General features: G+C 52.6%; 53 protein-coding genes, 1 tRNA gene, 1 other RNA gene and 1 pseudogene (2 of these 56 running past the window's edge). 17 read left to right on the top strand and 39 right to left on the bottom strand.

Going from position 1 to position 57671, the window contains the following annotated elements; all coding sequences use genetic code 11:
• From ACLJPE_RS11100 to ACLJPE_RS11090, 3 genes are all read left to right on the top strand, one after another.
• A protein-coding gene (locus ACLJPE_RS11100) for a TerC family protein (RefSeq protein WP_000895635.1) crosses the window boundary here: on the top strand, positions 1–323 show its end. Its footprint begins 391 nt before the window's first position; 323 of the gene's 714 nt are visible here — the last part of the coding sequence; its start codon lies beyond the left edge, outside the window; its stop codon occupies positions 321–323.
• A 169-nt stretch (positions 324–492) separates the two neighbouring features.
• The gene (locus tag ACLJPE_RS11095) at positions 493–711 is read left to right on the top strand and encodes a YgdI/YgdR family lipoprotein (protein WP_000758662.1); all 219 of its coding nucleotides are present in this window, start codon (positions 493–495) and stop codon (positions 709–711) included.
• A gap of 190 nt (positions 712–901) precedes the next feature.
• The gene (locus ACLJPE_RS11090) at positions 902–1942 is read left to right on the top strand and encodes an NADP(H)-dependent aldo-keto reductase (protein ID WP_000558960.1); all 1041 of its coding nucleotides are present in this window, start codon (positions 902–904) and stop codon (positions 1940–1942) included.
• 86 nt (positions 1943–2028) lie between these two features.
• Here ACLJPE_RS11090 and lplT read toward each other — a convergent pair whose 3' ends face one another.
• Together lplT and aas are read right to left on the bottom strand one after the other, a co-directional pair.
• Complete coding sequence (gene lplT / locus ACLJPE_RS11085; protein WP_000004684.1) at positions 2029–3231, bottom strand: lysophospholipid transporter LplT; 1203 nt, start codon at positions 3229–3231, stop codon at positions 2029–2031.
• Positions 3224–5383: a bifunctional acyl-ACP--phospholipid O-acyltransferase/long-chain-fatty-acid--ACP ligase gene (gene aas, locus ACLJPE_RS11080; RefSeq protein WP_000896101.1), complete on the bottom strand. Its 2160-nt coding sequence runs from the start codon at positions 5381–5383 to the stop codon at positions 3224–3226. The genes lplT and aas overlap by 8 nt, the downstream gene beginning before the upstream one ends.
• 592 nt (positions 5384–5975) lie before the next feature.
• Between aas and galR the strand changes: the two genes are divergently transcribed.
• Both galR and ACLJPE_RS11070 read left to right on the top strand, forming a co-directional pair.
• Positions 5976–7004, top strand: coding sequence for an HTH-type transcriptional regulator GalR (galR, locus tag ACLJPE_RS11075; RefSeq protein WP_000201030.1), 1029 nt, complete (start codon positions 5976–5978; stop codon positions 7002–7004).
• Between the two features lie 10 nt (positions 7005–7014).
• The gene (locus ACLJPE_RS11070) at positions 7015–8037 is read left to right on the top strand and encodes a LacI family DNA-binding transcriptional regulator (RefSeq protein ID WP_072102305.1); all 1023 of its coding nucleotides are present in this window, start codon (positions 7015–7017) and stop codon (positions 8035–8037) included.
• 9 nt (positions 8038–8046) lie between these two features.
• Here ACLJPE_RS11070 and lysA read toward each other — a convergent pair whose 3' ends face one another.
• The gene (gene lysA, locus ACLJPE_RS11065) at positions 8047–9309 is read right to left on the bottom strand and encodes a diaminopimelate decarboxylase (protein ID WP_023136664.1); all 1263 of its coding nucleotides are present in this window, start codon (positions 9307–9309) and stop codon (positions 8047–8049) included.
• Between the two features lie 117 nt (positions 9310–9426).
• Between lysA and ACLJPE_RS11060 the strand changes: the two genes are divergently transcribed.
• Entirely contained in the window at positions 9427–10362 is a 936-nt protein-coding gene (locus ACLJPE_RS11060; protein ID WP_000741797.1) for a LysR family transcriptional regulator, read from the top strand.
• Here ACLJPE_RS11060 and ACLJPE_RS11055 read toward each other — a convergent pair.
• The 6 genes from ACLJPE_RS11055 to ACLJPE_RS11030 all read right to left on the bottom strand — a co-directional run bounded on the left by ACLJPE_RS11055 (position 10334) and on the right by ACLJPE_RS11030 (position 17172).
• On the bottom strand, positions 10334–11041 hold the full coding sequence (locus ACLJPE_RS11055) for an aspartate/glutamate racemase (RefSeq protein ID WP_023136665.1): 708 nt from the start codon (positions 11039–11041) through the stop codon (positions 10334–10336). The two genes, ACLJPE_RS11060 and ACLJPE_RS11055, sit on opposite strands and share 29 nt — an antisense overlap.
• Before the next feature lie 111 nt (positions 11042–11152).
• Positions 11153–12571, bottom strand: a complete 1419-nt coding sequence (gene araE, locus ACLJPE_RS11050; RefSeq protein WP_000253650.1) for an arabinose-proton symporter AraE — start codon at positions 12569–12571, stop codon at positions 11153–11155.
• Positions 12572–12923: 352 nt separating this feature from the next.
• A complete protein-coding gene (gene kduD, locus ACLJPE_RS11045) occupies positions 12924–13685 on the bottom strand; it encodes a 2-dehydro-3-deoxy-D-gluconate 5-dehydrogenase KduD (protein WP_021000742.1) in 762 nt (253 codons plus the stop codon).
• A gap of 56 nt (positions 13686–13741) precedes the next feature.
• Entirely contained in the window at positions 13742–14578 is an 837-nt protein-coding gene (gene kduI, locus ACLJPE_RS11040; RefSeq protein WP_039512820.1) for a 5-dehydro-4-deoxy-D-glucuronate isomerase, read from the bottom strand.
• A gap of 429 nt (positions 14579–15007) precedes the next feature.
• A complete protein-coding gene (locus ACLJPE_RS11035; protein WP_000665979.1) occupies positions 15008–16186 on the bottom strand; it encodes an acetyl-CoA C-acetyltransferase in 1179 nt (392 codons plus the stop codon).
• Positions 16187–16308: 122 nt separating this feature from the next.
• Positions 16309–17172 (bottom strand): LysR family transcriptional regulator, encoded by an 864-nt coding sequence (locus tag ACLJPE_RS11030; protein ID WP_001270779.1) that lies wholly within the window; start codon positions 17170–17172, stop codon positions 16309–16311.
• A 103-nt stretch (positions 17173–17275) separates the two neighbouring features.
• Between ACLJPE_RS11030 and ACLJPE_RS11025 the strand changes: the two genes are divergently transcribed.
• Positions 17276–17731: a multidrug/biocide efflux PACE transporter gene (locus tag ACLJPE_RS11025; protein WP_001530217.1), complete on the top strand. Its 456-nt coding sequence runs from the start codon at positions 17276–17278 to the stop codon at positions 17729–17731.
• A 141-nt stretch (positions 17732–17872) separates the two neighbouring features.
• Positions 17873–19102 carry an amino acid permease gene (locus ACLJPE_RS11020; RefSeq protein ID WP_000036828.1) on the top strand — a complete coding sequence of 410 codons (1230 nt, stop codon included), beginning with the start codon at positions 17873–17875 and terminating at the stop codon, positions 19100–19102.
• Between the two features lie 30 nt (positions 19103–19132).
• On the opposite strand, the gene rcnR is transcribed toward ACLJPE_RS11020, so the two are convergent.
• Positions 19133–19405, bottom strand: coding sequence for a Ni(II)/Co(II)-binding transcriptional repressor RcnR (rcnR, locus tag ACLJPE_RS11015; RefSeq protein WP_000019953.1), 273 nt, complete (start codon positions 19403–19405; stop codon positions 19133–19135).
• A 121-nt stretch (positions 19406–19526) separates the two neighbouring features.
• Here rcnR and ACLJPE_RS11010 point away from each other — a divergent pair, with 121 nt between their 5' ends.
• A complete protein-coding gene (locus ACLJPE_RS11010) occupies positions 19527–20357 on the top strand; it encodes a nickel/cobalt efflux protein RcnA (RefSeq protein ID WP_000503693.1) in 831 nt (276 codons plus the stop codon).
• A 209-nt stretch (positions 20358–20566) separates the two neighbouring features.
• On the opposite strand, the gene ACLJPE_RS11005 is transcribed toward ACLJPE_RS11010, so the two are convergent.
• From ACLJPE_RS11005 to vapC, 9 genes and pseudogenes are all read right to left on the bottom strand, one after another.
• Positions 20567–21325, bottom strand: a complete 759-nt coding sequence (locus ACLJPE_RS11005) for a hypothetical protein (RefSeq protein WP_023136668.1) — start codon at positions 21323–21325, stop codon at positions 20567–20569.
• Entirely contained in the window at positions 21312–21818 is a 507-nt protein-coding gene (locus tag ACLJPE_RS11000; RefSeq protein WP_039512827.1) for a CaiF/GrlA family transcriptional regulator, read from the bottom strand. Before ACLJPE_RS11000 ends, ACLJPE_RS11005 begins: the two co-directional genes overlap by 14 nt.
• Before the next feature lie 108 nt (positions 21819–21926).
• Entirely contained in the window at positions 21927–23009 is a 1083-nt protein-coding gene (locus ACLJPE_RS10995; protein WP_000147767.1) for a fimbrial protein, read from the bottom strand.
• Positions 23006–23749, bottom strand: a complete 744-nt coding sequence (gene stdC, locus ACLJPE_RS10990) for a fimbrial biogenesis chaperone StdC (RefSeq protein ID WP_000798491.1) — start codon at positions 23747–23749, stop codon at positions 23006–23008. The genes ACLJPE_RS10995 and stdC overlap by 4 nt, the downstream gene beginning before the upstream one ends.
• Before the next feature lie 40 nt (positions 23750–23789).
• A complete protein-coding gene (gene stdB, locus ACLJPE_RS10985; protein WP_023233410.1) occupies positions 23790–26279 on the bottom strand; it encodes a fimbrial outer membrane usher protein StdB in 2490 nt (829 codons plus the stop codon).
• 119 nt (positions 26280–26398) lie between these two features.
• Positions 26399–26986: a fimbrial protein gene (locus tag ACLJPE_RS10980; RefSeq protein ID WP_001244645.1), complete on the bottom strand. Its 588-nt coding sequence runs from the start codon at positions 26984–26986 to the stop codon at positions 26399–26401.
• Positions 26987–27704: 718 nt separating this feature from the next.
• A complete protein-coding gene (locus ACLJPE_RS10975; protein ID WP_000835269.1) occupies positions 27705–28337 on the bottom strand; it encodes a YfdX family protein in 633 nt (210 codons plus the stop codon).
• 46 nt (positions 28338–28383) lie between these two features.
• Complete coding sequence (locus tag ACLJPE_RS10970; RefSeq protein WP_001038499.1) at positions 28384–28920, bottom strand: STM3031 family outer membrane protein; 537 nt, start codon at positions 28918–28920, stop codon at positions 28384–28386.
• 803 nt (positions 28921–29723) lie between these two features.
• Positions 29724–29894, bottom strand: a pseudogene (gene vapC / locus ACLJPE_RS10965) (tRNA(fMet)-specific endonuclease VapC); the annotation flags it as partial.
• Between the two features lie 190 nt (positions 29895–30084).
• On the opposite strand from vapC, the gene ACLJPE_RS10960 reads away from it, so the two are divergent.
• A complete protein-coding gene (locus tag ACLJPE_RS10960) occupies positions 30085–30891 on the top strand; it encodes a DUF1460 domain-containing protein (RefSeq protein WP_001635492.1) in 807 nt (268 codons plus the stop codon).
• Positions 30892–31014: 123 nt separating this feature from the next.
• Here ACLJPE_RS10960 and ACLJPE_RS10955 read toward each other — a convergent pair.
• Positions 31015–31088: transfer RNA gene (locus tag ACLJPE_RS10955), tRNA-Gly, on the bottom strand.
• A 79-nt stretch (positions 31089–31167) separates the two neighbouring features.
• The gene (gene actS, locus ACLJPE_RS10950) at positions 31168–31926 is read right to left on the bottom strand and encodes an amidase activator ActS (RefSeq protein WP_077917708.1); all 759 of its coding nucleotides are present in this window, start codon (positions 31924–31926) and stop codon (positions 31168–31170) included.
• 264 nt (positions 31927–32190) lie between these two features.
• Between actS and idi the strand changes: the two genes are divergently transcribed.
• Entirely contained in the window at positions 32191–32736 is a 546-nt protein-coding gene (gene idi, locus ACLJPE_RS10945; protein WP_000133994.1) for an isopentenyl-diphosphate Delta-isomerase, read from the top strand.
• Between the two features lie 75 nt (positions 32737–32811).
• On the opposite strand, the gene lysS is transcribed toward idi, so the two are convergent.
• The 5 genes from lysS to xerD all read right to left on the bottom strand — a co-directional run bounded on the left by lysS (position 32812) and on the right by xerD (position 38914).
• Positions 32812–34329 (bottom strand): lysine--tRNA ligase, encoded by a 1518-nt coding sequence (gene lysS, locus ACLJPE_RS10940; protein WP_000003339.1) that lies wholly within the window; start codon positions 34327–34329, stop codon positions 32812–32814.
• A gap of 9 nt (positions 34330–34338) precedes the next feature.
• A protein-coding gene (prfB, locus tag ACLJPE_RS10935) for a peptide chain release factor 2 (protein WP_010989230.1) occupies positions 34339–35437 on the bottom strand; the annotation gives its coding sequence in 2 pieces (ribosomal slippage) (positions 34339–35361 and positions 35363–35437; 1098 coding nt in all).
• Between the two features lie 104 nt (positions 35438–35541).
• Positions 35542–37275 carry a single-stranded-DNA-specific exonuclease RecJ gene (recJ, locus tag ACLJPE_RS10930; RefSeq protein ID WP_000813394.1) on the bottom strand — a complete coding sequence of 578 codons (1734 nt, stop codon included), beginning with the start codon at positions 37273–37275 and terminating at the stop codon, positions 35542–35544.
• A 5-nt stretch (positions 37276–37280) separates the two neighbouring features.
• Positions 37281–37994, bottom strand: coding sequence for a bifunctional protein-disulfide isomerase/oxidoreductase DsbC (gene dsbC / locus ACLJPE_RS10925; RefSeq protein ID WP_000745614.1), 714 nt, complete (start codon positions 37992–37994; stop codon positions 37281–37283).
• Positions 37995–38017: 23 nt separating this feature from the next.
• Entirely contained in the window at positions 38018–38914 is an 897-nt protein-coding gene (gene xerD / locus ACLJPE_RS10920; protein ID WP_000434302.1) for a site-specific tyrosine recombinase XerD, read from the bottom strand.
• Positions 38915–39026: 112 nt separating this feature from the next.
• Between xerD and fldB the strand changes: the two genes are divergently transcribed.
• Complete coding sequence (gene fldB, locus ACLJPE_RS10915; RefSeq protein WP_001055885.1) at positions 39027–39548, top strand: flavodoxin FldB; 522 nt, start codon at positions 39027–39029, stop codon at positions 39546–39548.
• Between the two features lie 52 nt (positions 39549–39600).
• Here the strand turns inward: fldB and ACLJPE_RS10910 are convergent, their stop codons facing one another.
• Positions 39601–40014 carry a protein YgfX gene (locus ACLJPE_RS10910; RefSeq protein WP_001727955.1) on the bottom strand — a complete coding sequence of 138 codons (414 nt, stop codon included), beginning with the start codon at positions 40012–40014 and terminating at the stop codon, positions 39601–39603.
• Complete coding sequence (gene sdhE, locus ACLJPE_RS10905; RefSeq protein ID WP_000351186.1) at positions 39995–40261, bottom strand: FAD assembly factor SdhE; 267 nt, start codon at positions 40259–40261, stop codon at positions 39995–39997. Before sdhE ends, ACLJPE_RS10910 begins: the two co-directional genes overlap by 20 nt.
• A 249-nt stretch (positions 40262–40510) precedes the next feature.
• On the opposite strand from sdhE, the gene ygfZ reads away from it, so the two are divergent.
• A complete protein-coding gene (gene ygfZ, locus ACLJPE_RS10900; RefSeq protein ID WP_000874169.1) occupies positions 40511–41491 on the top strand; it encodes a tRNA-modifying protein YgfZ in 981 nt (326 codons plus the stop codon).
• A gap of 115 nt (positions 41492–41606) precedes the next feature.
• Here the strand turns inward: ygfZ and trhA are convergent, their stop codons facing one another.
• A complete protein-coding gene (gene trhA / locus ACLJPE_RS10895; RefSeq protein WP_000250289.1) occupies positions 41607–42266 on the bottom strand; it encodes a PAQR family membrane homeostasis protein TrhA in 660 nt (219 codons plus the stop codon).
• 163 nt (positions 42267–42429) lie between these two features.
• The gene (gene yqfB, locus ACLJPE_RS10890) at positions 42430–42741 is read right to left on the bottom strand and encodes a N(4)-acetylcytidine aminohydrolase (RefSeq protein ID WP_001182976.1); all 312 of its coding nucleotides are present in this window, start codon (positions 42739–42741) and stop codon (positions 42430–42432) included.
• A gap of 158 nt (positions 42742–42899) precedes the next feature.
• Here yqfB and bglA point away from each other — a divergent pair, with 158 nt between their 5' ends.
• Entirely contained in the window at positions 42900–44333 is a 1434-nt protein-coding gene (gene bglA / locus ACLJPE_RS10885; protein WP_001230152.1) for a 6-phospho-beta-glucosidase BglA, read from the top strand.
• A gap of 47 nt (positions 44334–44380) precedes the next feature.
• Here the strand turns inward: bglA and ACLJPE_RS10880 are convergent, their stop codons facing one another.
• The 8 genes from ACLJPE_RS10880 to ACLJPE_RS10845 form a co-directional block, all read right to left on the bottom strand.
• Positions 44381–45274: a transporter gene (locus ACLJPE_RS10880; protein ID WP_000819364.1), complete on the bottom strand. Its 894-nt coding sequence runs from the start codon at positions 45272–45274 to the stop codon at positions 44381–44383.
• Positions 45275–45729: 455 nt separating this feature from the next.
• Positions 45730–48603, bottom strand: coding sequence for an aminomethyl-transferring glycine dehydrogenase (gene gcvP / locus ACLJPE_RS10875; protein WP_039512835.1), 2874 nt, complete (start codon positions 48601–48603; stop codon positions 45730–45732).
• Between the two features lie 162 nt (positions 48604–48765).
• The gene (gene gcvH, locus ACLJPE_RS10870) at positions 48766–49155 is read right to left on the bottom strand and encodes a glycine cleavage system protein GcvH (protein ID WP_001295377.1); all 390 of its coding nucleotides are present in this window, start codon (positions 49153–49155) and stop codon (positions 48766–48768) included.
• Between the two features lie 25 nt (positions 49156–49180).
• Positions 49181–50275 (bottom strand): glycine cleavage system aminomethyltransferase GcvT, encoded by a 1095-nt coding sequence (gcvT, locus tag ACLJPE_RS10865; RefSeq protein ID WP_000068738.1) that lies wholly within the window; start codon positions 50273–50275, stop codon positions 49181–49183.
• A gap of 454 nt (positions 50276–50729) precedes the next feature.
• Complete coding sequence (gene ubiI, locus ACLJPE_RS10860; RefSeq protein ID WP_001192144.1) at positions 50730–51932, bottom strand: FAD-dependent 2-octaprenylphenol hydroxylase; 1203 nt, start codon at positions 51930–51932, stop codon at positions 50730–50732.
• 125 nt (positions 51933–52057) lie between these two features.
• The gene (gene ubiH / locus ACLJPE_RS10855; protein ID WP_001635505.1) at positions 52058–53236 is read right to left on the bottom strand and encodes a 2-octaprenyl-6-methoxyphenyl hydroxylase; all 1179 of its coding nucleotides are present in this window, start codon (positions 53234–53236) and stop codon (positions 52058–52060) included.
• A complete protein-coding gene (gene pepP / locus ACLJPE_RS10850; RefSeq protein WP_000193681.1) occupies positions 53233–54549 on the bottom strand; it encodes a Xaa-Pro aminopeptidase in 1317 nt (438 codons plus the stop codon). The genes ubiH and pepP overlap by 4 nt, the downstream gene beginning before the upstream one ends.
• A 25-nt stretch (positions 54550–54574) precedes the next feature.
• On the bottom strand, positions 54575–55153 hold the full coding sequence (locus ACLJPE_RS10845) for a YecA family protein (protein WP_000027236.1): 579 nt from the start codon (positions 55151–55153) through the stop codon (positions 54575–54577).
• 166 nt (positions 55154–55319) lie between these two features.
• Between ACLJPE_RS10845 and zapA the strand changes: the two genes are divergently transcribed.
• The 3 genes from zapA (at position 55320) to ACLJPE_RS10830 (ending at position 56491) form a co-directional block, all read left to right on the top strand.
• On the top strand, positions 55320–55649 hold the full coding sequence (gene zapA, locus ACLJPE_RS10840; protein ID WP_001276011.1) for a cell division protein ZapA: 330 nt from the start codon (positions 55320–55322) through the stop codon (positions 55647–55649).
• A 41-nt stretch (positions 55650–55690) separates the two neighbouring features.
• Positions 55691–55874: non-coding RNA, 6S RNA (gene ssrS, locus ACLJPE_RS10835), on the top strand.
• A 20-nt stretch (positions 55875–55894) separates the two neighbouring features.
• Positions 55895–56491, top strand: a complete 597-nt coding sequence (locus ACLJPE_RS10830; RefSeq protein ID WP_001528060.1) for a 5-formyltetrahydrofolate cyclo-ligase — start codon at positions 55895–55897, stop codon at positions 56489–56491.
• Between the two features lie 380 nt (positions 56492–56871).
• Here ACLJPE_RS10830 and serA read toward each other — a convergent pair whose 3' ends face one another.
• Positions 56872–57671, bottom strand: the 3' portion of a protein-coding gene (serA, locus tag ACLJPE_RS10825) for a phosphoglycerate dehydrogenase (protein WP_001151627.1). It continues 433 nt past the right edge of the window; only the last 800 of its 1233 coding nucleotides appear in the window; the start codon falls outside the window, past its right edge; the stop codon is at positions 56872–56874.

Raw genomic sequence — 57671 nt, 5'->3', positions numbered from 1 at the left:
AGATTATGCTGCTGGATATTATTTTCAGCCTTGATTCAGTTATCACAGCGGTTGGCCTCTCCGATCATCTGTTTATTATGATGGCGGCAGTCGTTATTGCCGTGGGCGTCATGATGTTTGCGGCACGGCCCATCGGCGAGTTTGTCGATCGTCATCCGTCGGTAAAAATGCTGGCGCTCTCCTTTCTGATCCTGGTTGGCTTTACCCTGATTTTGGAAAGTTTCGACGTTCACGTTCCGAAAGGGTATATCTATTTCGCCATGTTCTTCTCTATCGCAGTAGAGAGCCTGAACCTGTTGCGTAATAAAAAGAATCCGCTGTAATCCTGTCTCGCTCCCCCGCCGGGGAGCGAATACTCACTTTATTTCCTTTCTTCTCACAGATTAAGATTTTGCTGCTTCCGACATGCAGAGCTGCGCGTTATTACTAGACTATTATCAGACATATGATTAACAGACTATTATCAGATGCAGGCTATGTGAGGACAAACGGATGAAAAAGTGGGCAGTTGTAATTTCCGCAGTAGGGTTGGCTTTTGCGGTATCCGGATGCAGCAGCGATTATGTAATGGCGACGAAAGATGGTCGTATGATCCTGACCGATGGAAAACCGCAAGTTGACGATGATACCGGTCTGGTCAGCTATACCGATGCACAGGGAAACGAGATGCAAATCAACCGTGACGAAGTGTCTCAAATCATCGAACGTTAAGCAGTGGCCTGTGATCGAGGTCAGCGTTCTGCAAGCCTTCAGGCTGCGTCCCGTAACGGTGCGTGGCGACCACGCCCGGTAACAATTACGCCGCGTAGCCTGCAATTTTACTTTCCCTTTTGCCTTCCCTCTGCCATTTTTATTGTCCTTTGTCGGGAATTTCTGACTTCATAATAAAAAGGAAACGGCTATGCACTATCACCGTATACCCCACAGCTCGCTCGAAGTAAGTACGCTAGGGCTGGGCACAATGACATTTGGTGAACAAAACAGCGAAGCCGACGCTCACGCACAGCTCGACTATGCCATCGCAAATGGCATTAACCTTATCGACGCCGCCGAGATGTATCCGGTACCGCCGCGCCCGGAAACACAAGGGCTGACGGAATCCTATATCGGTAACTGGCTCGCCAAACGCGGCAACCGTGAAAAACTGATCATCGCCAGCAAAGTTAGCGGACCGGCACGTAATAATGATCAAGGCATCCGGCCTCATCAGGCGCTGGATCGTAAAAATATTCGCGAAGCGCTACACGACAGTTTGACCCGATTGCAGACCGATTATCTGGATTTGTATCAGGTGCACTGGCCGCAGCGTCCCACTAACTGCTTCGGTAAACTCGGCTATAACTGGACGGACTCCACGCCAGTAGTAAGTCTGCTGGAGACGTTAGACGCGCTAAGTGAGTTTCAGCGAGCGGGTAAGATTCGTTATATTGGCGTTTCAAATGAGACAGCGTTTGGCGTTATGCGCTATCTGCATCTGGCGGAAAAACATGACCTGCCGCGTATTGTCACTATCCAGAACCCCTATAGCCTGTTAAACCGCAGCTACGAGGTCGGACTGGCGGAAGTCAGCCAGTATGAAGGTGTTGAATTGCTCGCCTATTCCTGTCTGGCGTTTGGCACATTAACCGGTAAATACCTGAACGGGGCCAAACCCGCAGGCGCGCGGAATACCTTGTTCAGCCGCTTCACACGTTACAGCGGCGAACAGGCGCAAAAAGCCGTTGCCGCCTACGTCGATATCGCGAAGCGTCACAATCTTGATCCGGCGCAGATGGCGCTGGCCTTTGTTCGCCGCCAGCCGTTTGTCGCCAGTACGTTACTGGGCGCAACCACGATGGCGCAGCTCAAGACGAATGTGGAAAGTCTGCATCTGACGTTAAGCGAAGAGGTTCTGGCGGAGATTGAGGCGGCGCATCAGGTTTATACCTACCCGGCGCCGTGACGGTCAGTGCCCGGTGGCGCTACGCTTCCGGGCTTACAGAGACAATGTAAGCCGGGTAACGCGCACTCGCCGCCCGGCATATTCACTCAGTATGATGCCTGCCGGCGCTGCCAGATCCACAGCGCCGCGATCGCCAGCGCGAACAGCACGCCAAAGCCGATACCTATCGCCACTGCCGGAACGCCAACCAGCACCGCCAGCGAGTACAGTCCCAGCATTAATAGCATGGCGCTATTCTCGCCCAGATTTTGTACGGCAATGGCATTCCCGGCGCCAACGCTCTTCTTACCGCGCTCCTGGAGCAAGGCGTTGAGCGGCACCACAAAAAAGCCGCCCAGCATACCTATCAACAGCAACAAGGCATAAGCAGGCAGCAATGCGTGCTGTAATGAGAAGATCGCAACCACAACGCCAATCAAAATCCCGGCGGGCATACAGCGCGATACGGTCTCCAGCGTCACCAGTTTTGCCGCCGCACCCGCGCCGACCACAATGCCTACCGCCACCATGGCGTTCAGGTAAGTCGGCGTGGCGTTATCCGTAATGCCCAGCGCCACCGGCACCCACAGCACCAGCAGAAAACGCAGCGTCACGCCTGCGCCCCAGAATAGCCCGGTCCCCACCAGCGAAAAACGCGTTTCACCGTTACGCCAAAGGACAACGCAAGCGCAGAAGAAGCTACGCGTCATCGCCGACAACCGCCAGGATTGCCCTGGACGCGCCGCCACAAGCTTCGGGATAAACAGGTTCGCTGCCACTGCGCCAGCGTAGGCCAACGCGCAGGCAACCAGCGCGGCGATGACATGCCAGTCGGCCAATACGCCGCCCGCGACGGAACCGAGCAAAATCGCCGCAATCGTAGAGGCTTCCATCAGGCCATTGGCTTTCACCAGCTTATCGCCCGTCGTCAGTTCGCCCAGAATACCGTATTTCGCCGGAGAATAAGCCGCCGCGCCAATCCCGACCAACGTATAACCGACAAAAGGATTCACGCCGAGGCAGATACCTGCCGCTCCCGCCAGTTTAAGACCATTGGCGACCATCATCACCCGGCCTTTGGCAAAGCTGTCCGCGATCTGACCGACAAACGGCGCAAAAAGAATGTAAGCGCCCACAAACACCATTTGCAGAACAGGCTGGCTCCAGTCCGGATAAAACTGGGCTTTCAGCAGCGCCAGCGTCGCAAACAGCAGCGCATTATCGCCAAAAGCCGAGAGAAACTGCGCGACAATCACCGACAGCATCCCTTTCGACCAGATGGAGGTGTTAGTGCGTACTGACTCACTCATGATGTTGTTCCGGCGCATCCACCCAGCTTTTCAGCGTGACAAAATCGGGTTTTCCGCTGCCAAGTAAGGGAAGCTGTTTCAGATAACGGATATCGCGCGGGACGGCAAGTTCCGGAATACCGTGTTCACGGGCATAGTGCTGTAACTTTTCTCGGGTGAGTTCGCTGTCAGTCGTAAACAGTACCAGCGCTTCACCTTTGCTGGCATCGCTTTTAATGGCGGTAGCGTGCATTTTGTCCGCCGAAACGCCAAGCGCCAGTTGCTCGACCATCTCCAGCGAGACCATTTCGCCAGCAATTTTCGCAAAGCGTTTCGCGCGCCCCTGAATCTGCACAAAACCATTTTCATCGAAGCGTACAATGTCACCCGTGTCGTACCACCCGCGCTCGGTTTCGCCTCTGGCGTTTTCCGCTGACGGCACCTCCAGCACGCCCGGTTTTTCCACGCGCAGATAGCCATTCATGATATTCGGCCCTTTCAGCTGTAGCCGACCGCCGTTTTCAATACCGGGCACCGCCAGCAGACGCGCGTCCATGCCAGGCAGAATGCGGCCAACAGTACCCGGCTTAGCCGCCATCGGCACGTTAATCGAGACTACTGGCGCGCATTCCGTTACCCCGTAGCCCTCAAGAATGCGCAGACCGAATTTATCCTGCCACAGTTGTTTAGTGCTCTCCTGAAGTTTTTCCGCACCGGCCACCACATAGCGCAGGCGATAAAAATCATACGGATTGGCAAAGCGCGCATAGTTGCCGAGGAAGGTTGATGTACCAAACAGCACGGTACAGTTACGGTCATAGACCAGTTCCGGCACAATGCGATAGTGCAGCGGACTTGGATAAAGAAACACTTCCGCGCCGGTCAACAACGGCGTAAACAGGCCCACCGTCAAACCGAACGAGTGAAAGAGCGGCAGCGCCGACATAAAACGGTCATTGGCGGTGAAATCCGCAATCGTTTTTATCTGCTCGACGTTCGCCAGAATGCTTTTATGACTGTGCACCACCCCTTTCGGGTGCCCTTCCGAGCCGGAGGTAAAAAGAATGATCGCCGCGTCTTCCGGCTGCTGTTTTACCTGCGCCAGTCGCGGCGCCAGGAGGTGGGCAAAAATCCACAGCTTGTCGGCGGGCGTGACGTCCGCTTTTAAATCTTCCAGGTAAACCCAGCGAACCTGCGTTAGCTGCTCCGGCAGGTGCCACAATTTACCTTTATCGAGGAACTGGCGGGAGGTAAAAATCGTTTTAATTTCCGCCGCGGTAATCGCGCTGGTCAGCCCTTTTACCCCCGCCGTGTAGTTCATCATGGCCGGAATGCGGCGACGAGAAACCGCGCCGAAAATCACCGCCGCGCTGATGGCGGCATTCGGCAGCATTAAACCGATTTTCTCGCCCTCAACGCTGTACTTTTCCAGAATCCGGCCAACAAAAAGCGTCTTGGTCAGTAACTTACGATACGTATCCGGCGTAAAGTTAATGTCCTCAATACAGTTTTTACCTGCGCCGTAACGATATTGCGCCGCCAGCAACGATTCGTATAACGTCTCGCGCGGGCGCACCGCCATACGCGCTTCCATCATGATCTGGTGCAGCATCTCACCCGCTATCTTACGTCTGTCGCGCGCGCGCGGCGCTTCCGGCATCGGTATTTGCGTCGGCGGTAAAATATGAAGCTGAATGCGGGGGAATAAGCGCCGTTTAACCAGACCTTTAAGGCGACTGAAAGGCGTAAGCTCCGCGCCGTCAATACGGAGCGGAATGACGGTTGCGCCCGATTTTGCCGCCACAAAGCCTGCGCCGTCATAAATTTTCATCAGCGAGCCGGTCACGGAAATCCGCCCTTCCGGGAAAATCACCACTGGACGCCCCTGCTCCACCAGGCGCACCAGGTGTTTAATGGACATGGGTTTAGTGGGATCGAGCGGCACAAAATCGATCAGCGGCGTTAACCAGCGCATATACCATTGCTGGCTGATGGAGGTATATACCGCAAAGACAGGCCGTACCGGCAAAAACAGCGCCAGTAGCATACCATCGATAAATGAAACGTGATTGGGGGTAATTAAGACCCGGTTCCCCTGTAGCGCCCGGACATCGCCAGTGACGCGCACACGATAAAGCACGCGAAACAGGTTACGGAAAAATCCAAACAGCATTTCAACTCCCTTTGGCCGACAATTCGCTAAAACATGAATTGTGGCAGATTACACGAGTTGCGTAACAGGAGCGATAGCAAAATAGGTTCGAAAAAAAACCTGCGCATCCGCGCAGGTTGGTGCAAGAGACAGGTACGAAGAGCGTACCGAATAATCTCACCAATCAATACCTCTGGGATCTTGATTGTGGGCTTCGCGCGTCTGCATCGCCAGTCCGAAAACGCAAAGGAATAAACGGAAATGCAACGAGTTGTGTAAATTATCCGTTACTGTTACAGGTTCAGGCGAAACAAAAAAAAACCTGCGCATCTCTACGCAGGTTGGTGTAATTCGTGTGATCAACAATGACGTTGATTCCACCTATCAATACCTCTGGGATCACCACTCTATCAACCTGACTCGCTGGCCTGCCAGCAGACAATCGCAACAGCGCTTCGCAAACTGTAACGAAAGATTTGTATTGTCACTTTACAGACGCATTTCTCCCGTGCAGGTCACATTTGCCCGACACGGCGGGGCAAGAGGCTTGAACAGACGTTCATTTTCCGTAAAACTGGCGTAATGTAAGCGTTTACCCACTATAGGTATTATCATGGCGACCATAAAAGATGTAGCCCGACTGGCCGGTGTTTCAGTCGCCACCGTTTCTCGCGTTATTAACGATTCGCCAAAAGCCAGCGAAGCGTCCCGGCTGGCGGTGACCAGCGCAATGGAGTCCCTGAGCTATCACCCTAACGCCAACGCGCGCGCGCTGGCACAGCAGGCAACGGAAACCCTCGGTCTGGTGGTCGGCGACGTTTCCGATCCTTTTTTCGGCGCGATGGTGAAAGCCGTTGAACAGGTGGCGTATCACACCGGAAATTTTTTACTGATTGGCAACGGGTATCATAACGAACAAAAAGAGCGTCAGGCTATTGAACAGTTGATTCGTCATCGTTGCGCAGCGTTAGTGGTACACGCCAAAATGATTCCGGATGCGGACCTGGCCTCATTAATGAAGCAAATCCCCGGCATGGTGCTGATTAACCGCATTTTACCGGGGTTAGAACACCGCTGTGTCGCGCTGGATGACCGTTACGGGGCATGGCTGGCGACCCGACATCTGATCCAGCAAGGTCATACGCGTATTGGGTATATCTGTTCCAACCACACCATCTCTGATGCCGAAGATCGCCTGAGGGGCTATTACGATGCGCTGGCGGAAAGCCATATCCCGGCTAACGATCGGCTGGTGACGTTCGGCGAACCGGATGAAAGCGGCGGCGAGCAGGCGATGACTGAGTTATTAGGTCGCGGCAGAAATTTTACCGCGGTGGCCTGCTATAACGACTCGATGGCGGCTGGCGCGATGGGAGTATTAAATGATAATGGCGTGGGGGTGCCGGGCGAAGTATCGCTCATCGGTTTTGATGATGTACTGGTCTCACGCTATGTGCGTCCCCGACTGACCACCATTCGGTATCCGATCGTCACCATGGCGACACAGGCGGCGGAGCTGGCGTTAGCGTTGGCGGGGAAATGCCCTACGCCAGAAGTAACTCATGTATTTAGTCCGACACTGGTACGCCGACATTCGGTATCCACGCCGACGGATACCGGACACCTGTCGACAACCGATTAATCAGGGTAGCATGATGGCGACAATGCTGGATGTTTCCCGCCATGCGGGCGTATCAAAGGCCACCGTCTCACGAGTGCTGAATGGGACGGGGCAGGTAAAAGAAAGCACGCGCCAGAAAGTGTTTACGGCGATGCAGGCTCTGGACTATCGCCCCAACCTGCTGGCACGCTCGCTGGCGAATCGCACCAGCAACAGCATCGGTCTGGTCGTCTCTACGTTTGACGGCTTCTATTTTGGCAGTTTGTTGCGCCGGGCGTCGCGCCAGGCGGAGTTTCATAACAAGCAGTTGATCGTCACCGATGGTCACGATACGCCGGAACGAGAGCAGAAAGCCGTACAAATGTTGGCCGACAGACAGTGCGACGCTATTATTCTTTACACTCGCTATATGGATGAGCCGGCGATTTTGTCGTTGATTGACGCCACGGAAATGCCGCTGGTGATTATTAATCGCAACGTCACTCAGGCCCGCGATCGCGCTATTTTCTTCGAGCAGGAGACGGCGGCATTCCAGGCGGTGGAATATCTGATTACGCAGGGCCATCGCGATATCGCCTGTATTACGCTGCCTGTTCATACTCCCACCGGCACATCACGCGTAGCGGGTTATCGCAAGGCGCTGGAAAAATATGGCATTCCCTGGCAACCGGCAAAAGTGAAATTCGGCGATTACACGCTGACGCGCGGCTATGACGCCTGCCGGGAATTACTGGAGGAAGGCGTCACGTTTAGCGCGCTATTCGCCTGTAATGATGACACGGCGCTGGGCGCGGCAAAAGCGCTGCGCCAGGCCGGATTACGCATCCCGCAGGATGTGTCGCTGTTTGGTTTTGACGATGCGCCGGGCGCAACCTGGCTTGAACCGGGGCTTTCAACAGTCTATTTACCCATCGAGGATATGATAGCCACCGCAATCGATCAGGCCGTTCGTCTGGCGAACAGCGAGCCGGTCGCCCCGATCCCGCCCTTTACCGGCACGCTGATTCTGCGCGAGTCCGTCGCCGCAGGCCCGTTTTTTCAACGTCCGGCCTAATGATGCGCTTCAGAGCATCTCCAGCGCTAACAGCTCTTCAATGGTCTGACGACGGCGGATCAGCCGCGCCTGTCCATTGTCAAACAGTACTTCCGGCAGGAGCGGGCGGCTATTGTAATTCGATGACATAGACGCGCCGTACGCGCCGGTATCGTGCAATACGAGGTAATCGCCGGGGATGACCGCAGGTAAGGCGCGTGTTTCAACCATTCCCCCTTCCTGCTGCGTAAAAACATCGCCTGATTCGCATAGCGGCCCGGCGACCACCGTCTCGACCCACGGGCCATTTTCAAGCGCGCGACCATCCGCCGCCAGCGCCGAAATACGGTGATAGCTACCGTACATCGCCGGGCGCATCAGATCGTTAAAACCCGCATCTACCAGCACGAAATGGCGGCTTCCCATCTGTTTTACGCTACGCACCTGCGTTACCAGCACGCCTGATTGCGCCACCAGAAAACGTCCGGGTTCGATCTCAAGTTTGACCGCATGTCCCAGATGGCGGGCGATTTGCTCGCGCGCCGCGTTCCACAGGCCATAGTAATGGCGCGTATCAACGGGCTCTTCTCCCTCACGATAAGGTATCGAGAGTCCGCCGCCTGCCGAAATCGCCTCCACATCCTGACCACATTCCAGCACCTGGCGTACCATCGCGCCGCAAACCTGCTCCAGATGGCCATAATCGACGCCGGAACCAATGTGCATATGGATACCGACAAGTTTCAGTCGGTATTTCTGCATTACCGCCAGCGCCGCCGGAAGATCGCTATGCCAGATGCCGTGTTTGCTGTTTTCGCCCCCGGTGTTGGTTTTCTGGCTGTGGCCGTGACCAAAGCCAGGATTCACGCGCAACCAGACGCGATGCCCAGGCGAAACCTGACCAAGCTGCGTCAGCATATCTACCGAGCCGGCATTGACCGGAATATGCAGTTCACTGACGCGCGCCAGCGTGTCGGCATCAATCACATCGGCGGTAAAAACGATATCATCAGGGCACGTTTGTGGATCGTAGCCCGCCGCCAGCGCACGTTCGATCTCTCCCAATGAAACAGAATCCACCTTGACACCCTGCGCGCGCATTAAGCGCAGGATATGAATGTTCGAACAGGCTTTTTGCGCAAAACGCACGACGTCAAACTGCTGCAGGGCGGCTATCTGACGGCGAATAATGTGCGCGTCATAGACCCAGACCGGACAGCCAAATTCAGCAGGCAATCTGAGCAAATTTTCAGCGTTAAGGTCAGTTTCAGCGTGATAATGCGGCAATGACATAACAAACTCCGGAACAGGCTTTTTAACGATTACGCCATACCTTAGAAAGAATAAAAAATATCGTTTTATTGTCAGTCTATGCAAAAATGATATGGGATAAATGATTCAGGGAAACGTATGGCTGCCGTTAATTTACGTCACATTGAAATTTTTCATGCCGTAATGACCGCCGGAAATCTCACCGAAGCGGCGCGGCTGCTGCATACCTCGCAGCCTACCGTCAGTCGCGAGCTGGCGCGTTTTGAGAAAGTGCTGGGATTAACGCTGTTTGAGCGCACACGCGGGCGCTTACATCCGACGGTGCAAGGGCTACGCCTGTTCGAAGAGGTACAACGCTCCTGGTATGGGTTGGATCGCATCGTCAGCGCGGCGGAAAGTCTGCGCGAGTTCCGTCAGGGCGAGCTCTCTATCGCCTGCCTGCCGGTCTTTTCACAATCCTTTTTGCCGCCGTTACTACCGCCTTTTCTGGCGCGTTATCCGGATGTCAGCCTGAATATTGTGCCGCAGGAGTCGCCGTTGCTGGAAGAGTGGCTCTCCGCTCAGCGCCACGATTTAGGGCTGACGGAGACGCTTCATGCCCCGGCAGGAACAACCCGTACCGAGTTACTAACGCTGAATGAAGTGTGCGTACTGCCCTGCGACCATCCGCTTGCCGCCAAAACGGTACTGACGCCAGACGATTTTCAGGGGGAAAACTTTATCAGCCTCTCCCGCCTGGACAGCTATCGACAGTTGTTGGATACGTTATTTGCCGAACATCAGGTGAAGCGCAGAATGGTGGTGGAAACGCATAGCGCGGCCTCCGTCTGCGCGATGGTGCGCGCCGGGGCGGGCGTTTCGATCGTTAACCCGCTAACCGCGCTGGACTATGCCGCCAGCGGCGTCGCCGTTCGCCGCTTCAGCATTGACGTGCCCTTTACCGTCAGCCTGATTCGCCCGCTACACCGCCCCGCCTCCGCGCTGGTTGACGCCTTCAGTAAGCATTTACAAACGCACCTTTCGCGCCTGGTCGAACCGCTGGAGGTTATTCTGGGGCCGATGACGAAAGCATAAAGCTCACGGCATCTGCGGCATGAATTGCCGTGGTATCGAAAACCGGTAGCGCGCTTTGCGTCTGGGGAACAAGCAAACCTATTTCAGTGCAGCCAAAAATAACGCCCTGCGCGCCTTGCGCAGCCAGTCGTTCGATAACCTGTAAATAATAGTGGCGCGACGCGTCGGTGAATGTCCCCTGACAGAGCTCGTCAAAAATGACCTGATTGATACGCGCCCGATCGTCCGCCTCCGGCACGATGGTCTCAATCGCAAATTGCTGTTCCAGCCGCCCGCGATAAAAATCCTGCTCCATCGTATAGCGAGTCCCTAATAGCGCCACGCGATGCAACCCCTGACGGGCGATAGCTCGCCCGGTAGCATCCGCGATGTGTAGAAAAGGCAGAGAACAACGAGATTCAATAATGTGCGCGATTTTATGCATGGTGTTGGTACACAGCACAATGCCTTCTGCGCCCGCCTGCTGTAACCCCTGCGCGGCCTGCGCCAGGATATCGCCCGCTTTATCCCACTCGCCGCGGCGTTGACATACTTCAATATCGTGGAAATCTACGCTATGCAGCAGTAAGCTCGCCGAGTGCAGGCCTCCCAGCTGCTGTTTAATGCCTTCATTGATTAAACGGTAATAAGGGATAGTCGATTCCCAGCTCATCCCCCCCAACAGCCCGATCGTTTTCACTGCGCTCTCCTTTTTTAAAGCATTATGGCAGTGAAGCAAACTTACACATCCGTTTCCAGTCTATTTTTCATCATGCCGGATAACAGGCGTCATCCGGCATGGGAGGGGTGATTACACGCCAATATTTCTTAGCTTCTCGCCCGCCATCAGCTTGCGTTCGATGTGCTCCAGGGTGACATTTTTGGTTTCCGGAATCAGCCAGAAAGTGATGCCGATAAAAGCGATATTCAGCGCGGTGTAAAGCCAGAATGTACCTGCCGCGCCAATGCTGTCCAACAGTGTCAGGAATGTCGCGCCGATGATCATGTTCGATACCCAGTTTGTCGTGGTTGAACAGGTAATGCCAAAATCACGGCATTTCAGCGGCTGGATTTCCGAACACAGTATCCACACCACCGGAGCGGCACTCATCGCGTAACCGGCGATACACATCATCGTCATCCCAACGGAAAGCCAGGAGAGGCCGCTTGATGCCGTACCGTTATCAAACTGCATCAGGCAGTAGCCCAACACCAATGTCCCTAACGCCATTACGCTGAAACCGATTTTTAACGCCGGTTTACGCCCGGCCTTATCTACCGTAAAGACGGCGATAAACGTCGCGAACATAAAGGTCAGTCCGACCACCAGCGTAGCGATCATTTGCTGTTCCGTGGTGGTAAAGCCGGCCATTTTAAAAATGCGCGGCGCATAGTACATAATGATGTTCATGCCGGTGAACTGCTGCATTGCCTGTAGCAGCATACCGAGGAACACGGCGCGGCGAACATTGCGGTTAGCTTTAAATAATGCCCACCCGCCCTGCTTGAGTTTGAGGCTTTCCCGAATCTCATTCAGTTCATCACGGGCTTTTTCCGAGGTATCGCGCAGCATACGCAGCACCTCTTCCGCTTCAATATGGCGACCTTTTTGCGCCAGCCAGCGCGGACTATTCGGCAGGAATACCACCAGAATAATGAGCAACACCGCAGGCAGCGCCAGTACGCCCAACATCGCGCGCCAGTTGCCGCTGTAGCTGAATGCCGTATCGGATAAAAAAGCCAGCACAATGCCTAACGTCACCATCAGTTGATACATACTGATCATTTTGCCGCGAACATTTTCACTTGCCATTTCAGATAGATAAAGCGGCGCGGTATAGGAGGCAATCCCTACTGCTACGCCCAGTATCACGCGGGCACCAATCAATACTTCCACGCTGGAAGCAAACGCCGACCCCAGCGAGCCGAGCACAAACAAAATCGCGCCAGCCATCAGGCTATACTTACGCCCCAGCCGGAATGAAAGCCAGCCGTTAAATAATGCGCCAATTGCCGCGCCAAGCATCATACTGCTGACGACCCATTCCTGCAGCCGGCTGGTCAGTACGAAATGGTCGGTAATAAAAGGCAGCGCCCCGGCGATAACGCCGATATCCAGACCAAATAACAGTCCCGCTACCGCTGCAGAAACCGAAACAAACATATTCATACGTCGTGTGTCGCGAAGCGAACGCGGCGTTAAAGCAGAGTCATGATTAATAGAGACCATATTTTCCTGCCACAACAGAGTAAGACATAGCCTGAAAGTACGGGATACTCTTCCCCAAGTGTCAGGCTGGAAACGGCATAAATATGGATTAAATGGCTACACTATAGCGATATGTGATGGATATTACACTTTTTAAATTTAACGCCGTTGCCGGGTATTTTTTTAAACTACCAATATTTCAATAAATTAAAGCATTGATCATAGCTATTATTTAACAATATATGGATTAAGTTAAACCCACAATATGGACTATGCTAATGAGATCATAAAAAAACCCTGTACCAGGACAGGGCTTTATCAGTTTTTCGGCCAAAGAGTCGATTTTCCCAGAAACGCATTTGTCAGTAGCGAATTAACGCGCCAGCCAACCGCCATCTACCGCTATGGTATAGCCGTTAATATAATCAGCGGCGCTGGATGCCAGGAAGACTACCGGGCCCATTAAATCGCCCGGTAGCCCCCAACGTCCAGCCGGAATACGGTCGAGAATTTCGGCGCTACGTTGTGCATCAGCGCGCAATTGCTGGGTATTATTCGTGGACATATAGCCCGGTGCGATGGCGTTCACATTGATATTGTGTTTCGCCCACTCGTTCGCCATCAGACGTGTTATTCCCATTACGCCGCTTTTCGACGCGGTATAAGACGGAACGCGAATGCCGCCCTGGAAGGAGAGCATAGACGCGATATTAATAATTTTGCCGCCGTTGCCCTGGGCAATAAAATGTTTTGCCGCCGCCTGAGACATAAAGAACACGCTCTTGATGTTCAGGTTCATGACGTCATCCCAGTCTTTTTCCGTGAAATCAATTGCATCTTCACGACGGATCAAACCCGCGTTATTCACCAGAATATCAATATGACCGTATTCCGCCACCGCCCGTTCCAGTAATGCCGGAATACCATCGATTTGACGCAGATCGGCTGTCAGGCTTAAAAAACGACGTCCCAGAGCGGTGACGCGCGCAATAGTGTCCGTCGGTTCAACAATGTTAATACCGACAATGTCACAGCCCGCTTCCGCCAGCCCTAACGCCATCCCCTGCCCCAATCCGGTATCGCACCCCGTCACAACCGCGACTTTACCTTCAAGAGAAAATGCATTCAAAATCATTGTTAATCCTTATTTTTGTCATGCCTGTCACGCACAGGCGTTATCACCGGTCGCGACTAGCGCAGATCTTGTACCGCAACGTGATCCATGTCATCGAAGACCTGATTTTCTCCCACCATGCCCCAAATAAACGTATAGGCTTTGGTGCCAACGCCGGAATGTATTGACCAGCTTGGGGAAATAACCGCCTGTTCATTACGCATCACAATATGACGGGTTTCCTGAGGCTGCCCCATCATATGGAAAACGCAACTGTCTTCTTCCATATTGAAATAGAGGTAAACTTCCATACGGCGCTCATGGGTATGGCATGGCATGGTGTTCCATAGATTGCCGGGCGCCAGTTCGGTGAGTCCCATACTGAGCTGACAGGTTTCCAGTACATCCGGTACGAAGTATTTATTGATGGTGCGACGGTTACTGGTGAGGTTATCGCCTAAGGTGACGGGCGCAACGTCGGCAGGCGACACTTTTTTCGTCGGATAAGCGGTATGCGCTGGCGCGCAGTTGTAATAAAACTTCGCCGGTCTGCTCGCCTCATTGCTGACGAAGACCAACTCTTTCGCCCCTTTACCAATATACAGAGCATCACGATGACCAATGTCATGGCGCTGCCCGTCAACGATAATGGCGCCCGCGCCGCCAATATTAATGACGCCCAGCTCGCGGCAGTCCAGTAACCGGGAAACGCCAAGCTGTTTACCCACCTCTCCGCCGATTTCAACAGAATGGCTGACGGGCATAATGCCGCCGACAATAATACGGTCGATATGGCTGTAGACCATCGTATATTCATCAGCGACAAAAATATTTTCTATTAAAAACTCGCGTCGCAGCGCCTGGGTGTCCAGCGTTTTAGCGTGCTCGCTATGGATGCTTTGCCTTACGTCCACTTTTCCCTCCAATGATAAATCGATCGCAACGGCATAAAATCAAAACACTGTTTTGATTTATTTAACGGCATCATAGTCGCCTGGATGAAGGTTTTCAACAATAAATAAAACAACGTTTCATTTATATGGTTGGTTATTTTTAAAACTGCTGTAGCGATCACGAACGGCGCTAAAACTTACACACATGTCTGATTTTCAGACATGTGCGCCAGATGCTGTATGCGGTTACTCAGATAAAAATTGAAGCTTGTTTTAGAACGAGGTCTGATGTGCGAATTGAATTAAAAGCGGTATGCGTCTGCAATGCCCGACGCGGCAAGACGTTCCGCGCTATAACGAAAAAGGGGGTTCTGTTACTGGCTTTGCCCTCGTGATAGAGGGCTTTTTATGACGGAATAATGAAGCAGAAAAAGGATGGCTGGCGCAGGATCAATCGCGTTCAATGGTTAAAGCAACGCCCTGGCCGCCACCAATACACAGCGTCGCCAGGCCTTTTCGCGCGTCGCGTTTAACCATTTCGTGCACCAGTGAAACCAGAATTCGACAGCCGGAAGCGCCAATAGGATGCCCCAGCGCAATCGCGCCGCCATTAACGTTTACCCGTCGCTCATCCCATTCCAGCATTTTTCCTACCGACAACGCCTGGGCGGCAAACGCTTCGTTGGCTTCGATAAGGTCGACCTCCGCCAGTTGCCAGCCGGCACGCTCCAGACAGCGCCGGGTAGCATATACCGGCGCAATCCCCATTAGCGCAGGATCGACGCCGACGCTGGCAAACGCGCGGATGCGCGCCAGCACCGGCAGCCCCAGCGCCTGGGCTTTCGCCTCGCTCATCATCATCACCGCGGCGGCGCCATCGTTGATTGAGGAGGCATTACCCGCCGTCACCGAACCTAAACTATCAAACGCCGGATGCAGCAGGGCTAACCCCTCCGCACTGGCGTCGGCCCGCGGTTGTTCATCCGTATCGACAATTGCGGTCTGCCCATTACGTTGCGTGACGATGGGGACAATCTCATCTTTAAAACGTCCGGTATCAATCGCGGCCCTGGCTTTTTGTTGCGAACTGAGCGCATAAGCATCCTGTAACTCGCGGCTGATGCCATATTCCCGCGCCAGGTTTTCTGCCGTCACGCCAATGTGATAATCGTTGAAGGCATCCCATAAGCCATCATGTACCAGACTATCCACCAGATTGTCGGCATCAGGCAACGCGCCGGTACGGCTGTCATTGAGGACATGCGGCGCACGGCTCATATTCTCCTGCCCGCCCGCAATAACAATGTCCGCTTCGCCGCACTGAATAGCCTGCGTCGCCAGGTGCAACGCTTTTAAACCGGAACCACAAACGTCATTAATGGTAATGGCGGAAACGGTTGTCGGCAGCCCTCCTTTGATGGCTGACTGGCGCGCCGGATTCTGCCCGGCGCCAGCCGTCAGTACCTGACCGAGGATGACCTCATCGATAGCGTTAGCGTCCACGCCGGTGCGCTCAATTAACGCTTTTACGACCATGCTCCCCAGCTCGACGGCGGAATGACGGGCCAGCGTTCCCTGAAAACAGCCGATGGGTGTCCGTAAAGCCCCCACTATCACAACCTCTTTCATTACCACCTCAGCGCAAAATGACACCGCCATAGTAGAGCATTGTTAAAATTAGTTATCTTGATTGTTTAAAAAAAGTGAGTTTTATCACAAAGGAAATGACGCTGATTTGACGGTGACGCAGCTTATTTCTGCTGCAAATGGTAGCGAAGCCAGTTCCCCGCCGTTCCGGGCGGCGTTTTCTTGTTCCACAGCAAATCAATAGCAATCGCCCTCGGCCAGCCAGGAACATCCAGCTGCGCCAGCGGTTTTTCCGCCGCAAACTCTTCCACCAGCGCGCAGGGCAATACGCACCAGCCAAATCCCTGAACCGCCATGCTCAACAGCAATAAATAGTTTGGCGCTGACCAGGCCGGGCCGCGCGTAATGTTGGCGTTAGATTCAAGGTAGGTATTCAGACGCAGCTCGCGCCAGGTATGCAGTTGCTCCCATTGCAGGTTCGTCTGCGACGCCAACGGATGCGTGGTCGCCACATAAACCCCCATCCAGCTTTGAACAGGCAGACGCGTCGCGCCAATGTTTGTGGGATAGTCATCACGCGCTTCAATCAGGCCTATCTGGGCGCGCCCTTTTTGCAGCAGGTCGATGACATCATCATTTTCTCCGATCAAACATTCAAACTCGGTATGCGGAAATTGACGATCAAACTGCGCCATTAACTCTTCCAGACTGTCAGGGTGCAGGGTATCAGAGAGGACGAACGTGAGCCTTGCCTCCGTCTCGCCGGATAACGTCAGCGCCACCTCATCCAGACGGTCGCTCGCCGATAAAATAGCCTGAACATAGCTAAGCACCCGTTTTCCTTCTTCGGTCAGAACGGGCTGGCGCGAAGATCGATCAAATAATGAAAATCCCAGATCCGCCTCCAGATGCGCAATGGCGGTACTAATGGTGGACTGGCTTTTACGCAGGCGGCGCGCCGCCGCAGAAAACGAACCGCAAGAGACGGTCTCAACAAATGCCATTAACGCTTCAGGTGAGTAACGCATAACATATCTATTTTATCGATGGATGTTATCTTTTAGGTATCACATTAAACGATAAAATAGCGGAAATTTCTTTAGTTTGATTAAGAGTAAGGTTTTTTCGTTTATGCAACATGACGCCATACAACGTCGCTCGCTGCCGGAGCGTATTCTCCATGCTGTCTGTTTTGAAGGTATTGCGACTGCGATACTGGCGCCAACGACCGCCTGGCTAATGCAGCGCTCGGTGCTGGAGATGGGCGGCCTGACGATATTGCTGGCAACGACGGCCATGATCTGGAATATCATTTATAACGCTCTGTTTGATCGACTGTGGCCTGCGCATCAGGTGAGACGAACCGCCAAAGTGCGCGCACTCCATGCGTTAGGATTTGAAAGTGGGTTTATTGTCATTGGCGTGAGTATTGTCGCCTGGGTACTGAATGTCAGCCTGCTACAAGCATTCACCCTGGAAATTGGTTTCTTCCTGTTCTTTTTGCCGTACACGATGCTGTACAACTGGGCGTACGATGTTTTACGCCAGCGAATAGTGACCCGCCGCCAACAGCGCGTTAGTGCATGATATTGCTCTTTTTTGCCGGGATCGCAACGCTCCCGGCCCTCCTCCTCCACGACATCCATCTGCTTAAAACGCCCCCAACTGACGCTATTTATGGTAAATTGCGCTTCTTTTTGTGTGTTTTATAGTTGATAAATTCAAATAATGTCTAAAATTTGGTCAAAAGATGAGACTCTCTGGAGTTTTGCATTATACGGAACGGCTGTAGGCGCAGGCACTCTTTTCCTTCCCATCCAGTTGGGATCGGCAGGCGCAATCGTGCTATTTATTACCGCGCTGGTCGCCTGGCCTCTAACATACTGGCCGCATAAGGCGCTGTGTCAGTTTATTCTTTCCTCAAAGACTTCTGCCGGTGAGGGAATTACTGGCGCCGTTACTCATTATTACGGCAAGAAAATCGGCAATATTATTACCACGCTTTATTTCATTGCGTTTTTTGTCGTGGTATTAATTTATGCTGTGGCGATTACCAATTCCCTGACAGAGCAATTAGCGAAGCATATTCAGATAGATATTCGCATCCGGATGGCAGTTAGCTTCGGCGTAGTACTTATCCTGAATATGATTTTCTTAATGGGAAGACATGCCACTCTTCGCGTAATGGGCTTTTTAGTCTTTCCACTTATCGCTTACTTCTTGTTCCTTTCGCTCTACTTAACCGGAAGCTGGCAACCCTCGTTACTGACCGGGCAGATGTCATTGGATAGTCACACGTTGCATCAGGTATGGATTTCTATTCCGGTGATGGTTTTTGCTTTTAGCCATACGCCCATTATTTCGACGTTTGCCATCGACAGACGGGAAAATTTTGGCGATCAGGCCATGGATAAATGCAGAAAGATCATGAAGGTCGCCTACCTGATTATCTGCCTGAGCGTGCTATTCTTTGTCTTTAGCTGCCTGCTCTCCATTCCGCCGTCATACATTGAAGACGCGCGCAACGAAGGCGTTACCATCCTTTCCGCGCTCTCGATGATGCCCAATGCGCCGGCCTGGCTCTCTATTTCCGGTATTATCGTTGCCGTCGTGGCCATGTCGAAATCTTTCCTCGGCACCTATTTCGGCGTCATCGAGGGCGCAACCGAAATGGTAAGAACCACCCTACAGCAGGTTGGCGTGAAAAAAAGCCGGGCGTTCAATCGCGCGCTGTCTATCATGCTGGTTTCCGGGATTACGTTTATTATTTGCTGTATTAACCCGAATGCCATCTCTATGATTTATGCCATTAGCGGCCCGCTCATTGCGATGATTCTGTTTATTATGCCCACGTTGTCAACGTACCTGATACCGGCATTGAAACCCTACCGTTCAGTAGGTAATTTCATTACGTTGGTCGTCGGTTTACTTTGCGTATCGGTGATGTTTTTCAGCTAAAGTAAAAGATAGCCGGGATATAACTCCCGGCTATTTTATATAAGAATCCAGCACCTTTAATATTACGTCCAGATCTTCTTCACGTCTGGCTTCATCACTCTGATGAACGATATGCTCGGTCAGATGCCCTTTAATCACCTCGCGCATTAAGCCATTTACCGCGCCGCGAATCGCCGCGATCTGTTGTAACACGGCCGCGCATTCATGCGGTTCATCCAGCATTTTTTTTAGCGCTATCACCTGTCCCTGAATCTTGCTGGTTCTGGCTTTAAGCTTTTGTTTGTCCCGGATGGTATGTGACATTGCAACACCTCACTAACATTAACGAATACAAATTATAGCATTACGATGCTACTGGGGGGTAGTATTCCATACTGGGGGGGAGTAGAATGACACCCACATAAAACAACTAAGAATCATTCTCATGGGTGAATTTTCGACACTTCTTCAGCAAGGAAACGGCTGGTTCTTCATTCCCAGCGCCATTTTATTAGGTATTTTGCACGGGCTTGAACCAGGGCACTCCAAAACTATGATGGCGGCTTTTATCATTGCCATTAAAGGTACGGTTAAACAGGCCGTCATGCTCGGTCTGGCAGCAACGCTTTCTCATACCGCGATCGTCTGGTTAATCGCGCTGGGTGGGATGTATCTTAGCCGGGCATTCACCGCACAATCAGTGGAACCATGGCTGCAGTTAATTTCTGCGATTATTATTCTGAGCACCGCGTGCTGGATGTTCTGGCGGACATGGCGAGGCGAGCAGCAGTGGCTGGCGGGAAACCACCATCACGACCACGACCACGACCACGACCACGACCACGACCACGACCATCATGGTCACATACATCCGGAAGGCGCAACGTCAAAAGCGTATCAGGATGCCCATGAACGCGCCCATGCTGCCGATATTCAACGCCGTTTTGATGGTCAAACAGTGACTAATGGACAGATCCTGCTGTTCGGCCTGACCGGAGGGCTTATCCCCTGTCCGGCTGCGATCACCGTTTTACTGATTTGTATCCAGCTTAAAGCGTTTACGCTGGGCGCCACGATGGTGCTGAGCTTTAGTCTTGGCCTGGCATTAACACTGGTGACGGTAGGCGTTGGCGCGGCGATAAGCGTTCAACAGGCAGCAAAGCGCTGGAGTGGTTTTTCGACGCTTGCCCGGCGGGCGCCCTATTTTTCGAGCATTCTGATTGGTCTGGTCGGCGTGTATATGGGAATTCATGGCTATACCGGGATCATGCAGTAAATATGTAACGCTTCTGCTCAGGCCGTATCATTCACGTCGGGTTTCATTCCAGAAGCGTTTTTACTTATCAAACGGTATGAAAGGTCATACATTCAGCATCCCGCCTGAATTCTGTATTTTACTCCACTACACCACAGGCAAAACATGCCCCACCGCCACCGGGTTTAGCCGGCGTTTCAGGGTTTCTGGATAGAGTCGCCGGAGGCGGGTTATTGCGGAGCGATAAACGGAGTTCGCTGCAGTGATTTACAAAACCGGGTACCAAACAGCAGTTCCCGTAATCGGTTCCGCATTCCCAACTTCACCAGTAACCGGTATTTGTCCTGCCAGATTTGCTTCTCCTGCGTATTCAGCCTTCCACACAACGCTGACAACCTTCCCCGTCCACGGTAAACTTCCTGAAGCAAGCGTAACTGGGCCAGGCTCACTCCGCATGCCAGTATCTCCCGGTGCATCAACTGGTCCATATAGTTCATCAACCGCTTCGGATTGTTAAATATCGGTGGCACTTCCAGAAAGCCCGTCACCGGAGCCGGAGATAACAAAAAGGCGTCCAGCTCTCCTGTCCTGCGCAGGCGTGCGCCCCCGGCCCACTGTTCACCCCGCCGCCCCCGGATAAGTATCTCCGCCAGTTCCTGCTCCAGCAGCGCCGGGATGCCGCCGTATACCTTCAGTACCACCCGGTCGCTGAAAAACAGCTCATCGCTGATAATCATAACCGGGTAGTCCGGCAGTATCTGTCTCAGGGAATAGAACAAAAAGAGATGTTCACGGGGACGCAGACATAGTATCAGTATGGCCTCCGGTTTCCGACGTAATTGCTGCAACAGAACAGGCAGCCTGTATGCGGTTTCACAGTTGCAGCTCGGCAGAAATCTCCGGACCAGGTGTGCCACGGCGATCGTCACCGGCCAGCAGTCACCGTAAACGATAATCTGCCGGGCCGGCATCCGGTTATGTTCCGTCATCCTCATCCTCCTTCTTTTTCAGGATGTTCCCCGCATTTCTGTTACTGCACAGCCGGTTCCACAGTTCATTTGCCATCGACCTGTCACCATTACCGACCCGGCGTTTTGATACCAGCGGCGGTCCGGCTTTTTCACGGCGCGTGGACGGGGTGGGACTGTCAAGAACCCGGATAACATAAATCTCATAGCGTCGTGCTTTATTGGGCAGGGTCTGGTGACGGCAGATGCTGACCACCCGCGATGTTTTGCTTCGCAGATAGGCAATCAGGTAGCTGGCCCGTCTGGCCGTGATGTGAAACGCCTCTGCTATCTGGTTACGCTGAACCCAGTTCTGCTGCAACAGGCACCAGTGTGCCACGATGATATACAGGGGCTCGCCGGCATACTGGCGGACACTTACCGGAATAAAACAGGCATCATGGTTGGTCTGTCCGGGATAATGAATATCGTTACCTGAAAAAACTATCTTCCCTTTTGATTTATCAGAAGACATGCAAACTCTCCGTTTTTTTAGTGAAAAAGACCGAGAAGAAAAAATAATCATAAAGATAAATTTATAGCTATTTTTTAATTAACTATCAGGAAATGGTATTTAATCCTGCTAATTGTAAGTAACAATCACTGTCATTGCGGCTGAAAAAGCACCTGTTTTAATTACCGCACCGGGTATAGCTTCGACCTTTGCTTTATACTGTTTTATAATTCTGCCACCGGCACCGTTATCAAGATGGATAGATCCCATATCTGTTTTCACATTAAATTTAACTGGTGTGTTATTATCCACATCCATTACCGACAGTCTGAAACCATTGTTTTCTTGTTTATTATTCTTAAGAATCACGGTGCTGTCAGCATCTGCCAGTGTCAGACCGTTGGTCCTGAACTCTATAGCCAGTGGGGCGACGAATGGGATCTGCGTTCCGACATTCTGTTGTGCTGTAACGGTGAAAGGTACTTCCCTGGGCACCAGGGTTTCCTTATATTCCGTATAAAAACGCCCCATATTGATAGTATTAGAAGGAGAGATAATAACCTTGCCTGAGTTGTCAGGAATAAACCTGAGATTAAACGCAGAAACAGTTAAAGGTCTGAATGGAACAGTCGGTGGTTCAACAGACAGTCCGGGTTGTGACGGGCTATAGGGATATATATTAATTTTACTTCCCGGAATGTTTATGTCCAAAAAATTATTATTGAAAACCTGTTCGACAAAAATATGTACTGTAATCGTTCCGCTCCGGTTATATGTTTTTTGCGCTTCCATACGTTGCCCGAATGCTTTTGAACTGGACCAGCCTGAAAACCCTGCCTGTATATCCCTCCACGTAAATGTCACGGGAGTCAAGCTCCCTTCCTGAACAACGATATCCATTCCAAGACCGCGATCTTTTAGCGCAGTGGCTACCTGTCTCATATCGGAAAGCGAAACTGCTGTAGAGTAAACAAGTGAATTAAAACTGCTCCATGTTGTAGTACAGGTATAACTTATGGGAACAGTAATCTTCTGCAGTTCCTGCCCTTGTAAATATTGTCCTCCCTTCAGACTGATATTCTGAATATTTACATTTCCATTGGCATCACATTTTGACCAGTCATAGTTTGCCCTCGCAGAATCACAGACAGCAAAGAAAAGAAACACACCTGACAGTATCAGTGATTTCATATTGAATAATCGTCCTGTCATGATGTCGCCCCTGCGTCCTTAAACGCGCAGTTCAGGGCATCGCAGGCGTAGCGGTTCATCTGCAGTCCACCGTAATCATCAATATACCCCACCCACAGCGTCCGGGTTTCTGCCGGCAGAACAGCCTTTAAAGGCAGGCTCCCCAGGGGCGGCACCATCACGCCCTCGCGGAAACCGCTGAGCCTGTGGCTACGGTCTGCTCCCAGCCACGCCACAGTGATGTAGTACGGCGTCGGGTTTCTGAGGGTCAGGTGTCCCGCATTCCGCTCAGCGGTCAGCTTTCTTTCCGGCTGGTCATTGCTGCTTCTGATAATGGCTTTCGGACGGTAAAACAGTTTCAGCTGGCTCTGCATGGCCAGCTGCAGGACGTTGTCGTCTTCCGGCTTCGGGGGAACGCCCCGCACGTTAAACCAGAACAGCGTTTCCCTGTCCTGAGGGAGCTTATCTGTCAGCCCACGAACCTGGGTGATACGGACCTGGGATTTCTGTCCGGCATCAATACGCTGCAGCGGCGGCAGCGCCATCAGCGCATCGGTTCTCACCCCGTCAGCATCCGTCACCCAGGACTGCGCCAGGAACGGCGTGGTTTTGTCATCGTTATTCAGCGTGATGGCCACCGTTTTCTGCGGCGCATCCATGATAATACGGGTCCGGTCGACATTGACGGCCGCCGGGCTGCACTGGCTCCATGCTGCCGCCAGCGCGAGTAAAATCACACGGCTTCTTCTGCTGTTTTTCACCTGTTTTCTCCGTTAGTCCTGCTCTGTGACAGGGATATTTTTATCTGCAGGGCAGTAACAGCGGCCCCCAGCTGAGTGTCACCGTTTCCGGCAGGGTGAGTCTGCACTGCACCCGGCCATCCCAGGACACATTCAGGGTCCGGCGGTCTTCCCCGCTGAGACCTGTCAGGTAGGCCAGACCGCCATCTCCGACCATCCCCGCGGTTCTGCCGGTTTTCCCGGACACCACCAGGGCGCCAAACGGCGGACTGGCGCCATCAGCCAGCCGGATATGACCGAGCACCTGCTCCCCCTGGCTGGCGTCAATCTTCCGGTAGCCCACCGCGCCTTCCGTCAGTACCTGACTGATGACGGAGCTGCTGACGTCCACGTCCTCCGGCAGGGCGGCCACATCAACCGAAATATCGCTGCGGCGATAGCTGCTGCCGGCGCTCACCACGCCCACCCCGAAGCGGTTGGTCACCCCGCTGTTGCCGTTCACCGGCACACCGGCCACGTCTCCGGTATCTATCATCATGCGGGGCTCATTCCCGGCCATCGACTGGCTGAAAGCGGCGCCGTGGGCGGTGGCGGTCACCGAGCCGTACCAGCTCAGGCCCAGGCTGCGGTACTGTCCGGGCTGCAGGGTGGCGTCCGCTGCCGCCTGGCCCCACGGTAGACGGCTCTGCACACTGCCGCTAAAGCTGCTGTTACTACCAGTGTCATAGCGGTTATGACCAGCGCTGATGTTCCATGTGGTGTCCGGGTTATGGAAATCGCTGTAATTCACGGTCTGCTGCAGGCCACCCCGGTTATCCTTCTGCACGCTGTAGCTCACCTGGCGGCTGTCGCCCCACGGGATACTGATGGTGGCGTAGACCTGGTTCTGGCTCCCCCCGCCGGTGTACTGGTTACGGGCAAACGACACCGAGGCCGAGAGCCCCTGAAGCTCGCCGAGACTGAACACTTTGTTGAAGCTGAGCATGTAGTTATTGTTGGACTGCGCATTCCAGTAATTGAGCCGGCTTACCGAGAGGGCCGCGCTCATATTGAGTACCGGAACGGACTGGCTATAAGTCACGGTGTAGCTCTGTTTTTCATGCCATGCATCGCCGCCGTCGGTGGCCCGACGCTGCAGGTACTCCGGCATGGACAGAAAATGGCGGTCCGAGAAGCGGTATCCGACGAACGCCAGGGTACTGCCGGTTTTATCAAACGTTTTGGCATAGTTGATACGGTAGCTGTAACCGGACTGCTTCTGCCCGTGCGGCAACCGTGCATCTGAGCGGGTGACGTCCGCAGACAGAGCGCCCAGCAGCCCCATATTCTGGCCGATCCCGAGCGCCGCGGACTGGTAGTCGCCGGTGGAGGCAATGAGGCCGCCATACAGCGACGTGTTGTTAAATGCTCCCCAGGTGGCCTCCCCGAGCAGAAAGTCAGGGCTGACCGTGCTGTTGTTATGCGTCCCGCCGTACAGCGGACGTCCGGCGGCCACCTTATAGCGAACCTGTCCCTGGCGTGCCATAAAGGGGACGCTGGCCGTGTTGACCTGCCATGTCCGGACGCTACCGTCGCTTTCCCGGACGCTGACATCCAGGTTGCCGCTGATATTCTGGCTCAGGTCGGGAAGCTCAAAAGGCCCCGGCGACACCCGGGTCTGGTACAGAATGCGGCCATTCTGGCTGACGGTAACCTGTGCATTACTGTTCGCAATGCCGCTGATTTTCGGGGCATACCCCTGAAGAGAGGGCGGTAGCATGCGCTCATCGCTGGCCAAAGTGAGCCCGGCAAAGCGGAAGGAATCAAAAATAGCGGAGCTGAGGTACGTCTGTCCGAGCGTCAGTTTTGAGCGCAGTGCTGGCAGGGCACGGAACAGATACGTCTGCGGCAGATAAAAATCGGACTGTGATGCGCCCCGCCCACTGTCAAAACGGCTGTACTGGTAATCGCTCCGCAACCGCCAGGCGCCGAGATTAAACCCGGCGGTGCCGTAGAGGCTGTAGCTGGTAGAGGTCTCCCCCTGCTGCGGCATATAGCGGTTGGCCATCAGGCTGTAATCGAGCAGGCCGGCGGTGACGCCGTCGCTCCAGCGTGAAGGGGGGACCCAGTCCGGGTCCTGATATCGCATCCAGGCCTGGGGAATAATGAAGGTCAGACGCTGATTTTCAGCGCTGTACCGTACCTGACTGTCAGCGGAGCGCAGCTCAAGGCATTGCCCGTCCGGGATACCGGTAACGGGTTTCAGGCCATGAATAATCTTATCCTTAAGACCCAGCATGGCCACCATGTCTGTTGTCACACAGATGACGGCCGCGTCGCGTCCGGCAACCGGTACAACTCTGACCGGATACTGTTCCCGTACCGGCTGGTCATTGAGCCAGATATCGAGAATATAGTTACCGGGCGCCACATACCCCTCGCGGCTGAAGGCCGTGAGGTCCACGTTGGACAGGTTCCCGCTGTCCAGCAGGCTGGCATTGAACTCCGTGGCCTGCGACTTCAGGACGGAAAATGTCAGGGTAATCAGAATGGCAAGCCGGGTAATTTTCATGGCATGGCGCTTTCGTGTTGTCGTCCGTGTAACAGACAGCCCGCAGGCATGGTCAGATATAAAAGCCGTCCGAACCCCTCCGTGGACGGCTTCTCCCTGTCGTTATTTACCGCGTAAAATCACAGGTATTTCAGGGTGTAGGTGACAGAGGCGTTAACATCGCCAGGAGTTGCGGCATTTGTCAGGGCTATCAGGCGGGCAAAGAAGTTAAGTTCGTTATTCCCGGCTTGCAGTTGCTGAGCTTCGCCATCCGGCATCGGGGTATTGGGTGTAATCAGTGAGGTATTGTCACTTTTCAGAAGCTGCACACCAACATGCTGGGCACTGCCGGTGCTGACGTAAGCTTTACCTGAGGTATCAGCTGTGCCACTGAAAGAGACGGTTACTTTAGACATTTTCCCTGCGGAGCCAGCAGGATTTGAACCTGCATCATTCGGATCGAAAGCACAGTTCTGCAGATGAATGGTGAACGGTTTTGAGTCCGTGGTTGCGTCGGCGGTATTCAGTTTACGGTAAGAAATCTGTCCAAACGGAACGGTGATCGCATCGTCGCCCGGTGCGATATCACAGGGGGAGTTGGTGATGGTGCCAGTAAAGGTAATTTTACCTGAGCCGAACGGGCCTGCTGTTGGTGGATCGACTGCATATACAGAAGCGCCATACATCATACCGGCAGCCGCCATGGCAAGTATTATTTTATTACGCATAGATAATATGTCCTTTGGGTGAATGAGAATTATTTTGCAAAGGCTGAAAACAAATCTGAGGGTATTAATGAAAGCGTTCAGAAAAGATTCGTATGAATAATAAACGCCTGGTGTTAAACGAAGCACCTGAACTTTCCATCGAAAAATATTGATTTCAGCTAATGCCTAATCAATTGTAAGAAAACTCTTATTCAAATTAAAACAATAAAAATAGATCGATACGATCGATGATTATGATCGTAATTTAAGAATAATCATCAAAGAAATACTTTTTAATGTAATTATAAGCGGATGAATACCTAACAGACAGATATTCGCAGCGGACATGAAATATTTTGTAATATGTTATCGGGAATGTATGTTTTGCTTTTCCATCACACTGGATATTTACAAAACATAATACTAACCATATATAACAATGAAACTACTGGTAGCATAAAAAACTAGATATAACGCAAGTAAAAGGCATTTAATTCCAAAACATTAACTTAATAAATCATTATGAACCATCATAAGCGGAAGGGATAAAAAATAATAAATGAAATGATATTCTTCTGTATTTGTGATGAGCATCACAATAGATATGAATGCAGGTACCCTGACATTACTGAACTTCACGGATGAAATTTAAAAACAATGCCGACAGCACAGAACAAACTGGTAATAGCTGTCAGACATAATGCTGCCTGCTGTAATATATACAGCAGGCTGGGGGATATTAATGCGCGGAATCGTGCTGCACGGGGGCCGTGGGTAATTCCTGAACTGACTGAGAATCCACAATTATGCCATCCTGAGCTGATTTTAGTATCAGACCTGCCTGATAGTATTTTCCTTCGTTCATCAAGGAAAGCGCTGTGGTCACATCCTTACGGGTTTGCTGAAGAGGAATGAGTTCCTGATTTTCAATCATACTGACGCCTGCTAGTTTCAGGGCCTCTATAGTCCCTTTTTTATCTCCTTCTTTCATTTTCTGGTTTGCTTTATTAATAGCATCATTTTTCTGCCCCGCAGGGAGATAATCTTCGGCTACCGTAATCGATGAATTTATCCGAATATAGCGGTCTCCTTCAACTGGGGCTTTTTTATCTGATTTGACATACAGATTCCAGTCAGTGCTGTCATCGTTCAGGAGTTTTTCTGCTTGCGCAGCCAGTTGTTCCGCCTTTTGGGTTCGACCATTAAACAACTCGAATCGCGACATTCCGATATCACGCATGGCCTGCCAGGCCTGTCCGGATATCTTGTCATTATTCAGAGTAACATTATCAGTCATGTTTGTTGCGGCCATAACATTTCCTGAAAACAGGATAACCATCAGCGCAACGCCTGGCATAATATGGCTTTTCATAATCCATCATCTCCACAAAGTAACATTTTTTATCGAATTATCCTATTCAGAACCGGTAACCCACGCCAAGATTAAAGCCGTTGCTATTAAGGCTTCCGCTGTTATGGGTAGCATCAAAATCCGCACCCTCATAACCCAGATTTATAGCGACATTACTGACCGGGGTATAAGCCACGCCTGCAGAATAACCATATCCGACCTTACTGTCAGACTCATTTATTCCGTGATCACGCTGATGCAATAATACGGGGCCCACTTGACTATACAGGCTTAACTGGTTATTTATTTTCCATGAAGGGCCTGCAAGCAGGGAGTAATAACGGGTTGTTACACGACCATTACTGCTTTCATCGGAATAGCGCTGGCTTCCATTTAGCCAGGCAAATGAGGTTGTCAGCCCCCAGTCCGGTGACATTTCATAGTTGTTTGCCAGCCGAACCCCACGCAACGTCCCGGCGTGATTAGTATGGGACTGGGCGTATCCAAGTGAAAATGTACTGGCATTATCGTCTGCCCATACCGGACTGGCTGCAGCAGACAGCAGAACAATACCGGCACTTCCGGCTAATAGCATTTTGTTCATCTTCTTCTCTCCGGTTATTTTTACCTGATGCCTTACTGGCATGTATTAAGTTAAAATCTTTCCGTGATAACAAACTATAAATAAATCTTTTAAATTATGAGCGCTGTTACGCCAGCAAATATCTTTGTCTGCGGCTGTCGGGAGGCTATTCACGAAAATATATCCAGGCCAGAAACAGCATTTAATAATAAATAAACTGAAAAATAAAAACTGACAAAAATAGAAGTTCACTGATATATACCCAAAATAATTTGAGTTGCTTAAAGGCGGCAAGGGAGTGAGTCCCCAGGAGCATAGATAACTCTGTGACTGGGGTGAGCGACAAATCTGCCGGGAGCAGATTTGAACGTCGCGTGCGACGGCCCGTCAGGGCGAGGCCCATGATGGGCCGAGTAATCCGTAGTCAACACATAAGCCACTTGAAGTATGAAGGGTATATAACGGGAAAGAAGTCATATCGGCCTGGTAAACCAACGTCTGTGACTTAGTTGCAGGAAACGGCTATGGAGAGGGGATGCGGCAGTTATCGGGCAGTAACGGCATTGTTCAGTGAGTATCCAGGAAACAAAAAAAGAAGGGAGCGGTACTCCCTTCGTAAACATGTCAGAATACGACATTTTGGTACTCTTTTATTTATTATCTGGCCGTAAAAGTTATGCTGTTGGCAGGTATCTCCAGTCAACATAAAAAAATACCACCAGCTAAAAATGTGATGCAAACCACCATTAAGCAGGTAACCAAACTGACTGTGCCACTAAATCCGGAAAAGAGTTTGAATCCGGGGATAACATCTGATGCAGAAATTAGCACCAGTCTTCGATTCGGATACCCGGAATGCGTTCAAACTCGCGGAGATTGTTTGTGACGACGACCAGTCCGCGGCTACGGGCATGGCCAGCAATCATCTGGTCATAAGGCCCGACAGGTGTTCCCTTGCGGGCCAGTTCGGCACGGATTTGACCGGTATGTATCGCCAGCCTGAAGGGGCATGTTGGCTTTGACGATCAGGCAAAAAACAACTGCGAATAAAGTCGTATGATGATCTTCACATTTATCATCATCAGCGTTCATATTACTCAACCTGTAATCAACCTCTGGCGTTTTTCTGTATCCATCACAACCATTTCCGGTAAAGGTAAAAAAGGGATTTGAACCTTTCCGGAGATGATAATGAAGGTAAATACATGGACAATTTTGCTTATGTCGGCGCATCTGACGGCCTGTACCGTCCCTGGCACAGAAAAATATCAGACCAGCATGGACAGCGTTACGGCAGAAAAAGTAAGCCGGATTATCCAGTCGGATGTCATTCCTTATAAAGGCGAAAACCATGGAGAAGTTATCAGCCGCGTATCGTCTGCTTTTCTCGGAACACCTTATCAGGCAAATACGCTCATCGGTGGGCCCGGCACACCCGAAGTCCTTGTAGCGAATTTCAACGGCGTGGACTGCTTTACCCTGGCTGATTACGTTGAGGCCCTGGCCCGCAGCGATAATCAGAAATCGTTTCTGCATAATCTTGCCAGGACTCGCTACGCCGCAGGCAAAGTTGCTTATCTCAGCCGCCGGCACTTCTTCTCTGACTGGTTCGCCGCAGTACCGCGTAATGCACGGGATGTAACGCCGTATATCAGCCCTGATTATATCGTTGTTGACAAGCAGCTTAACCATAAACCTGATGGCGGCGAGTACATTCCTGGTCTGGGCATCCATCCTCGTAAAATAAATTATATTCCCGGAAGAGCCATCAACCAGCAGGTCATGAACCACCTAAAAAATGGGGACTATATCGGTGTCTACTCCCCGCTTGACGGGCTGGACGTTTCACATGTGGGTATCGTAGTTCGCCATGATGAACAGGTGTGGTTTCGGAACGCCTCCTCATTGGCCGCAAACAGAAAAGTGGTGGACACACCGTTTATGGAATACATGCATTCCAGACCAGGCATCGTTGTGCTGCGGGCTGAATGATAAAGTCATTACCAGAGTCGCCAGAGCCGTCCGACATAGGCATTGAAACCCTGTTCACTGTGGGGCCGACAGGAAAAATTGCTGTAAATTCGTGGGGTTAGTAAATATTAGAAGATATTTGTCTGGAGCGGGCGAAGGGAATCGAACCCTCGTATAGAGCTTGGGAAGCTCTCGTTCTACCATTGAACTACGCCCGCTTTGAGATGCGTAAGGCATTATAAACCTTACGTTCTGGTTGGCAAGAGACTTACTGGCTGACTGGCGATTAATTCACCGTCAGCACTTCGGTTTACTCCCCTGCGGCGGCAGATAACGCAGCGGATCGATGGCCGTCGCCCGGTAGCGAATCTGGAAGTGTAGTCTTACGGATGCGGCATCCGTGCTGCCCATCGTAGCGATTTTTTGCCCCGCTTTAACGCTTTGCCCATTATTAACCAGCATGGTGTCATTATGAGCGTAAGCCGTAATGTAATCTTCATTGTGCTTAATCATGATGAGATTGCCGTAACCGCGCAGCTGGTTCCCGACATAGACAACTTTACCCGCTCCCGCCGCATAAACAGGCGTTCCGCGCGCGCCCGCAATATCGATGCCCTTATTTCCGCCCTCTGCGGTGGAATAAGGTAAAATCACTTTACCGTTGGCAGGCCATACCCAACAGCGCTGCCCCACCGGCGGCCAGGAGGATTTTGGCACCGAAGATGACGGTCTGACCGCGGCAGTTTTTGTTGCTGTTTTATTGCTGGTTTTGCGTATTGAACTGCTACTCTTTGCACTGCCGCGCACTTTAATTCGCTGCCCCACCTCAATAGTATAAGGCGGAGAAATGCCATTCAGTCGGGCCAGTTCTTTCACGCTGGTTCCCGTGGCGCGCGATATACGATACAACGTATCGCCGCGCTTAACGGTATAGACGGAGCCGGAATACGTTCCTGAGCCGGAATTACTGGAACACCCCGCCAGCAGCAGCCCTGTGCATAACAGCACCGCAATACCCAGGCTATTTTTGTTCAGGCGTCCTGCGCTCAAAACCATTCCTCACTCTATTGACAGACGCCTTATGATAGCAGCCAAATGCCGTATGCCCAATCCATTGACGCCGGAAAGGGTCCGCGCGGATGATGATGCCGCGAATATCCGATATGCCAGCATAATATCGACTCACGGCGCAATGGCGCTCGTCTGCGTTCTGTCAGGGCCTGTTTTGGTAATGCCTTTCTTTCTGTTATGCGCTACGCTGATCGTCTGAGTATATGGCCTGGCCATGCTGCCGGGTCATTTTAATTTTCAGGAGCTTTCATGACTGAGGAACATGTCGTTTTATTGGATGAGCAGGATAAGCCCTCCGGCACACTGGAAAAGTATGCGGCTCATACGCTTAATACGCCTTTGCATCTGGCTTTCTCCTGCTGGCTATTTAACGAAGATGGTCAGTTGCTGGTAACACGACGGTCGCTGAGCAAAAAAGCCTGGCCAGGCGTGTGGACGAATTCGGTTTGCGGTCATCCGCAACAAGGCGAAACCACCGAAGAGGCGATCATCCGCCGTTGTCGGTTCGAACTCGGCGTGGAAATTACCGATCTCACCCCCGTCTATCCGCACTTCAGCTATCGGGCGACAGATCCAAACGGTATTGTGGAAAATGAAGTCTGTCCGGTATTTGCCGCGCGGGCAACCAGTGTGTTGCAGGTTAACAGCGAAGAGGTGATGGACTATCAGTGGAGCGAATTTAAAAGCGTATGGAAAAGCCTTCTCGCTACGCCGTGGGCATTTAGCCCGTGGATGGTCATGCAAGCGTCAGACGAACAAGCGCGTGAACGACTGCTCAATTACTGCCAGCGTTAAAGATTGCCTGATGGCGCTACGTCTGAACGAAGAGATGCCGGATGGCGGCTAATGCCCCATCCGGCAATTTACATCTTATTTCACCGGACGCATCGCCGGGAACAGAATAACGTCGCGAATCGTGTGGCTGTTAGTAAACAGCATCACCATACGGTCGATGCCAATTCCTAGACCCGCTGTCGGCGGTAAACCGTGTTCCAGCGCCGTCACGTAGTCTTCGTCGTAGAACATGGCTTCGTCATCGCCCGCCGCTTTTGCATTAACCTGATCCAGGAAACGCTGCGCCTGGTCTTCCGCATCGTTCAACTCGCTAAAGCCATTACCGATTTCACGACCGCCGATAAAGAACTCGAAGCGGTCAGTGATTTCCGGGTTCACATCATTACGACGCGCCAGCGGAGACACTTCAGCCGGATATTCAGTGATGAAGGTCGGCTGAATCAGATGCGCTTCAGCGACTTCGTCAAAGATCTCAGTGACGATACGGCCCAGCCCCCAGCTCTTCTCGACGTGAATGCCGATGCTTTCAGCAATCGCCTTCGCGGAGTCGAAGTTGTCCAGATCAGCCATATCCGTTTCCGGACGATATTTCTTGATCGCTTCACGCATGGTCAGTTTTTCGAACGGCTTACCGAAGTCAAACACTTCATCACCGTACGGAACCTGGGTGGTGCCCAGAACATCCTGCGCCAGCGTCCGGAACAGAGACTCCGTCAGTTCGATCAGGTCTTTGTAGTCCGCATACGCCATATAGAGTTCCATCATGGTGAACTCAGGATTATGGCGCACGGAGATGCCTTCGTTACGGAAGTTACGGTTAATTTCGAATACGCGTTCGAAGCCGCCAACCACCAGACGCTTGAGGTACAGTTCCGGCGCGATACGCAGGTACATGTCCAGATCCAGCGCGTTGTGATGGGTGATAAACGGACGGGCAGACGCGCCGCCTGGGATCACCTGCATCATCGGCGTTTCGACTTCCATAAAGCCGCGAGCAACCATAAACTGGCGAATACCGGCCAGGATCTTCGAACGGGTTTTGAAGGTGTTACGGGATTCATCGTTAGAGATGAGATCCAGATAACGCTGGCGATAGCGCGCTTCCTGGTCCTGCAGGCCGTGGAATTTATCCGGCAACGGACGCAGCGCTTTCGTCAGCAGGCGCAGTTCGGTGCAGTGGATAGACAGCTCGCCGGTTTTGGTTTTGAACAGCTTACCTTTCGCGCCGAGGATATCGCCAAGATCCCACTTCTTGAACTGCTCGTTGTAAACGCCTTCCGGCAGATCATCGCGCGCCACATACAGCTGAATGCGGCCGCCTACGTCTTGCAGGGTAACAAAAGAGGCTTTACCCATAATACGGCGAGTCATCATACGGCCCGCGACGGACACTTCAATATTCAGCGCTTCCAGTTCTTCAGCTTCTTTCGCGTCAAACTCTGCGTGCAGTTGGTCTGAGGTACGGTCACGACGGAAATCGTTCGGGAACGGGATACCCTGCTCACGCAGTGCAGCCAGCTTCTCGCGACGTGCCTTCATTTCATTGTTAAGATCGACTACCTCGTCAGCGCCCTGTGCGTTTTGTTCAGACATGTTGATTCCTCATAGCCCTGCTTTCAAACTTGCTTCGATAAATTGATCCAGACTACCGTCCAGTACCGCCTGTGTATTGCGGGTTTCCACCCCAGTACGCAGGTCTTTAATGCGGGAATCGTCCAGGACATAGGAACGAATCTGGCTTCCCCAGCCGATATCGGACTTAGTGTCTTCCATCGCCTGTTTTTCAGCGTTCTTTTTCTGCATCTCCAGTTCATAAAGCTTCGCTTTCATCTGCTTCATGGCCTGGTCTTTGTTTTTGTGCTGCGAACGGTCGTTCTGGCACTGCGTCACAATCCCGGTGGGAATATGGGTGATACGCACTGCGGATTCAGTACGGTTAACGTGCTGACCGCCTGCGCCAGACGCGCGATAGACGTCGATACGCAGATCCGCCGGGTTAATGTCGATATCGATATCGTCGTCCACTTCCGGGTACACAAACGCGGAGCTAAACGAGGTATGACGGCGACCGCCGGAGTCAAACGGGCTTTTACGCACCAGACGATGTACGCCGGTTTCAGTGCGCAGCCAGCCATAGGCATATTCGCCGGAGATTTTGATAGTCGCGGACTTAATGCCGGCGACTTCCCCTTCCGACTCTTCAATGACTTCCGTCTTGAAGCCGCGCGCTTCCGCCCAACGCAGATACATACGCAGCAACATGCTGGCCCAGTCCTGCGCTTCAGTACCACCAGAACCGGCCTGAATATCGAGATAGCAATCGGCGCTATCGTACTCGCCGGAGAACATCCGGCGGAATTCCAACTGCGCCAGTTTCTCTTCCAGCGTATTCAGCTCCGCGACGGCTTCGTTAAACGTCTCTTCGTCGTCAGCTTCTACCGCCAGTTCCAGCAGCCCGGAAACGTCGTCCAGCCCCTGAGTCATTTGATCAAGCGTATCGACGATCGCTTCGAGCGATGAACGCTCTTTTCCCAGCGCCTGCGCGCGCTCAGGTTCGTTCCAGACATCCGGCTGTTCCAGCTCGGCGTTTACTTCTTCCAGACGCTCTTTCTTAGCATCGTAGTCAAAGATACCCCCTAAGAACGTTGGTGCGTTCCGTGAGGTCCTGAATGCGGTTATTCACCGGGTTAATTTCAAACATGGTCTGATTTCTTTTATTTGACTTGTCAAAATGCGGTTATAAGGGCGAAATATTAGCGGATTTCGCCCCTTAATTACAGCGAAAGTGTTGTTAAATCGCCCCGATCATAGCGGCCAAATATCATCGATAATAATCTGTAAACTACGGTTGCCGCGAAACTCGTTAATGTCCAGTTTATAAGCCAGTTCTACCTCCCGCACGCCGTTATCCGGCCAACAGGTCGTATCAATATTAAATGCGATGCCATCCAACAGCGGGCCGCCGCCGACGGGCTCCACCATCACCTTGAGGTGGCGCTCGCCCACCAGACGCTGTTGTAGCAGACGGAAACGACCATCGAATAACGGTTCCGGGAACATTTGCCCCCACGGTCCGGCATCCCGCAACAGTTGCGCCACTTCCATAGACATCTCCGCCGCGCTTAATGGACCATCGGAGATCACTTCGCCTTGCAACAGGGCAGGATCGAGCCATTCCGTTACCAGCTCGCCAAAACGTTGCTGAAACTGCTCGAATTTATGCTCTTCCAGCGACAATCCCGCCGCCATCGCATGACCGCCGAACTTGATCATCAGATCAGGGTAAAGCGTATCCAGCCTTTCCAGCGCATCGCGCATATGCAACCCCTGAATCGAACGGCCTGAGCCTTTTAGCGTGCCGTCGCCCGCAGGCGCAAAGGCGATCACCGGGCGGTGAAAACGCTCTTTAATGCGCGACGCCAGAATTCCGACCACGCCCTGATGCCATTCAGGATGATACATCGCCAGACCGCCCGGAAGCGTTTCACTACTGCGCTCAAGCTTTTCGCACAGGATAAGCGCTTCCGCCTGCATCCCCTGCTCTATTTCTTTGCGCGTCTGGTTAAGCGCATCCAGCTCGCTGGCCAGAACACGCGCTTCGCCGAGGTTGTCGCACAACAGTAACGCCACGCCAACGGACATATCATCCAGCCTGCCGGCGGCATTCAGGCGAGGCCCCAACGCGAAGCCTAAATCACTGGCGGCAAGCTGCTGCGGATCGCGATTCGATATCTCCAGCAACGCTTTAATTCCCGGACGGCATTTCCCGGCACGAATACGACTTAGCCCTTGCCAGGTCAGAATACGGTTGTTAGCGTCCAGCGGCACAACGTCTGCTACCGTTCCCAACGCCACTAAATCCAGCAGCTCCGCCAGATTCGGCGGCGCGATGTTGCGCTCGTCGAACCATCCTTTGTCGCGCAAAAATGTTCGCAACGCCAGCATCAGGTAAAACGCCACGCCGACGCCCGCCAGCGACTTAGACGGGAATTCGCAGTCGCGCAGATTAGGATTAATAATCGCTTCGGCATCCGGCAACGTGTCGCCTGGCAGGTGGTGATCGGTCACGATCACCGGAATCCCCAACGTCTTTGCATGCGCTACGCCGGCGTGGGATGAAATGCCGTTGTCTACGGTGACGATAAGCTGCGCGCCGCGCGCCTTCGCCTGATCGACCACTTCCGGGCTTAAACCGTAGCCATCTTCAAAGCGATTAGGCACCAGATAACTGATGTTGTCACATCCCAACGCACGCATTCCCAATACGCTTAGCGCAGTACTGGTCGCGCCGTCGGCGTCAAAATCGCCAACAACAATAATGCGGGTACCTTCGCGAAAGGCGTTGTAGAGGATCTCCACCGCGTTATCTATGCCGCTAAGCTGTTGCCAGGGCAGCATTCCTTTCACGCTGCGCTCCAGTTCGCGGGCGCTACGAACGCCCCGGCTGGCATATAAACGTCGTAGTAATGGAGGAAGATCGGCGGGGAGTTCCGCCGTCTCATCAGCCTCACGCCGACGAAGTTGTCTCTGTTGTTTCACGCGTATTATTTACCACTGGTCTGTTTTTGATGCTCATCAAGAAACGCTTTCATCTCTTTCGGTCCCTGATAGCCAGGCACCACATAGCCGTTACTCAATACAATGGCTGGCGTACCGCTAACGCCCAACTGCACGCCCAATGCATAATGATCAGCAATGTTCACATCACAGCTTGCCGGTTTCACGCCCTTACCTGCCATGGCGTCATCAAACGCTTTGTTTTTGTCTTTGGCGCACCAGATAGATTTCATATCCTGCTCCGCCTGGCTTTCCAGCCCCTGGCGCGGGAAGGCCAGATAACGTACCGTGATCCCCAGCGCGTTATAATCTTTCATCTCTTCATGTAGCTTATGACAATAGCCGCAGGTGATATCGGTAAAAACAGTAATGACATGTTTCTCATCCGGCGCTTTATAGACGATCATCTCTTTTTCCAGCGCATTTAGCTGGCTCATCAGCAGTTTGTTCGTCACGTTTACCGGATGCGCGCCGCTCACGTCATACATCGGCCCTTGAATAATATGTTTGCCGTCATCAGTGACGTACAGTACGCCGCTGTGAGTGAGGACGGTTTTCATCCCAGCCACTGGCGAGGCCTGAATTTCCGTACTCTGAACGCCCAACTTAGCCAGCGACTGACGGATAGCCGCATCATCCGCATGGGCCACGCCTGAAAACGCCGCCGCCAGTAAAGTGAACATCATAAAACGCTTTTTCATAAACTATCCTTTCCTGTCAGCACTCATGCCCGCGGATGGTGCTGTTGATGAAGTTGACGCAAACGCTCCGTTGCGACATGCGTATAAATTTGTGTCGTCGAAAGATCGCTATGCCCAAGTAGCATTTGTACAACGCGCAAGTCGGCACCGTGATTCAGCAAATGCGTGGCGAAAGCGTGACGTAAAACATGCGGCGACAGTTTTTCGCTATCGATTCCAGCCAGTACCGCATAATGTTTAATACGGTGCCAGAAGGTCTGCCGCGTCATCTGTTGCGCACGCTGGCTGGGGAATAATACGTCAATCGATACGCCATTGAGTAACCAGGGACGCCCATGCTCCAGATACGTTTCCAGCCAATATACCGCCTCTTCGCCTAACGGCACCAACCGCTCTTTATTGCCTTTACCGATAACCCGCACCACGCCCTGCCGCAGACTGATATCGCTCATTGTCAGCCCCACCAGTTCCGACACGCGCAAACCGGTGGCATACAGCACTTCCAACATAGCTTTATCGCGCAACTCCAAAGGTTGATCAATAAGCGGCGCCTGCAAGAGCCGTTCAACCTGTGCCTCGCTAAGGTCTTTCGGTAAACGCTGCGGAAGCTTAGGCGAGGCCAACTGCGCGCTCGGATCATCCTCACGATACTTTTCACGGTACAGATGCTGGAAAAATCGCCGCATAGCGCTTAACAGGCGTGCGGAGCTGGTCGCTTTGTATCCGCCCTCCACCCGTTCAGCCAGCAGCGTTTGTAAATCATCAGCCTGCGCCGTCGCAAGCGTTTTCCCGCGATGATGCAACCACGCAACGACCATCGATAAATCGCGACGATACGCGCTTAATGTATTTTCCGCCAGATTTCGTTCCAGCCACAGGGCATCCAGAAACTGCTCAATACGCGCTAAATCCTGTTCCATTCGCGCTCCCTACTTCACGCTTACTTTTGGTGCATTATGCCTCATTGTGCCGTGAATGCAGCGATTCTGTTACACTACCCGCAACGCTATAGCAGAATCGAGATGTAACGTAATGAACATGGGTCTTTTTTACGGTTCCAGCACGTGCTACACCGAGATGGCCGCAGAGAAAATTCGCGATATCCTCGGCCCGGAGCTGGTGACATTACATAACCTCAAGGATGACGCCCCCGCCTTAATGGAGCAGTACGACGTGCTCATTTTAGGCATCCCCACCTGGGATTTTGGCGAAATTCAGGAGGACTGGGAAGCCGTCTGGGAGCAACTGGACGATCTCAATCTGGAAGGCAAAATCGTTGCGCTTTACGGTATGGGCGACCAGCTCGGCTACGGCGAGTGGTTCCTGGATGCGCTGGGTATGTTGCATGACAAACTTGCCCTCAAAGGCGTTAAATTTGTCGGCTACTGGCCCACAGAAGGCTACGAATTTACCAGCAATAAACCGGTCATTGCGGATGGGCAACTGTTTGTCGGCCTGGCGTTGGATGAAACGAACCAGTACGATCTCAGCGATGAGCGTATACAGACCTGGTGTGAACAAATTCTCGGCGAAATGGCCGAACACTACGCCTGAAGCCTTACTCGCTGTATTTCCCTCTCGACGGAACCGCGTTTGCGCCGTTCCGTCAGTGTTGGCCCGATATCGGCTGCTGTAACAGTATCCGACGCAACTCACGCCATTCCGCTTCTTCCATGCTATCCGCCGCCAGCCATAAATGCTGATGACGTCCAGACTCTGCGCGTAAACGCAACACCATCCCGCTCTTCAGTAACCAGGGCGGACGCAAGAGCGTCCAGTCCTGCCCCTGCCAGCGTAAGCGCCCGTCCATGAGTAACTTGATCTCTCCCTGGCAGGTATTAATCCTGCGCTGGCTACGTACACAGTCAAACACGACCAGCGACAGTAGCATCATCCATAACGGGGTATAACTCAGCGGCCAGGGCATCAATAAAATCACCGCGGCAACCAGCCCATGAATGAGCAATGAGATCCACTGAGCGCGCCATGAGACGCGTAAATCAGATTGCCACAGGACCACGTTCCCGATTCCGTGTCTGAATGAGTCGGACCATCTGTTCCAGTTCAGCGTCAGCCGGTTTACCGTGATTCATCAACCAGTTAAATAAATCCGGGTCATCACTCTGCAACAAACGGACAAAAATACGCTTTTCTTCATCACTTAAACTATCGTACTCATGTTCAAAAAACGGCATGATAGAAATATCAAGTTCGCGCATACCGCGACGACATGCCCAGTGAATACGTGCTTTATTGTGAATATCCATGTTCTTCCTGCCTCGCGAAAATGAAGTACCGGGCTATTGTAACGTGTTTTTGGCGTTGTTTTACGGGAATCTCAGTAATCTGGAACGCGATCGCGAAATAAAAGGCTGGGAATCAATACGTTCATCCGTTTTGGATACCGCCTCGCAAAACGATCAATCCGCTCTCAATGGGCTATTTAAAGCACTTGCAATGACCGATGGCTCTTTTACCATTAACCATTATTGTTGCAGCTAACCAGGACATTATTTATGGCTTTTATCTCCTTTCCGCCACGTCATCCTTCATCGTCAGCCCGCCTGCCGCTGACGCTGATCGCGCTTGACGACTGGGCGCTGTCGTCCATTACCGGCGTAGACAGTGAAAAGTATATTCAGGGCCAGGTCACCGCTGACGTAAGCCAGATGACTGAACAGCAACACCTTCTCGCCGCCCACTGCGATGCTAAAGGTAAGATGTGGAGCACTCTGCGCCTGTTCCGTGAGCGCGACGGTTTCGCCTGGATTGAACGCCGTAGCGTGCGTGAAGCGCAATTAACGGAGCTGAAAAAGTACGCCGTATTTTCCAAAGTGGTCATCGCGCCGGATGACGAACGCGTATTGCTTGGCGTGGCAGGTTTTCAGGCCCGCGCGGCGCTGGCTAATGTCTTTAGCGAACTGCCCAATAGTGAAAATCAGGTGGTCAGAGACGGCGCCTCCACGCTGCTATGGTTTGAACATCCTGCGGAACGATTCCTGCTTGTCACTGATGTCGCGACGGCCAACATGTTAACGGAGAAGTTGCATGGCGAAGCCGAACTGAATAACAGTCAACAGTGGCTGGCGTTGGATATTGAAGCAGGCATTCCGGTGATTGACGCGGCGAACAGCGGTCAGTTTATCCCCCAGGCGACTAACCTACAGGCGCTGGGCGGCATCAGCTTCAAGAAAGGCTGCTACACCGGACAGGAGATGGTCGCACGGGCAAAATTCCGCGGCGCCAATAAACGCGCGCTTTGGTTGCTGGCGGGCAAAGCCAGCCGGGTACCGGAAGCAGGAGAAGATCTGGAGCTACAGATGGGCGAGAACTGGCGTCGTACCGGCGCTATTCTGGCGGCGGCACAGTTGGACGATGGTCAGTTACTGGTTCAGGCCGTCATGAATAACGATTTAGAAGCCGAAAGCGTCTTCCGCGTTCGCGACGATGCCAACACCCTGCATATCGTCCCGCTGCCCTACTCGCTGGAAGAGTGATATCACGTTAAAAGCCGGATAGCCTGATAGCGCAACGCCATCAGGCTCGCACGTGCTATTCTCGTAGGCCGGATAAGGTGCGACAGCGCCGCCATCCGGCACGGGCATCCGGGAATTACGCCTGTCCCACATACAAATAGATGGCCAGGAAGTGGCACACGCTACCACCCAGCACAAAGCCATGCCAGATGGCGTGGTTATAAGGTATGCGTTTGCAAACATAGAAAATTACGCCCAGCGAGTAAACGACGCCACCTACCGCCAGCAGCGTCACGCCGCCTATCGCCAGCTTAATCGCCAACTGATAAACCACTATCAGCGACAGCCAGCCCATTGCCAGATACGTAACCAGTGAAAGCACTTTAAATCGGTGCGCAATCGTCAACTTGAAGAGGATACCGAATAGCGCCAGGCTCCAGATCACAATCATTAGTCCGCGCGCCAGCGGCGAATCCAGACCTACCAGCAGAAATGGCGTATAGGTTCCGGCAATGAGCAGATAGATAGCGCAGTGATCAAATTTCTTTAACCAGATTTTTGCCCGCTGATGAGGAATGGCATGATAAAGCGTTGAAGCAAGAAAAAGCAGGATCATGCTCCCGCCATATAAACTGTAGCTGGCGATAGCCGTCATACCCGCATTCGCCTCTACCGCCTGAACCAACAACAGCACCAGGCCGACAATACCAAATACCAATCCAATGCCGTGGCTAATACTGTTGGCGATTTCCTCAGCCAGCGAATATCCCTGCGTCATTAATGGTTTTTGCACCATAACTTACTCCGGAGAAACGTTCATAACGATGAACTGCGCCTCTAGCGTAACTGAGAATGGTTCCAGTGAACACATGTTAGCTAAAATAAATTCGCAAAATTAAATTTTCTTTCTTATTCAAGAAGTTAATTACAAAAACTCAACTAACACGCGTTCATATTTATCAAAGACATTTAAAATCAATCACATAAAATTGCGTCTGGTTGGGATAGATTTCAGCAATGACCCGTTTCAGCTCATCAAGCGACATATTTTCCTGTTGCGCATGTTTTTCGTTCAGCGTATCCAGCGTCACAGTTGACGTTCCTGTCACTTCGATTGTGCAAAAATAGCCATCATCTTCGAACCGTCCCACGCGTAGCACATCGCCTGCTTTAAAGTGGGACTCGGAGGCATCACGAATAGTGATGGTTTTACGCCCTGCCAGAATGTCATTCTGGAAACGTTGAAAGAAAGTAATGTCGTTTGGCTGCATGTGGTTATCCCCCTGAATATGGCCTCTTGAAGTGAATGCTACGATCTGAATATGTTCCTGCCCCGACACGCGAGCATCCTGGAATTTTGCGTACGCTTTACATGTCATTTGGTGCAGAATGAATGATAACAGACTAAATAAATTGAGATTATGCAACAATGAGAAAACTCACCTTGCCAAAAGATTTTTTATGGGGCGGCGCGGTTGCTGCACACCAGGTTGAAGGCGGCTGGAATAAAGGCGGTAAAGGCCCCAGCATCTGCGACGTGCTAACCGGCGGCGCACACGGCGTGCCACGCGAAATTACCCAGAATGTCGTTGCTGGCAAATACTATCCGAACCACGAGGCGGTGGATTTTTACGGACATTACAAAGAAGACATCCGTCTTTTCGCCGAAATGGGGTTCAAATGCTTCCGTACCTCTATTGCCTGGACGCGTATCTTCCCGAATGGCGACGAATCCCAGCCAAACGAGGCCGGTCTGAAATTCTACGACGACATGTTTGATGAATTGCTCAAATACAACATCGAACCGGTCATCACCCTTTCCCACTTTGAAATGCCGTTACATCTGGTCCAGCACTACGGCGGCTGGACCAATCGTAAAGTCGTTGATTTCTTTGTCCGTTTTGCTGAAGTCGTGTTTGAACGCTACAAGCATAAGGTCAAATACTGGATGACCTTCAACGAAATTAACAACCAGCGAAACTGGCGCGCGCCGCTGTTTGGCTACTGCTGTTCCGGCGTGGTGTATACCGAGCATGAGAATCCAGAAGAAACCATGTATCAGGTCTTACATCATCAGTTTGTCGCCAGCGCCCTGGCGGTGAAAGCGGCACGTCGTATTAATCCACAGATGAAAGTTGGCTGTATGCTGGCGATGGTCGCGCTGTATCCCTTCTCCTGCAAACCAGAAGATGTGATGTTTGCTCAGGAATCGATGCGTGAACGCTACGTCTTTACCGATGTACAGCTGCGCGGCTATTACCCGTCCTATGTGTTGAACGAGTGGGAGCGCCGCGGATTTAACATCAAAATAGAAGATGGCGATCTTGAAGTGCTGCGCGAAGGCACCTGCGATTATCTTGGTTTCAGTTATTACATGACCAACGCGGTCAAAGCCGAAGGCGGTAGCGGCGATGCGATTTCCGGTTTTGAAGGCAGCGTACCGAACCCCTATGTTAAAGCATCTGACTGGGGCTGGCAGATTGACCCGGTGGGCCTGCGTTATTCATTGTGTGAACTGTACGAACGCTATCAAAAGCCGCTGTTTATTGTCGAAAACGGTTTTGGTGCTTACGACAAAGTAGAAGAAGATGGCAGCATCAACGACGACTATCGCATTGACTACCTGCGCGCCCATATTGAAGAGATGAAAAAAGCGGTGACTTACGATGGTGTCGACCTGATGGGCTACACGCCGTGGGGCTGCATCGACTGCGTGTCGTTCACCACCGGGCAGTACAGCAAGCGCTACGGCTTTATCTACGTGAACAAGCACGATGACGGTACGGGCGATATGTCGCGTTCGCGTAAGAAAAGCTTCAACTGGTACAAAGAGGTGATTGCCAGCAACGGCGAGAAGCTTTAACTCCTGCACGTTACCCGCCAGTCGGCGGGTAACACTTTGAACGAGTCTTACCAGGTCTTACCTATTTTAAATTCCCAGCGTACATCTTCCATTTTGGTTGGCGACTTCGCTTCCTGCATTACCGGGAAGAAGGCTCCGGCACCAAACCATAACTTCAGTGAATCGACAGCAATATTAAATGATGGACCAACAACCCATTCGGTAGTTCCAGAATGGTTATTAACTACGCTGCCATTAGACAGTTTTTTCGTTCCAGAGGCATTATTGCTGTAGGCACTTTCCAGACCAAGATCCAGCGGTAAATCGCTAAACATATACCGCACCTGGGTATTCCACTGGAATTCGTTACCTCGTTTCACGTCCTGGTTACCGCGCTCAAATGGTCCCTGATAGACAAAACCCATATCCCCTTTAATGTTAGGAGTAAATAATTTTGTTAAAGTGAGTGTTACTCTTCCTCCCCAGGCGCTATTCCCAGGCAAATGATTATCTCCATCTTGCCCGGTGGGTAGTAATAATGCCCCGCCTACCGTAACCCAAAACGGATCACCTCTTCGCTGGCTTATTAAAGCATAATTGACCCCCACCGATTGGTCGCCCATTCCCTCTATGTACTCAGGAGACAGATTGTCTCGTTTGTTATTGATATAGGAACCCACAGTTGATAATTCCAGTCTGTCGGTCAAACCGTAACGAATCTTCAATAACCATATCTGGGAGTAAACATCCGGGCTTCCGTGCCCCTCGATTTGATGATCTTTATCGCGAAATGAGCTATTCACGGCGGTTAATAACTTTCCTTCCGGCAATACTGAACCACCAGAAATAGCGGTATTAACTGGTGCACCTAATAGATTACTGGGATTATTTTCTCCGTTAGCTGCCATTGCATTCATTAATAGAAAATATGTTATTAATGGCAGAAATATAAATCGTTTCATTATTCCCTCCAGGTATAAAAAACAAAGCGCTAAGTTAATAAATATTTACGTTATTTATGCTTATTTTTAATTTATAATTTAAATTAATAACTTGATGAATTTAATATACGGAAATTTTTGTAACTATATTGAGAGGTAAATAACGATTCCGGAGAGAAACTATTTGTAACTACATGTAAATACACCGTGTTATTTTGATTAAATAACAGCAAGGTAAAAATGATGCACAATGAATCATTAGACTCTAAAAAAGCGGTAATTGAATTCTGGCTAATACACTGATACAAACGCCAGGTTGCCTGACAGGAGCCAACGATTTACTGTAATATATTGAATTAGTAACACTTTGTAGCCTGAATAAGGCACTCACACTGCATCCGACATCAACAAAGCGCACTTTATTAACAAGCTGAAAAGGCGCCGAAGCGCCTTTAGAAGACAGTCGAATCAGTAAATTACTGGTAGTCGCTAATCGGTACGCAGGAGCAGAACAGGTTACGGTCGCCATAAACATCATCCAGACGTTTCACCGTCGGCCAGTATTTGTCTGCCACGCCTGCCGGGAATACGGCAACTTCACGGCTGTACGGATGCGCCCACTCGGCGACCAGTTCGTTCTGAATGTGCGGCGCGTTCACCAGCGGGTTATCTTCCAGCGGCCAGACACCGGCTTTCACCTGGTCAATCTCTGCGCGGATAGCCAGCATCGCATCGATAAAGCGATCCAGCTCGGCCTTACCTTCAGATTCCGTCGGCTCTACCATCAGCGTGCCCGCCACCGGGAACGACATGGTTGGCGCATGGAAACCGTAGTCGATCAGACGCTTGGCAATATCCAGCTCGCTGATGCCGGTTTCTTCTTTCAATGGGCGAATATCAAGAATACATTCGTGCGCCACACAGCCATCGCGACCGGTATACAGTACCGGATAGGCATCTTTCAGACGGCTGGCAATGTAGTTAGCGTTAAGAATCGCGACCTGGCTTGCCTGCTTCAGGCCTTCTGCACCCATCATGCGGATGTACATCCAGCTGATTGGCAGGATAGAGGCACTACCGAACGGCGCCGCAGACACCGCGCCCTGACGGGTTAACATGCCTTCGATTTGCACCACGCTATGACCCGGTACGAACGGTGCCAGATGCGCTTTCACGCCGATCGGTCCCATGCCTGGGCCGCCGCCGCCGTGCGGAATGCAGAAAGTTTTATGCAAATTGAGGTGCGAAACGTCTGCGCCAATAAAGCCCGGTGAGGTGATGCCGACCTGGGCGTTCATGTTCGCGCCGTCAAGGTAAACCTGACCGCCGAACTGGTGCACAACTTCACACACTTCACGGATCGTTTCTTCATAGACGCCGTGGGTGGACGGATAGGTCACCATGATGCAAGAGAGGTTCGCAGCATGTTGTTCTGCTTTTGCTCGCAGATCGTCCAGGTCGATGTTGCCGTTCTTATCACACGCCACAACCACCACCTGCATTCCTGCCATATGTGCAGAAGCAGGGTTAGTGCCGTGAGCAGAGGCCGGAATCAGGCAGATATCGCGATGCCCTTCGTTGCGGCTTTCGTGATAGTGACGAATCGCCAGCAGCCCCGCGTATTCCCCCTGTGCGCCGGAGTTAGGCTGCATACAGACGGCGTCGTACCCGGTGAGTTTCACCAGCCAGTCAGAAAGCTGGCTAATCATCTGATGATATCCTTCGGCCTGTTCCGGCGGGCAGAACGGGTGCAGTTCAGCGAATTCCGGCCAGGTGATAGGAATCATCTCGGCGGCGGCGTTCAGCTTCATGGTGCAGGAACCCAGCGGGATCATCGCCTGATTCAGCGCCAGATCTTTACGCTCCAGCGAGTGCATGTAGCGCATCATCTCGGTTTCGCTGTGGTAACGGTTAAATACCGGATGCGTCAGAATCGCATCGTCACGCAGCATACTTTGCTGAATGGAACGGCTATCAAGCGCCACGTCTTTATCCAGTGTTTCAATGTTCAGACCGTGGCTGGCGCCCAGCAAAACATTGAACAACTGCGCCACATTCTCACGGGTGGTGGTTTCATCGAGCGTAATACCAACCGCGTTATGAATATCGCTGCGCAGATTGATCTCCGCCGCTTCCGCACGCGCCAGTACCGCAGCTTTATCAGCCACTTCCACACACAGCGTGTCAAAGTAATGCGCATGACGCAGCTTTAAGCCTTTCTGCTGCAGACCTGCCGCCAGAATATCGGTCAGGCGGTGGATACGATTAGCGATGCGCTTCAGACCGACCGGACCATGATAAACGGCATACAGACTGGCGATGTTAGCCAGCAGTACCTGCGAGGTACAAATGTTGGAGTTCGCTTTCTCACGGCGGATATGCTGCTCGCGAGTCTGCATCGCCATGCGCAGTGCGGTATTGCCCGCCGCATCTTTCGATACGCCGATAATACGGCCTGGCATGGAGCGTTTGAATTCGTCTTTAGCGGCGAAGAATGCCGCGTGTGGGCCGCCGTAACCCATCGGTACGCCGAAGCGTTGCGCAGAGCCGAAAACAATATCCGCGCCCTGTTTGCCCGGTGCAGTCAGCAGTACCAGCGCCATAAAGTCGGCAGCGACACTGACCACAACTTTACGGGATTTCAGCTCGGCAATCAGTTTGCTGTAGTCGTGCACTTCACCGGTGGTGCCAACCTGCTGCAACAGCACGCCAAACACATCCTGGTGATCCAGTGCTTTCGCCGCGTCATCAACAATGACGTCAAAGCCAAAGGTTTCGGCGCGAGTACGCACGACGTCCAGAGTTTGCGGATGGATATCAGAGGCGACAAAGAACCGGTTGGCATTTTTCAGTTTGCTGACGCGCTTTGCCATCGCCATCGCTTCAGCGGCGGCGGTCGCTTCATCCAGCAGCGAGGCGGAAGCCATGTCCAGCCCCGTCAGGTCCAGCGTCACCTGTTGGAAGTTGAGCAGCGCTTCCAGACGCCCCTGAGAGACTTCCGGCTGATAAGGGGTGTAGGCGGTATACCAGCCTGGATTTTCCAGCATGTTGCGCAGGATAACCGGCGGTAGCTGCACGGCTGTGTAGCCCATGCCAATGTAGGACGTGAAGCGCTTGTTACGCCCGGCGATGGCTTTTAATTCCGCCAGTGCGGCATATTCGGTTGCCGCCTCGCCAACCTGCGGCGGAGTCGCGAGCTGAATGTCTTTCGGCACAATCTGACCTGTCAGCGCGTTTAACGACTCGGCGCCAACCGCATTCAGCATCTCTTGCTGCTGCGCGGCGTCCGGTCCGATGTGGCGTTCAATGAAAGCGCCGCGGTTTTCAAGCTGGCTTAACGTCTGTGTCATGGGCGATGGTTCCTGAAACGTGCAGTGAATCGTAGGTGTCTCTAACTCAATTGCCCGGTGGCGCTGACGCTTACCGGGCCTACGCGTGCGAAAACGAATACGCAAAATCATTCGCGTTGCAGTGAGTAGGCCGGATAAGCATTAGCGCCATCCGGCACAACATTATTCGTCTTCTAACAATGCCTCATACGCGGTGGCATCCAGCAGCGATTCAAGTTCGCTTTCATCGCTGGCTTTGATTTTAAAGATCCAGCCACCGGCATACGGTTCGCTGTTCACCAGCTCCGGGGAGTCGCTCAGCGCATCGTTTACCGCCACGATCTCGCCGCTTACCGGCGCATAAATGTCGGACGCCGCTTTTACGGACTCCGCCACGGCGCAGTCGTCGCCCGCGCTTACGGTCGCGCCGACTTCCGGCAGATCAACAAAAACCATATCGCCCAACAGCTCCTGAGCGTGTTCAGTAATGCCAACGGTGTAAGTGCCATCCGCTTCTTTACGCAGCCATTCGTGTTCTTTGCTGTATTTCAGTTCTGCGGGTACGTTGCTCATCAATTAATCTCCAAAAAAGGATGAATCACGCGACGGCTTTGCCGTTACGCACAAAAACAGGTTTAGTCACTTTTACCGGCATTTCACGGTTACGAATTTGTACAATCGCCGTCTCGCCGATGCCCGCCGGAACGCGCGCCAGCGCAATGCTGTAGCCCAACGTTGGGGAAAACGTCCCGCTGGTGATAATGCCTTCTTGCTGATTGCCCTGCGCATCGGTAAAACGCACCGGCAGTTCATTACGCAATACGCCTTTCTCGGTCATCACCAGACCGACAAGCTGCTCATGGCCTTTTTCACGCTGCATCTCCAGCGCCTCACGGCCAATAAAGTCGCGGTCAGCAGGTTCCCAGGCGATAGTCCATCCCATATTAGCCGCCAGCGGAGAGATACCTTCATCCATCTCCTGACCGTACAGGTTCATGCCTGCTTCCAGACGCAGCGTGTCGCGCGCGCCAAGACCGCACGGCTTCACGCCCGCCTCCACCAGCGCACGCCAGAAATCCGCCGCTTTTTCATTCGGCATGGCGATTTCATAGCCCGCTTCGCCGGTATAACCGGTGGTGGCGATAAACAAATCACCCGCCTGTACGCCGAAGAACGGCTTCATACCTTCTACTGCATGGCGCTGTTGGTCAGTAAACAGAGTCGCCGCTTTTTCCTGCGCATTCGGCCCCTGTACCGCAATCAGCGACAGGTCGTCACGAACGGTGATGTCGATGGCATAAGGTTCAGCATGTTGGGTAATCCAGGAGAGGTCTTTTTCGCGGGTGGCGGAGTTAACAACGAGACGGAAGAAATCTTCAGTGAAGTAGTAGACGATAAGGTCATCAATCACGCCGCCCGATGCGTTAAGCATACCGGAGTAGAGGGCTTTACCCGTCTTCGTTAGCTTCGCGACGTCGTTTGCCAGCAGATAACGTAGAAACTCTCGTGTACGGCTACCATGAAGATCGACAATGGTCATATGCGATACATCAAACATCCCGGCATCGGTGCGCACAGCGTGGTGTTCATCAAGCTGAGAGCCGTAATGCAGGGGCATCATCCAGCCATGAAAATCGACCATGCGGGCGCCGCATAGCGTGTGTTGTTCGTACAAAGGCGTCTGTTGGGCCATCTTTTCCTCGTTGAATTAGCGGGGGCTAACAACCATTTTCATGGGAAATCTTCGCCACGAAACCTGGCATCGACGCCCTTTTTCCTGCGCCGACGCAAACGTTCTCTTGCTCCTGAACTTACCACCGAACCAGGCGCTAAACCATAAGGCTGAATTTACCATCACATTAGCTTATGACTAAAAAACGCTAAAATCCCATCAGCACAAAAAACCACTATTACGCTAAATACTCGTCATAAAAAGGAAGCTGATACGATTTACCACAACATAAATTAATATTAAATGCGGAAAAAATGTCGAAAATCGCGTTCGCCAAAAATAGTGGCATTAGAAAATATAATGCGAAATAAGCGGTGAAATTAGATTATTTCAAACGAGGAAAGCCCCCCGGCGCGATAGCCGGGAAAGCAAAGTGTGACGGGTTTCAAACTCTTGCTGGCGTGCAGTCAGACGCTTAACGAAGCCATTGCGGAAGGTCGTTTAGCCCCATCGCCTGGCGAAGCAGTTGGGGTTTGACGCCGGGGAGCGTATCCGCCAGTTTCAGTCCGATGTCGCGCAACAATTTTTTTGCCGGGTTTTCGCCGGCAAACAGGTCACGAAAACCTTGCATCCCGGCAAGCATCATCGCCGCACTATGTTTACGGCTACGCTCATAACGACGAAGATAAAGATGTTGGCCAATGTCTTTGCCCTGGCGCTGAAGCCGGCGCAGATCGTCCACCAGTTCAGCCGCGTCCATAAAGCCGAGGTTGACGCCTTGCCCTGCCAGCGGATGGATGGTGTGCGCGGCATCGCCGACCAACGCCAGACGATGCGCGGCAAACTGGCGAGCATAGCGGCCCGTCAGCGGAAAAACCTGCCGTTCGCTTTCCAGGCGGCATAAGCCCAGCCGATTATCGAAGGCGATAGTCAACGCCTGGTTAAACGCCTCGTCGCCGCTCTGTTGCATACGCTCCGCATCCTGCGGAGAAAGCGACCAGACAATGGAACACAGATGCGGATCGCTTAACGGCAAAAATGCCAGAATACCTTCACCATGAAACACCTGGCGAGCAACCGCGCCGTGCGGCTCTTCGGTGCGGATAGTCGCTACCAGCGCATGGTGACGGTAGTCCCAGAAAGTTAAGGGGATATCCGCTTTGTTACGCAGCCAGGAGTTGGCGCCATCCGCGGCAATCACCAGACGCGCGGTTAACATCGCGCCGTCTTTTAAAGTCAGGAAGGCGTCGTTTTCCCCCCAGGCGACCTGCTGTAATTCCGCTGGCGCCATTAAGGTGATATCCGCCGCTTGCTGCGCTTTTTGCCACAGTGCATAGTGAATGACGCTGTTTTCAACAATATGCCCCAGATGGCTATATCCCATGCTTGCGTCATCAAACGTAATACGGCCAAAGCTGTCTTTATCCCAGACTTCCATACCGTGGTAGCAACTTGCCCGTCGTGCCACAATGTTTGACCATACGCCAAGACGGGTAAGCAGTTTTTCGCTGGCGGCATTAATCGCCGACACCCGAAGCTGAGGCGGCGCATCGTTCGCCAACGGCTGGGGGACAACGTGATCCAGTACCGCAACGCGCAAGCCGCTCCCCTGCAAGCCGCAGGCGACAGCCAGTCCCACCATACCTCCGCCAACTATTGCTACATCAACACTTTGCACTATTTACTCCTGGAAACCGGAACAATCAAAACCGTAGGCCGGATAAGGCGAAACTGCCATCCGGTATTTTTACGAACACGATGCCGGATGGCGGCGTAAATGCCTTATCCGGCCTACAGATCGGCTTAACGCGCAACCCAACCTAAGGTCCGCTGTGCCAGCGCATCACGCGCAGGCGGTAATAATTCCATCGCCATTAAACCGATATTGCGCCCAATAACCAGCGGCGCCCAACGATTTGCAAACAAATGGACCAGACCGTTCGTTACGCCAATCGTCGTATCCCGGTCAACCTGACGACGCTGCTGATAGCGCGATAACACGTGCCAGGCGCCAATATCCTCGCCCGCGTCCTGTGCCGCGACCAGCGTTTCCGCCAGGCTCATGACATCGCGCAGACCGAGATTAAACCCTTGTCCGGCGATAGGATGCAACGTCTGCGCCGCATTGCCGACCACGACAGTCCGGTGAGTAAACACTTTCGCCGCCGTAGTAAGGGCAAGCGGATACGCGCTGCGCTTACCCGCCTGAGTAATTCGCCCCAGCCGCCAGCCGAACGCGGCCTGCAACGCATGACAGAACTGCGCGTCGGACCAGCTCAGCACCTCATCGCGCTGGTCGAGCGGGTGACACCAAACCAGCGAACATCGGCCATGCGACATCGGCAACATCGCCAGCGGGCCATTGGGGGTAAAACGTTCAAAGGCGCGTCCCTGGTGCGGGATAGCGGTCGCGACATTCGCTATCACCGCTAACTGTTCGTAAGGCTCCTGACGCCAGTCAACGCCGCAGGCTGACGCCAGCGCGGAGTGGGTACCGTTAGCCGCCACCAGCACGCTGCCAGCTATCACATTGCCATTTTCCAGTGTGACGTTAACCTGCTGTTGGGTACGCGACACGCTGGCTACGCGCTCCGGGCAGTGCAGCGTAACGCCTGGCGCTTTACGCAAGAGCGCAAACAGACGCAGCCCGATATCATGCAGCTCCGCAACGTGACCCAACGCTGCCAGACTGTAGTCCTGCGCGTCGAGAGTCACAAATCCGGCATGGCCGCGATCGCTGACGTGTACGGTGTTGATTGCCGTTGCGCAATCGGAAATCGCCTGCCAGACGCCAATTCGCGCCAGTTGCTGGCAAGTGCCCGCCGCCAGCGCAATCGCTCTGGCGTCAAAGCCGGGATGGCCGTCGGCTTCAGGCGCTTTCGCTTCAATCAGGTGTACCGGCAACGTCCCATGACTGAACTGAGAGATGGCCAGCGCCAGCGTCGCGCCTGCCATGCCGCCGCCAACGATAATGACGCTCATTGCTGCCGCGCCGCCGCCATTAATGCCTCAATGTCATCCGCCTTCTTCACAACGCCAGCGGTCAGGTTTTCATTACCGGTTTCGGTAATGACAATGTCATCTTCAATTCGAACGCCAATGCCGCGATACGCTTCCGGCACGTCGGCATCCGGCGCGATATAGAGGCCTGGCTCTACGGTCAGCACCATGCCCGGCTCCAGGATGCGGGAGCGATCCGGCCCATAAACGCCGACATCATGAACATCCAGCCCCAGCCAGTGGCTCAAGCCATGCATAAAGAAAGGACGATGCGCATTTTCGGCAATCAGTTGATCAACCTCTCCTTGCAAAATCCCCAGCTTCACCAGCCCGGTTATCATGATGCGCACGACTTCGCCGGTCACCTCCTGAATAGAGGTGCCAGGACGGAACAGTCGCAGGCTGGTCTCCAGCGATTCCAGAACGATGTCATAAATTTCACGCTGAGCTGGCGTGAATTTCCCGTTCACCGGGAAAGTACGCGTGATGTCGCCCGCGTAACCTTTATATTCACAGCCCGCGTCGATAAGCACTAAATCGCCGTCGCGCATTTCACTTTCGTTTTCAGTGTAATGCAGGATACAGCCATTTTCGCCGCTGCCGACAATGGTGTTATAGGAGGGATAGCGCGCGCCGTGGCGATTAAATTCGTGGTGAATTTCACCCTCCAACTGATACTCAAACATCCCCGGACGGCATTTTTCCATCGCGCGGATATGCGCCAGCGCGCTAATTTCCCCGGCACGGCGCAGGACAGCAATCTCTTCCGGCGATTTGAACAGGCGCATCTCATGGACGATCGGTCGCCAGTCAGTCATGGTGGCCGGCGCGGTCAGATTCTGGCGGGAGCCTTTACGCAGCTTCTCCAGCGCAGCCAGAACAATCTCGTCGGCATACGCATATTCGCCCTGCGCGTGGTACACCACATCCAGACCATTAAGCAACTGAAAGAGTTGCTGGTTGATTTCGCTAAACGCCAGCGCCCGGTCAACACCCAGTTTTTCCGGCGCGGCATCCTGTCCTAAACGGCGACCAAACCAGATTTCCGCCGTCAGGTCGCGAACGCGGTTGAACAAAACGCTGTGGTTGTGGGTGTCATCACTCTTAATCAGTACCAGCACGGCTTCCGGTTCGTTAAAACCGGTGAAATACCAGAAGTCGCTACTCTGGCGATACGGATATTCACTGTCTGCGCTGCGCGTCGCCTCCGGCGCGGCAAAGATCAGCGCGGCGCTGCCGGGCTGCATTTGCGCCAGTAATGCCTGGCGACGGCGTTGGTATTCCTGCTGAGTCATGACATGGCCTCCATTTCGTTTTTTCTTAGTGTAGCGTCGGTTTACGCACTTCCGGCGCGGTCGGCTGTTGGCGCGTGAAAGTGTCATGACATAACAGCGCCGCAACACGGACATATTCGATGATCTCTTCGAGCGACATCTCCAGCTCTTCCTGATCTTCGCTCTCATCATAACCAAGCTGCGCAATATTACGCAGGTCGTCAATCGCTTCACCCGTTTCGCCGGTGACTTTATCAAGTTTAGGCTGCGTTACGCCGAGGCCAAGCAAAAAGTGGTTAACCCACCCGGCTAATGCATCAGCGCGATCGAATACGCTGACATCGTCGCCTTCAGGCAGATAAAGCTGAAAAAGAAAGCCGTCGTCTTCCAGCGCGTCGCTGGTCGCCGCGTGCATTTTGCGCAGCGCCTGAGCAAGCTCATGCCCGAAGGCCAGACCTTCGTTCGTCAGGTCGTGCAACAGCGGCTGCCATGAGCTGTCGTTGTTGCCGCCGCAAATCATCCCGCTGATTAAACCATGCATTTCAGCCGGGGTCAGACCGGCCCCTTGTTGATTCAAAAACCGGTTCATTTCGTTGTAACCAGGCATTTCGTTCTGTATAGACATAAGCATTCGTCATCAAAGGGAGGATATTCATGATATGCTACCACTTTGGACCCTGGTGAACCAGAAAAGGGCTTGTATCTTCACACCAGGGTAGCTATAGTGTCGCCCCTTCGCGGACCTTGGGTCTGGAGACGAAGGCAGCGCAGTCAATCAGCAGGAAGGTGGCATGTCTGCACAACCCGTCGATATCCAAATATTTGGCCGTTCACTGCGAGTGAATTGCCCGCCTGACCAAAGGGATGCGTTGAATCAGGCTGCGGACGATCTGAATCAGCGGTTGCAAGATCTGAAAGTTCGCACTAGAGTCACAAATACTGAGCAGTTGGTTTTCATTGCCGCATTGAATATCAGCTATGAGTTAACTCAGGAAAAAGCGAAGACCCGCGATTACGCGGCGAGCATGGAACAACGTATTCGGATGCTACAACAGACCATCGAACAGGCGTTGCTTGATCAAGGTCGCATAACCGAAAAAACGGGCCAAAACTTTGAATAACACTTTTCGCTTTACTATGGTAAAGTGATTGTGAAAACAGAATTTCTCTGAGATGTTTGCAAGCGGGCCAGTCCCCTGAGCCGATATTTCATACCACAAGAATGTGGCGCTCCGCGGTTGGTGAGCATGCTCGGTTCGTCCGAGAAGCCTTAAAACTGTGACGACACATTCACCTTGAACCAAGGGTTCAAGGGTTACAGCCTGCGGCGGCATCTCGGAGATTCCCCTTCTGACTGGCGACAGCCATGACGCAACTTCCCGAACTCTCTTTATCACGACAAGAAATCCGCCGAATGATTCGGCAACGTCGCCGTGCGCTAACGCCAGAGCAGCAACGCCGCTTTGGTCAACAGGCCGCCGCCCGAATGCTCAGCTTTCCTCCCGTCGTGATGGCGCACACTGTCGCCGTGTTTCTCTCCTTTGATGGCGAACTCGACACCCAGCCGCTGATAGAACAGCTATGGCAAGCGGGCAAGCGCGTCTACCTTCCGGTTCTTCATCCCTTCAGCCCTGGCAACCTCCTGTTCCTGCACTATCATCCGCAGAGTGCGCTGGTGACCAACCGCTTAAAGATCCGGGAGCCACGGCTTGATGTCCGCGACGTATTGCCGCTGGCAAAGCTGGATGTGCTGGTAACGCCGTTAGTGGCGTTTGACGAAGGCGGGCAGCGCCTGGGGATGGGCGGCGGATTTTATGACCGTACGTTGCAAAACTGGCAGCAGCATAAGATTCTACCTGTGGGCTACGCGCATGATTGCCAGTTAGTAGAAAAACTGCCGGTTGAAGAGTGGGATATCCCGCTGCCTGCGGTGGTGACGCCGTCCAAAATTTGGGAGTGGTAGCCGTGTTTTGTCGATTGACAGCGTCGCTTTTTTGACCTAAATTTCTCGGTGAAGGGTGAGGGAGGCGAACCTCCCTCCTGCGTACTCACTGTTAATATGCTGGGCAAGCGATGATTAACAGGATCAGCAGCATGATGACGTATCTCATCATCGTCCCTTTCCTTTTTAGAGCCCCTGCCTCGGTAGGGGCTTTCCCGTTTCAGCGCTATGCTGAGCCCTTATCGTAAATTCCTTTTATTGCTGTACAACACGCAACGCTGCCTTTAATTACCAATTGCGGCAAGGCTCGAAAACAGAATGTATGCGTTACACGAAGAGATGTTGAGGCAGGGAAACCAGAGAAAGGATGGGCAGGTCATCTCCTGCCCATTTAGAGGAAATTAGTACAGCAGACGGGCGCGAATGGTGCCCGGAATCGCCTTCATCGCCAGCAGCGCTTTCTCCGCCACATCGCCATCGGCTTCTATATCAATTACCACATACCCCATTCGGGCGGAGGTTTGCAGATACTGCGCGGCAATGTTAACGCCCTGCTCGGCAAAGATCTGGTTAAGCGCGGTCAATACACCTGGGCGGTTTTCGTGGATGTGCATCAGGCGACGACCACCGTGCAGCGGCAGCGACACTTCCGGGAAGTTCACGGCGGAAAGCGTCGAGCCGTTATCCGAATACTTAATCAGTTTTCCTGCGACTTCCAGACCGATGTTTTCTTGCGCCTCCTGCGTCGAGCCGCCGATATGCGGCGTCAGGATCACGTTATCGAATTCGCACAGCGGAGAGGTAAACGGATCGCTATTAGTGGCCGGTTCCGTCGGGAAGACGTCGATAGCCGCCCCCGCCAGATGTTTCGTCGCCAGCGCATCGCACAAAGCCGGGATATCCACTACCGTACCGCGCGCGGCGTTAATCAGCAGCGAACCCGGCTTCATCAGGGCAATCTCTTTAGCACCCATCATGTTTTTGGTGGAGGCGTTTTCAGGTACGTGCAGACTGACCACATCGCTCATATTCAGCAATTCAGACAGGTGCTGCACCTGAGTTGCGTTACCAAGCGGCAGTTTATTTTCAATATCATAGAAATAGACATGCATCCCCAGCGATTCCGCCAGAATGCCCAACTGCGTTCCGATATGGCCGTAACCGATAATGCCAAGCTTTTTACCGCGCGCTTCGAACGATC

It is taken from the genome of Salmonella sp. SAL04196 (assembly GCF_046550835.1).
Taxonomy (GTDB): Bacteria; Pseudomonadota; Gammaproteobacteria; order Enterobacterales; family Enterobacteriaceae; genus Salmonella; species Salmonella enterica.
The sequence above is the reverse complement of the archived record's forward strand: the minus strand, read 5'-3'. Positions and strand labels throughout refer to the sequence as shown.

Coding starts and splice junctions, on each gene's coding strand:
- ACLJPE_RS11095 (WP_000758662.1), top strand. CDS start 493: ATGAAAAAGTGGGCAGTTGTAATTTCCGCAGTAGGGTTGGCTTTTGCG.
- ACLJPE_RS11090 (WP_000558960.1), top strand. CDS start 902: ATGCACTATCACCGTATACCCCACAGCTCGCTCGAAGTAAGTACGCTA.
- lplT (WP_000004684.1), bottom strand. CDS start 3,231: ATGAGTGAGTCAGTACGCACTAACACCTCCATCTGGTCGAAAGGGATG.
- aas (WP_000896101.1), bottom strand. CDS start 5,383: ATGCTGTTTGGATTTTTCCGTAACCTGTTTCGCGTGCTTTATCGTGTG.
- galR (WP_000201030.1), top strand. CDS start 5,976: ATGGCGACCATAAAAGATGTAGCCCGACTGGCCGGTGTTTCAGTCGCC.
- ACLJPE_RS11070 (WP_072102305.1), top strand. CDS start 7,015: ATGATGGCGACAATGCTGGATGTTTCCCGCCATGCGGGCGTATCAAAG.
- lysA (WP_023136664.1), bottom strand. CDS start 9,309: ATGTCATTGCCGCATTATCACGCTGAAACTGACCTTAACGCTGAAAAT.
- ACLJPE_RS11060 (WP_000741797.1), top strand. CDS start 9,427: ATGGCTGCCGTTAATTTACGTCACATTGAAATTTTTCATGCCGTAATG.
- araE (WP_000253650.1), bottom strand. CDS start 12,571: ATGGTCTCTATTAATCATGACTCTGCTTTAACGCCGCGTTCGCTTCGC.
- kduD (WP_021000742.1), bottom strand. CDS start 13,685: ATGATTTTGAATGCATTTTCTCTTGAAGGTAAAGTCGCGGTTGTGACG.
- ACLJPE_RS11035 (WP_000665979.1), bottom strand. CDS start 16,186: ATGAAAGAGGTTGTGATAGTGGGGGCTTTACGGACACCCATCGGCTGT.
- ACLJPE_RS11030 (WP_001270779.1), bottom strand. CDS start 17,172: ATGCGTTACTCACCTGAAGCGTTAATGGCATTTGTTGAGACCGTCTCT.
- ACLJPE_RS11025 (WP_001530217.1), top strand. CDS start 17,276: ATGCAACATGACGCCATACAACGTCGCTCGCTGCCGGAGCGTATTCTC.
- ACLJPE_RS11020 (WP_000036828.1), top strand. CDS start 17,873: ATGTCTAAAATTTGGTCAAAAGATGAGACTCTCTGGAGTTTTGCATTA.
- rcnR (WP_000019953.1), bottom strand. CDS start 19,405: ATGTCACATACCATCCGGGACAAACAAAAGCTTAAAGCCAGAACCAGC.
- ACLJPE_RS11010 (WP_000503693.1), top strand. CDS start 19,527: ATGGGTGAATTTTCGACACTTCTTCAGCAAGGAAACGGCTGGTTCTTC.
- ACLJPE_RS11005 (WP_023136668.1), bottom strand. CDS start 21,325: ATGACGGAACATAACCGGATGCCGGCCCGGCAGATTATCGTTTACGGT.
- ACLJPE_RS11000 (WP_039512827.1), bottom strand. CDS start 21,818: ATGTCTTCTGATAAATCAAAAGGGAAGATAGTTTTTTCAGGTAACGAT.
- ACLJPE_RS10995 (WP_000147767.1), bottom strand. CDS start 23,009: ATGACAGGACGATTATTCAATATGAAATCACTGATACTGTCAGGTGTG.
- stdB (WP_023233410.1), bottom strand. CDS start 26,279: ATGAAAATTACCCGGCTTGCCATTCTGATTACCCTGACATTTTCCGTC.
- ACLJPE_RS10980 (WP_001244645.1), bottom strand. CDS start 26,986: ATGCGTAATAAAATAATACTTGCCATGGCGGCTGCCGGTATGATGTAT.
- ACLJPE_RS10975 (WP_000835269.1), bottom strand. CDS start 28,337: ATGAAAAGCCATATTATGCCAGGCGTTGCGCTGATGGTTATCCTGTTT.
- ACLJPE_RS10970 (WP_001038499.1), bottom strand. CDS start 28,920: ATGAACAAAATGCTATTAGCCGGAAGTGCCGGTATTGTTCTGCTGTCT.
- ACLJPE_RS10960 (WP_001635492.1), top strand. CDS start 30,085: ATGATAATGAAGGTAAATACATGGACAATTTTGCTTATGTCGGCGCAT.
- actS (WP_077917708.1), bottom strand. CDS start 31,926: ATGGTTTTGAGCGCAGGACGCCTGAACAAAAATAGCCTGGGTATTGCG.
- idi (WP_000133994.1), top strand. CDS start 32,191: ATGACTGAGGAACATGTCGTTTTATTGGATGAGCAGGATAAGCCCTCC.
- lysS (WP_000003339.1), bottom strand. CDS start 34,329: ATGTCTGAACAAAACGCACAGGGCGCTGACGAGGTAGTCGATCTTAAC.
- dsbC (WP_000745614.1), bottom strand. CDS start 37,994: ATGAAAAAGCGTTTTATGATGTTCACTTTACTGGCGGCGGCGTTTTCA.
- xerD (WP_000434302.1), bottom strand. CDS start 38,914: ATGGAACAGGATTTAGCGCGTATTGAGCAGTTTCTGGATGCCCTGTGG.
- fldB (WP_001055885.1), top strand. CDS start 39,027: ATGAACATGGGTCTTTTTTACGGTTCCAGCACGTGCTACACCGAGATG.
- sdhE (WP_000351186.1), bottom strand. CDS start 40,261: ATGGATATTCACAATAAAGCACGTATTCACTGGGCATGTCGTCGCGGT.
- ygfZ (WP_000874169.1), top strand. CDS start 40,511: ATGGCTTTTATCTCCTTTCCGCCACGTCATCCTTCATCGTCAGCCCGC.
- trhA (WP_000250289.1), bottom strand. CDS start 42,266: ATGGTGCAAAAACCATTAATGACGCAGGGATATTCGCTGGCTGAGGAA.
- yqfB (WP_001182976.1), bottom strand. CDS start 42,741: ATGCAGCCAAACGACATTACTTTCTTTCAACGTTTCCAGAATGACATT.
- bglA (WP_001230152.1), top strand. CDS start 42,900: ATGAGAAAACTCACCTTGCCAAAAGATTTTTTATGGGGCGGCGCGGTT.
- ACLJPE_RS10880 (WP_000819364.1), bottom strand. CDS start 45,274: ATGAAACGATTTATATTTCTGCCATTAATAACATATTTTCTATTAATG.
- gcvP (WP_039512835.1), bottom strand. CDS start 48,603: ATGACACAGACGTTAAGCCAGCTTGAAAACCGCGGCGCTTTCATTGAA.
- gcvH (WP_001295377.1), bottom strand. CDS start 49,155: ATGAGCAACGTACCCGCAGAACTGAAATACAGCAAAGAACACGAATGG.
- gcvT (WP_000068738.1), bottom strand. CDS start 50,275: ATGGCCCAACAGACGCCTTTGTACGAACAACACACGCTATGCGGCGCC.
- ubiH (WP_001635505.1), bottom strand. CDS start 53,236: ATGAGCGTCATTATCGTTGGCGGCGGCATGGCAGGCGCGACGCTGGCG.
- pepP (WP_000193681.1), bottom strand. CDS start 54,549: ATGACTCAGCAGGAATACCAACGCCGTCGCCAGGCATTACTGGCGCAA.
- ACLJPE_RS10845 (WP_000027236.1), bottom strand. CDS start 55,153: ATGTCTATACAGAACGAAATGCCTGGTTACAACGAAATGAACCGGTTT.
- zapA (WP_001276011.1), top strand. CDS start 55,320: ATGTCTGCACAACCCGTCGATATCCAAATATTTGGCCGTTCACTGCGA.
- ACLJPE_RS10830 (WP_001528060.1), top strand. CDS start 55,895: ATGACGCAACTTCCCGAACTCTCTTTATCACGACAAGAAATCCGCCGA.